This window comes from Pseudomonas sp. NPDC089422 (assembly GCF_044749405.1).
In the GTDB taxonomy this organism is placed as follows: Bacteria; Pseudomonadota; Gammaproteobacteria; order Pseudomonadales; family Pseudomonadaceae; genus Aquipseudomonas.
On the sequence record NZ_JBIVHW010000022.1, the window covers coordinates 1 to 52,037 of the forward strand.

Annotated in this window: 41 protein-coding genes and 5 pseudogenes; 14 read left to right on the forward strand and 32 right to left on the reverse strand. The window is 61.4% G+C overall.

Translation table 11 applies throughout. The annotated features are described in order from the left end of the window. Positions 1-309: 309 nt before the first annotated feature. The 5 genes and pseudogenes from ACIPZ8_RS27155 to ACIPZ8_RS27175 all read right to left on the reverse strand — a co-directional run bounded on the left by ACIPZ8_RS27155 (position 310) and on the right by ACIPZ8_RS27175 (position 5,117). Positions 310-624: a hypothetical protein gene (locus tag ACIPZ8_RS27155; protein ID WP_400730024.1), complete on the reverse strand. Its 315-nt coding sequence runs from the start codon at positions 622-624 to the stop codon at positions 310-312. Between the two features lie 508 nt (positions 625-1,132). After that, positions 1,133-1,381 (reverse strand): annotated as a pseudogene (locus tag ACIPZ8_RS27160) (transposase); the annotation flags it as partial. Positions 1,382-1,444: 63 nt separating this feature from the next. After that, entirely contained in the window at positions 1,445-2,476 is a 1,032-nt protein-coding gene (locus tag ACIPZ8_RS27165) for a hypothetical protein (RefSeq protein WP_400730027.1), read from the reverse strand. Further along, a complete protein-coding gene (locus ACIPZ8_RS27170) occupies positions 2,476-3,324 on the reverse strand; it encodes a TniB family NTP-binding protein (protein ID WP_400730030.1) in 849 nt (282 codons plus the stop codon). The genes ACIPZ8_RS27165 and ACIPZ8_RS27170 overlap by 1 nt, the downstream gene beginning before the upstream one ends. Next, a complete protein-coding gene (locus ACIPZ8_RS27175; protein WP_400730033.1) occupies positions 3,321-5,117 on the reverse strand; it encodes a Mu transposase C-terminal domain-containing protein in 1,797 nt (598 codons plus the stop codon). Before ACIPZ8_RS27175 ends, ACIPZ8_RS27170 begins: the two co-directional genes overlap by 4 nt. A 1,529-nt stretch (positions 5,118-6,646) precedes the next feature. On the opposite strand from ACIPZ8_RS27175, the pseudogene ACIPZ8_RS27180 reads away from it, so the two are divergent. The 3 genes and pseudogenes from ACIPZ8_RS27180 to ACIPZ8_RS27190 form a co-directional block, all read left to right on the forward strand. Continuing rightward, positions 6,647-6,730 (forward strand): annotated as a pseudogene (locus tag ACIPZ8_RS27180) (IS5/IS1182 family transposase); the annotation flags it as partial. 154 nt (positions 6,731-6,884) lie between these two features. Continuing rightward, entirely contained in the window at positions 6,885-7,280 is a 396-nt protein-coding gene (locus ACIPZ8_RS27185) for a hypothetical protein (RefSeq protein ID WP_400730035.1), read from the forward strand. Between the two features lie 101 nt (positions 7,281-7,381). Further along, positions 7,382-7,807, forward strand: a complete 426-nt coding sequence (locus tag ACIPZ8_RS27190; protein ID WP_400730038.1) for a hypothetical protein — start codon at positions 7,382-7,384, stop codon at positions 7,805-7,807. 163 nt (positions 7,808-7,970) lie between these two features. Here the strand turns inward: ACIPZ8_RS27190 and ACIPZ8_RS27195 are convergent, their stop codons facing one another. Next, a complete protein-coding gene (locus ACIPZ8_RS27195; RefSeq protein WP_400730041.1) occupies positions 7,971-8,861 on the reverse strand; it encodes a universal stress protein in 891 nt (296 codons plus the stop codon). A gap of 250 nt (positions 8,862-9,111) precedes the next feature. Between ACIPZ8_RS27195 and ACIPZ8_RS27200 the strand changes: the two genes are divergently transcribed. After that, complete coding sequence (locus ACIPZ8_RS27200; protein WP_400730044.1) at positions 9,112-9,537, forward strand: potassium channel family protein; 426 nt, start codon at positions 9,112-9,114, stop codon at positions 9,535-9,537. 82 nt (positions 9,538-9,619) lie between these two features. Here ACIPZ8_RS27200 and ACIPZ8_RS27205 read toward each other — a convergent pair whose 3' ends face one another. Both ACIPZ8_RS27205 and ACIPZ8_RS27210 read right to left on the reverse strand, forming a co-directional pair. Next, on the reverse strand, positions 9,620-10,087 hold the full coding sequence (locus ACIPZ8_RS27205) for a CBS domain-containing protein (RefSeq protein WP_400730047.1): 468 nt from the start codon (positions 10,085-10,087) through the stop codon (positions 9,620-9,622). A 55-nt stretch (positions 10,088-10,142) separates the two neighbouring features. Continuing rightward, positions 10,143-10,703 carry an Hsp20/alpha crystallin family protein gene (locus ACIPZ8_RS27210; protein WP_400730049.1) on the reverse strand — a complete coding sequence of 187 codons (561 nt, stop codon included), beginning with the start codon at positions 10,701-10,703 and terminating at the stop codon, positions 10,143-10,145. Between the two features lie 189 nt (positions 10,704-10,892). Here ACIPZ8_RS27210 and ACIPZ8_RS27215 point away from each other — a divergent pair, with 189 nt between their 5' ends. After that, positions 10,893-11,630 carry a hypothetical protein gene (locus ACIPZ8_RS27215; protein ID WP_400730052.1) on the forward strand — a complete coding sequence of 246 codons (738 nt, stop codon included), beginning with the start codon at positions 10,893-10,895 and terminating at the stop codon, positions 11,628-11,630. Here ACIPZ8_RS27215 and ACIPZ8_RS27220 read toward each other — a convergent pair. Then, positions 11,599-12,330: a helix-turn-helix domain-containing protein gene (locus tag ACIPZ8_RS27220; protein ID WP_400730054.1), complete on the reverse strand. Its 732-nt coding sequence runs from the start codon at positions 12,328-12,330 to the stop codon at positions 11,599-11,601. The two genes, ACIPZ8_RS27215 and ACIPZ8_RS27220, sit on opposite strands and share 32 nt — an antisense overlap. 201 nt (positions 12,331-12,531) lie before the next feature. Here ACIPZ8_RS27220 and ACIPZ8_RS27225 point away from each other — a divergent pair, with 201 nt between their 5' ends. Together ACIPZ8_RS27225 and ACIPZ8_RS27230 are read left to right on the forward strand one after the other, a co-directional pair. Further along, positions 12,532-13,101, forward strand: coding sequence for a GNAT family N-acetyltransferase (locus ACIPZ8_RS27225; RefSeq protein WP_400730056.1), 570 nt, complete (start codon positions 12,532-12,534; stop codon positions 13,099-13,101). Between the two features lie 60 nt (positions 13,102-13,161). After that, entirely contained in the window at positions 13,162-14,529 is a 1,368-nt protein-coding gene (locus tag ACIPZ8_RS27230; RefSeq protein ID WP_400730059.1) for an erythromycin esterase family protein, read from the forward strand. Positions 14,530-14,633: 104 nt separating this feature from the next. On the opposite strand, the gene ACIPZ8_RS27235 is transcribed toward ACIPZ8_RS27230, so the two are convergent. Beyond that, positions 14,634-15,326 (reverse strand): phosphoribosyltransferase, encoded by a 693-nt coding sequence (locus ACIPZ8_RS27235; RefSeq protein WP_400730062.1) that lies wholly within the window; start codon positions 15,324-15,326, stop codon positions 14,634-14,636. Positions 15,327-15,798: 472 nt separating this feature from the next. On the opposite strand from ACIPZ8_RS27235, the gene ACIPZ8_RS27240 reads away from it, so the two are divergent. Further along, complete coding sequence (locus ACIPZ8_RS27240; protein ID WP_400730065.1) at positions 15,799-17,097, forward strand: OmpP1/FadL family transporter; 1,299 nt, start codon at positions 15,799-15,801, stop codon at positions 17,095-17,097. Here ACIPZ8_RS27240 and ACIPZ8_RS27245 read toward each other — a convergent pair whose 3' ends face one another. From ACIPZ8_RS27245 to ACIPZ8_RS27310, 14 genes and pseudogenes are all read right to left on the reverse strand, one after another. Further along, on the reverse strand, positions 17,098-19,554 hold the full coding sequence (locus tag ACIPZ8_RS27245; protein ID WP_400730127.1) for a fused MFS/spermidine synthase: 2,457 nt from the start codon (positions 19,552-19,554) through the stop codon (positions 17,098-17,100). A gap of 147 nt (positions 19,555-19,701) precedes the next feature. Next, a complete protein-coding gene (locus ACIPZ8_RS27250; protein ID WP_400730068.1) occupies positions 19,702-21,270 on the reverse strand; it encodes an arylsulfatase in 1,569 nt (522 codons plus the stop codon). A 107-nt stretch (positions 21,271-21,377) separates the two neighbouring features. Beyond that, positions 21,378-22,373, reverse strand: a complete 996-nt coding sequence (locus ACIPZ8_RS27255; protein ID WP_400730070.1) for an HAD family hydrolase — start codon at positions 22,371-22,373, stop codon at positions 21,378-21,380. A 43-nt stretch (positions 22,374-22,416) separates the two neighbouring features. Continuing rightward, entirely contained in the window at positions 22,417-23,712 is a 1,296-nt protein-coding gene (locus ACIPZ8_RS27260) for a hypothetical protein (RefSeq protein WP_400730073.1), read from the reverse strand. Then, entirely contained in the window at positions 23,709-25,307 is a 1,599-nt protein-coding gene (locus tag ACIPZ8_RS27265) for a VWA domain-containing protein (RefSeq protein ID WP_400730075.1), read from the reverse strand. The genes ACIPZ8_RS27260 and ACIPZ8_RS27265 overlap by 4 nt, the downstream gene beginning before the upstream one ends. A 2-nt stretch (positions 25,308-25,309) precedes the next feature. Beyond that, positions 25,310-26,293, reverse strand: coding sequence for a VWA domain-containing protein (locus tag ACIPZ8_RS27270; protein ID WP_400730077.1), 984 nt, complete (start codon positions 26,291-26,293; stop codon positions 25,310-25,312). Further along, entirely contained in the window at positions 26,280-26,780 is a 501-nt protein-coding gene (locus ACIPZ8_RS27275; protein WP_400730080.1) for a DUF4381 domain-containing protein, read from the reverse strand. The genes ACIPZ8_RS27270 and ACIPZ8_RS27275 overlap by 14 nt, the downstream gene beginning before the upstream one ends. Next, positions 26,777-27,727: a DUF58 domain-containing protein gene (locus tag ACIPZ8_RS27280; RefSeq protein WP_400730083.1), complete on the reverse strand. Its 951-nt coding sequence runs from the start codon at positions 27,725-27,727 to the stop codon at positions 26,777-26,779. Before ACIPZ8_RS27280 ends, ACIPZ8_RS27275 begins: the two co-directional genes overlap by 4 nt. A 10-nt stretch (positions 27,728-27,737) precedes the next feature. Beyond that, complete coding sequence (locus tag ACIPZ8_RS27285) at positions 27,738-28,709, reverse strand: AAA family ATPase (RefSeq protein WP_400730085.1); 972 nt, start codon at positions 28,707-28,709, stop codon at positions 27,738-27,740. A gap of 70 nt (positions 28,710-28,779) precedes the next feature. After that, positions 28,780-31,065, reverse strand: coding sequence for a HEAT repeat domain-containing protein (locus ACIPZ8_RS27290; RefSeq protein ID WP_400730088.1), 2,286 nt, complete (start codon positions 31,063-31,065; stop codon positions 28,780-28,782). Then, positions 31,062-32,688: pseudogene (locus ACIPZ8_RS27295) on the reverse strand (mechanosensitive ion channel family protein). The gene ACIPZ8_RS27290 and the pseudogene ACIPZ8_RS27295 overlap by 4 nt, the downstream one beginning before the upstream one ends. Positions 32,689-33,087: 399 nt before the next feature. After that, the gene (locus tag ACIPZ8_RS27300; protein ID WP_400730091.1) at positions 33,088-34,614 is read right to left on the reverse strand and encodes an FAD-dependent monooxygenase; all 1,527 of its coding nucleotides are present in this window, start codon (positions 34,612-34,614) and stop codon (positions 33,088-33,090) included. Between the two features lie 16 nt (positions 34,615-34,630). Then, complete coding sequence (locus ACIPZ8_RS27305) at positions 34,631-35,254, reverse strand: dTMP kinase (RefSeq protein WP_400730093.1); 624 nt, start codon at positions 35,252-35,254, stop codon at positions 34,631-34,633. A 225-nt stretch (positions 35,255-35,479) separates the two neighbouring features. Then, positions 35,480-36,232: an SDR family NAD(P)-dependent oxidoreductase gene (locus ACIPZ8_RS27310; protein ID WP_294331843.1), complete on the reverse strand. Its 753-nt coding sequence runs from the start codon at positions 36,230-36,232 to the stop codon at positions 35,480-35,482. 104 nt (positions 36,233-36,336) lie between these two features. Here ACIPZ8_RS27310 and ACIPZ8_RS27315 point away from each other — a divergent pair, with 104 nt between their 5' ends. Further along, positions 36,337-37,260, forward strand: a complete 924-nt coding sequence (locus tag ACIPZ8_RS27315) for a LysR substrate-binding domain-containing protein (protein WP_400730096.1) — start codon at positions 36,337-36,339, stop codon at positions 37,258-37,260. 64 nt (positions 37,261-37,324) lie between these two features. Beyond that, complete coding sequence (locus ACIPZ8_RS27320) at positions 37,325-39,865, forward strand: HWE histidine kinase domain-containing protein (protein ID WP_400730098.1); 2,541 nt, start codon at positions 37,325-37,327, stop codon at positions 39,863-39,865. A 99-nt stretch (positions 39,866-39,964) separates the two neighbouring features. Here the strand turns inward: ACIPZ8_RS27320 and ACIPZ8_RS27325 are convergent. Further along, positions 39,965-40,075 (reverse strand): annotated as a pseudogene (locus ACIPZ8_RS27325) (tyrosine/phenylalanine carboxypeptidase domain-containing protein); the annotation flags it as partial. 265 nt (positions 40,076-40,340) lie between these two features. Here ACIPZ8_RS27325 and ACIPZ8_RS27330 point away from each other — a divergent pair. Then, on the forward strand, positions 40,341-40,883 hold the full coding sequence (locus ACIPZ8_RS27330; RefSeq protein WP_400730101.1) for a hypothetical protein: 543 nt from the start codon (positions 40,341-40,343) through the stop codon (positions 40,881-40,883). A gap of 40 nt (positions 40,884-40,923) precedes the next feature. Here the strand turns inward: ACIPZ8_RS27330 and ACIPZ8_RS27335 are convergent, their stop codons facing one another. From ACIPZ8_RS27335 to ACIPZ8_RS27345, 3 genes are all read right to left on the reverse strand, one after another. After that, positions 40,924-41,559: a hypothetical protein gene (locus tag ACIPZ8_RS27335; RefSeq protein WP_400730103.1), complete on the reverse strand. Its 636-nt coding sequence runs from the start codon at positions 41,557-41,559 to the stop codon at positions 40,924-40,926. A 106-nt stretch (positions 41,560-41,665) separates the two neighbouring features. Then, positions 41,666-42,166, reverse strand: coding sequence for a peroxiredoxin (locus ACIPZ8_RS27340; protein WP_400730104.1), 501 nt, complete (start codon positions 42,164-42,166; stop codon positions 41,666-41,668). A 141-nt stretch (positions 42,167-42,307) separates the two neighbouring features. Then, a complete protein-coding gene (locus ACIPZ8_RS27345) occupies positions 42,308-43,801 on the reverse strand; it encodes an aldehyde dehydrogenase (RefSeq protein ID WP_400730107.1) in 1,494 nt (497 codons plus the stop codon). A 265-nt stretch (positions 43,802-44,066) separates the two neighbouring features. Between ACIPZ8_RS27345 and ACIPZ8_RS27350 the strand changes: the two genes are divergently transcribed. The 3 genes from ACIPZ8_RS27350 to ACIPZ8_RS27360 all read left to right on the forward strand — a co-directional run bounded on the left by ACIPZ8_RS27350 (position 44,067) and on the right by ACIPZ8_RS27360 (position 48,474). Next, a complete protein-coding gene (locus ACIPZ8_RS27350; RefSeq protein WP_400730110.1) occupies positions 44,067-45,440 on the forward strand; it encodes an APC family permease in 1,374 nt (457 codons plus the stop codon). Between the two features lie 234 nt (positions 45,441-45,674). After that, positions 45,675-47,075: a DUF2252 domain-containing protein gene (locus tag ACIPZ8_RS27355; RefSeq protein ID WP_400730113.1), complete on the forward strand. Its 1,401-nt coding sequence runs from the start codon at positions 45,675-45,677 to the stop codon at positions 47,073-47,075. A 211-nt stretch (positions 47,076-47,286) separates the two neighbouring features. After that, positions 47,287-48,474, forward strand: coding sequence for an MFS transporter (locus ACIPZ8_RS27360; protein ID WP_400730116.1), 1,188 nt, complete (start codon positions 47,287-47,289; stop codon positions 48,472-48,474). A 295-nt stretch (positions 48,475-48,769) separates the two neighbouring features. On the opposite strand, the gene ACIPZ8_RS27365 is transcribed toward ACIPZ8_RS27360, so the two are convergent. The 4 genes and pseudogenes from ACIPZ8_RS27365 to ACIPZ8_RS27380 form a co-directional block, all read right to left on the reverse strand. Further along, a complete protein-coding gene (locus ACIPZ8_RS27365) occupies positions 48,770-49,693 on the reverse strand; it encodes a LysR substrate-binding domain-containing protein (protein ID WP_400730119.1) in 924 nt (307 codons plus the stop codon). A gap of 45 nt (positions 49,694-49,738) precedes the next feature. Then, positions 49,739-50,773, reverse strand: coding sequence for a GlxA family transcriptional regulator (locus tag ACIPZ8_RS27370; protein ID WP_400730122.1), 1,035 nt, complete (start codon positions 50,771-50,773; stop codon positions 49,739-49,741). 21 nt (positions 50,774-50,794) lie between these two features. Beyond that, a complete protein-coding gene (gene proX, locus ACIPZ8_RS27375; RefSeq protein ID WP_400730124.1) occupies positions 50,795-51,823 on the reverse strand; it encodes a glycine betaine/L-proline ABC transporter substrate-binding protein ProX in 1,029 nt (342 codons plus the stop codon). A 58-nt stretch (positions 51,824-51,881) separates the two neighbouring features. Further along, positions 51,882-52,037: pseudogene (locus ACIPZ8_RS27380) on the reverse strand (glycine/betaine ABC transporter permease); the annotation flags it as partial.

Genomic DNA, 52,037 nt, shown 5'->3' on the forward strand with positions numbered 1-52,037 from the left:
GGCTCTGAAAAACAAAACGCCCGATGCGGTGCATCGGGCGTTTTGAGGCCTGTCGGCCTACCTGAACAGGTGTAAACCTATTTCAGGACTAGACAGGCACGCGCAAATTTTTCAAAAAGCCATGGAGGTGCTCGGCACAGAAGAACTGGCGAAGCGCTGGATGATCAAGCCTGCGCTTGGTCTTGGCAGCAACACTCCATGCACCCTACTTTGGCATCATGAAAGCTATGCTCAGGTATGGTCGTTCCTCTACCGTCTTGAGTACGACGTTTACACGTGAGCGTCTAATGCTGCTGAGCGGGCTAGGAGTTAGCCTGGCTCCGCGTGCGCATCTGCCTGGTAGTGATATTCCTGCGGCGAAAAGCGACCAGCCGGACCGAACAGCAAGTGGGTGACATACATTTCCAAGAATGCAATCGCCTCGGGTTGAGCGTACTGCGCATAAAAGTCGCGGTGCGCGAGTGGTAGTGTGCCGCGGCTCTGCAGGCAAAGCGTGACCATCTGTGCCAAAACGTAACCTCGAATATCGTATCGGGCGTCTACCTTTCTGAGCACTGTGTCGTAGCAGGAGTGTAAAACGAATCCCTCCGAAAGGGCACTCAGGGGGGCTTTTTGATCGCTCATGGGTTGCCTTCTGTAAAAGCTCTGAACCGCAGGGACACTGTCAAAATCACAGGTACGCGGCTTGAGGTACGTCTCGTGGGCTACAAGCGGATGAATAAAAACTGTAGAAAAAACTCCAAATTGAAGATTTTCTTTGCCAAGTGAAAAAATCATTCTGGATACGGTGATCGTAACAAAAAAACACGACCTCGACCTCATAAGCCTAGAGCTCTCAAGCGTGGCGCCCGACGCCGCACTAGGCTGTGCACTGTCGGTAGGTGCCCATGGCAAATTCACCTGTGCACACACCAGAGCAAATCATGCAGCTCCACAAGGACATTGCTTTTGCCCCCACCCATCTGTAGTACGTCTGGCACAGAAAGCTACCAGCTAGTTAGGTGGATTAGAATAACTGCCGATCGTGACAAACGGATCAGTATGGACACAGCCCCGTTCTGCTTCCAGCGGTCCCGCCCAAGTGACTATCGCAGCGAAGCTTTCCGCCAGCTTGCAATAGCGTGTACCAGCCGAAAGCTCCTTGGTATCCTGAGTCTCGAAATCGATGATAGATCGTCGACCAAGGCCCGAATCGTTCAGGCATGTCCCCCCCCGGTCGCACCGGAGCACAGTTCCCATAAAAATCCGTTGAGCGTCACGCGATCGTCGACCCTGGGAAGTCCCGGAAACCTATAAGTGATTAAGAGATCCGCGACTATTACCCATTCTGCATCGGAAATTTGTATCGCTTGGATACGGAAAATCCTTCGCCTGAAAGCAAACATTCTAAGGGAAATCTGGCAGACAGAGGCTTCAGCAGGGTTTAAAATGTTTCATACAGAGCCTAGCAACCAAACCGCAAGGAGCTGTTGAAAATACGCGCCCCAACAGTTTTTTCAAAACGAAGAAACAACTCATCAATTTTACTACCTTTCCTTCTTGAAAACTTCCCCAACAAACGATGCAAATAACAGTAGTCGTCTACTGTTGCACAGCTAAAGCGAATCATTGGTATAATCTCTTCAATTTCAGGATGCTTTACACCATGAATCAAACAGCGACGCCTAAAAACGGACAACTCCTGCGCGCGAATACCACCAAGGACATAAGCAGTAAGTATCTGACTAGCAAACCTGGCTTGTACATCGCTCAACTCCACTCCATAACGGATAGCATCTTGTAGGGTAATAATTTGACAAAATCTTCTAGCGGATTTTCTTCCATAAAAAGAATGTGCGACACCGGCATCATGATTATACGTTGGCGCCGACAGGAACAACTCGTACAAATTCCCAAACAACCTTAGATCTTTCGTGCTTAGCAAAACTTTCCAGCGCTGAATTTTATGTATTAATATCATGCGTAGCCTCTGAAGATCGGATCGCAACCATACATCCGAAACGATAGTAGGCTGAGCAGTTTGCGCAAAGGCGTCCCAACTTTTTTGAAAAGTAGGAATTGATAGCAGTCGTGTTAAGTCCACATTGTGGCAAGTGCACATAACAGCGTCTCTAGCGCACCATTGTTTTCGCCAGCCTGGCATTTGACCACTAGCCACATCTTCACGTACGCAATGCCGGCAAAAAAGGGTTCTCCCACTTGGACTGACAGGCGTTATACCCCTCAAATCAAAATAACATTTAATCAGATTCGCATCTAGAGATAGTGACATCGCAGCCGTCTTAAAATATGCCAACGCAAAATTAAAATCTAGATCCTCAGCGATAGCATTCACACCCACCCAAGATCTCTGAGGGTCAGCCAATAGTAAATCTGGTTTTTTCAGAATAATTCCACTTCCCATGAAGATCCGATAAAACCAGGAGGTGAGTGTTTCATCACTAAATGCTGCTGGCAACCCAGATGAAAATTTCATCAGTAGAGCCATTCATTTTCAGCGGCTGCTTTAAGACATTCAATATCTATATGTTCTTTTCCGCTTTTTAGCGCATAGCAACCCGCACTTCGTATAAGGTTAATTACCTGATCCATACGACCGTGAGTGCTTTGCAATATCGTCCTTACCATATCTTTCTCATAAAGCTTCGAAGGCTCTCTTAGTGGTAGGTTTTCTTCAACAGCTAGTAGAAACCCCCTAAATTCTTCAGTCTCACGCCAATCGCTAAGCATAATTTCAGTAAACCTCCTTTTGGTTTCAGGTTTTGCACCTAAAACGGTTGCCGCCCCAAAGACCCCAAAGCCGAATAGGCATTGACCAAATCTTTCACCCATCAGCGTCTTTAAGATGGATCCATTTATTCGCTGCTCATCTTTTTTAACTAGTAGCAGTTCATGTATCTCATCTATAACTATCCCCCAGATCTCCCTAAGCTTTAATGTGTCACTCAGTTCGTGCGAAATCCAGTTTCCTTGTTTAGTTTTAAATGAGCCTTGCGGCGGAATTCCCAAAGCGCGACACAACTCCGAATTAAACGTCTTTTTTATTTGCGGATACTCTGGATCAACTGCCATGTCAAGAAATAGCAGACGATCACTATGCTCAACCCTCTTCGGTATCTGCTTTACAATCGCAGACTTCCCAGTCCCTCCTATGCCTGAAATTATAAGAGCGGGTGCAGTAATACGCTTAGGCACACGAGAAATATTATTAATCATCTTGAATATCTTTTCGCCTGGCCCGTAGTCAACCCAAAAATCCCCATTCATAAGAACAATTCTCTCGCGCGCATCAAGGCTCAACACTTCTTCAGGCACCTTAGTCATAAGCCCTCCTCAGCATCGAATTTTTTTGGCGGCTTAGAGTAGTCTGGCAAATCCTTTGACGCGTTTGATTTACTTCTTGGGTAAAAGACTTTTTCGTACTCTTCCTTAGCTGCTGCTTGCCGCCTGGCTTTTTTCGTCTCTCTTAGGCTTTTGACTTCGACTGCCTCTGCCTCCCTATGAGCAACGGGGCCCTCTTGGGTTGTGAAGCTTCCAGGAGTTTGACGCCCACTATAGAATGCCGCAGCTCGGTACTCTTCATAAGAATAGTCAGGGCTACTCATATCTGCGAAGGGGATAGGCACAAATCCGCTAGGAAATTTCACCCATATCTGCTTCAGCGACATAGGATCATATTTGATAGTAACCTTACCTATGCCTACCAAGGGTGAAAGAACATTATCCCAATAATACATATGTTTGAACTCTATACCCTTAGTTTGCACATGCCTTTCCTCAGATGGCATGAAATGCAATCTGAACTGCTGAGGATCAGTTGTAAACGGAGGATAAGGAGTTACCCCGGTCGGATCGTAGTACTCCGCCCAAGCTTGGGCCGGTGATTTACCGAGCTCAGCATGAACAGTATCGTGATACTCGCATACCTTCAGGAAAAACCAGTGACAGAATTCAGAGAATGTCATTGTCGGCACTCCTGACGTGTGTAGATTTTTACGAGCGACTGCATTGGACATAGTTCTCCCCGAAAGCAGATGCAAATCTCCCATGAACGTACCAATGATTCGTTCTACATGGCCGCCAAAGTGCTTTCTCCCGGGAGGTCGATGCTTATACTGAATTTGAGCCTTGTCCAGCTCCAAGAGAAAGCCAGCCCTTTTAAATTCTTTCGCATTGTCCATGCCAAGCAGTTGTGGAACGCCGAAAAACGGATAACTAAACTTATCAACCCCCATCCTTTCTAAAAAATTCCACTTAGGCAACACCGCGTGCGTGAGTGCAGATGCGACTGATATTGTATTAGGGACATGCAAACTCAGATAATACCCAAGGAGAACCCTTGTATATTTATCCATAACGAAGGTCGCCCACGGCCTTCCGATCGGATGGATTCGATCATTGGCCAGCAATACACAGTCACCCAAAGTATGGTCCATTTGCACCAACTCTAATGGGTAGGTTACAGGCTTTACTCCAGGCTTAGCCTTATGCTTCTGGGCTGCAACCTCTTTACCTTTCCTCAGGGATGTCACTTGATAGGGAGTTAAAGACGACATAATTCTCTGTGTAACCGTAGGCTTAGAAGGAGGTTTGAGGCCTCTTTCGAGGCATATTACTTCAACTTCTTTCCATACAGCTGAAAACGGGATAGCTTCCTTGTCCTTAAACTTTTTTATTGCAACGCCAACAACCTCTTCGATTTCTTGACTTAGTCGCAGTTCGCCACTCTTAACGCCTCTACTCGCCCTTGCAACCGAGACAGGACCCTTGGCTTGGTCAAAATCCCTGAGAATCTTGTAGATGTGATTTATGCTAACACCAATATCTATCGCTGCTTGTTTCTTTGAAATCTCTCCTCTACCAATCTTGACCAAAATATCAAACCTTCGCTTAGCCTCAACATATTCTTCGTCAGACACTAGAGAAATACCGGCTACTAAGTCATATAGTACAGGATCATTATCAAGTAAAAACTCTATCTCGCTGAGCTCTAACGTAATGCTTTCACCAGTCGAAGAAACACGTGCAGTCACATGATTCTGGTCGATGAACGAAGTAATAATCGCACCCTTTCCGCGTGCGATTACTTGCAGCCCTTTCTTTAGCTCTATATCCACGACAGCTCCCCAACTGCTTAACGCTCACTATATACACCATTTTTAAATTTAATTGGGCGAGCGAGGGCAGCACAAAAGCCCCAGTAACAGTAAGGTGCTGAGCAATAAGGATTTTATTTTCAATTCCTTGCGAAAAAAACGTGTATCCGTTACACGAAGAGTCAAAACCAACTGAGATTTAGATAAACTTAAAAAGGATAAAATCCTTCTTTAACGATGATTTTTATCCTTTTTAGATTGAAATCACGTCTAATCCATTGATTATATTGAGCTTCATTATTTATCATTTTTCACTAACAGCCACACGCCGACCGTGAGCTTCGAATGTTCCACCGAGCCCAGCTACGCGATGACCAGCGATCTCTACCACTCGAGCATGCAAACTTCGATCAGCGAGGCTGTTTCCATGGAGGTTGTGCCAGTAGGCTCGCCTGCCACTGTCGTGGTTTCCATGGATGAACCAGACCTCTGTCAGCAAATCAACCAAAACAAAAATTAGTCTCCAGAGCCAGGAATATGAATTCTAATTAGCCTCGACAGGTGACGAATCCAAAAAACGATGCACGCACCCCACATAACATATAAAGAGGAGGAAACTATGAACAAATGCTCGCAACTGGACGGAATGCTTTGATCAGCCTCAACACCTCTTATGCAGCCTATGTATTCTGCATTTGCGTAAGACCCCCCAATCAGAAATGTTGATGTAATCAAGCATATTTGAACAAAATTCTCTCCATCTACGCGCTCCTCAACATTGCTCCGCGCCCACGTATAAAGTAAAAAAACCATTATCTGAAGCACGCACGCTATATAGCTTACAAAAAATTGCACATCATACCCATCGACTTCCCTGGCTGTGTATACGAGCGCAAGCATTGCCACCGACACGCTAAAGCTACGAGCAAATCTGATCTGTTCACGACTCTCAAGTTCAGAAAATTCAGCCCTATCCCTGAGAGACAGCTTGAGTGCTATCCCCAAAACCACTATCAACGGGATGTAAACCATCCACCACCCGAGTTGACTTAGCTTATAACATGCAAAAATTATAGATGTTGTACCAAATGCGATGACGGCATAGAACGGCGACTTAGATGGGCTGAAATATTGGAATATAGTACTGACTATAGATACGACAGCTGACATAAAACCTCCGACTAGGCTACGCCGCCTGAGATTACGCTCAAAGAAAGCCATATTAACTATAGAAAAACCATCGAATCGCGACATTATTTGTATATACCTTTTCGCTATCACTCGCCAACATCAATATATTCGAAAAGCACAAGATCAGTAACAGCTCACAACTTATGTCGATCGAGACAAGCCCTTCACTGCCCGTCACGCCCGGGCTCAAAGGTCAAATAACTAAATGCGCCCTGCGTTGTAATCTTTAAGTTAGTCAGTAGCACCAATTACGGTACGCCGCGCTCCTGCATAGGTCATCGTGGGCTCGCATTGAAAGCGCAATGATGCCCTACCCTATCGCACCGCCTAGGCTCTTTCTGAAATCCCAAGAAACTGAAAAATGGCTACTTGCCGATAAGGGCTACGACGCCGAAGCGCTACGCCGCTACTGCGACCAATATCGAATGCAACCCGTCATCCCGTCACTTTGAAGCGATTCTGGCTCCAAAGCGGTCGTCAAGCCGATAATCTGGTCGCCCGAATCGGCACAAAGAAGTTTGACTCAAGTCAAATCAGTGCTCAGCTGGCTGTCTACACTGAAAAAGTCTAGGCACACCAGGCCCCCTGGAGCACGCCATGCAGTCGTTCCGTCATCATCACCGCGTTCTTTTTCGGCTCACCATTGTGATCTGGGTGTTGGCAATGATCGTGACGGCATTGCACGGCTGCTTGGTGCAGTCTGCGCATAACCCGGCTGCAGTCCACGAGCCGCACGCCACACTGCATCAGCCGGATGACCACACCTTACATGCCACTGGCTGCCTGAAGTATTGTTCCGATGCTGCTACGGCGATTAGCCCCGCCTCTCAGACTTCTCCTGCCGGCTTGACGGCCTTGGCGTTTTTCTTGCTGTTGCCTGGAATACTCCTGCTTGACCTCACTCGAAAAATCACGTTCGCCACAATTGCCTTTAGAAGCCCCCCGCCGCTATTCCCCCCAGCCCGATTGATATTCGTTCGATTCAACGATTAACCCCAACCTCAGGGCAGTCACCCGCTGGCCGGTGTGCTTCCTTGCATCGATCCGGCGTGCGCTTGTAAAACCTACTTGTATCTGTATACGCGGAGCTCACCATGCAAACTCAATCGAAATTGATTCTTGCTGTTGTTTTTGCCAGCAGTGCACTCATGGCTAATGCCGAAGAAAAACATCACTCTGGCGACGCCCCTGCTGGCGCAACAGCCGCCAGTACGCAGTCCGAGTCGGCGATGAATAAAGCGATGAGCGAACAAATGCACAAAATGCAGATTGCTCATGACAAAGCCGCTGCAGCGAAGACCCCTGCCGAGCGACAAACAGCTCTGCAGGAGGGTATGAAGACGATGAAGGAGAGCATGGCCATGATGAGCAAGCAACATGCTGCTGGCTGCATGGGTTCAGGCATGGAAATGCCTGGATACAAGAGCGGTATGGGAATGGGCGGCGCAATGATGGACATGATGATGAAGATGATGGATATGCAATCTTCAATGATGGATATGCCCTTGAAGCATAAATAACCACTGGCCAATCGTGTCAGCAGTGATTGCACCGCTGTCGATAAGCAGGGAATTAACTACAGCACTGTCAATGTAACGGCGATTTTTCCCATAGCTAAAATAGCGAAGGTTAAAATCGCCGTAGATTGAAATTAAGTCCAGACCGTGCTGCAGGCACGCAGCCCTACACCACCAGGATATTGCAAGGCACCTGGTACAACACATGCTCGGTAGTACTGCCGAACAGACGGTCGAGCCCCCGTGCAATGGGCCGGCCCATGACCAGCACGTCCACCGGCTGTGACTCGACGTATTCGCTGAGCACCGCGACCGGGCGGCCCAGCACGAAGTGGCAGCGTTCCGGTGGCGCGCCGAAGCGTTCGGCCAGTTTCCTGAAATCATCCTCCAGCGCTTGGCGCAAAGGCCCGGCAATGTCACCGATGGCCCAGGCGGCATAGCCCATGTCGCCCATGTAGGCCATCGACAGATCGCAGGCGTGCAGCAAGTCCAGTTGCGCCCCTGTCTGCAACGCCAAGGCACAGGCCTGCTGGACGATGCTGTCATTTCGGGCTTGCCCCTCTGCCGAGGTATCGGCCACGTCCACCGCCGCCACGACCTGGCGCGGCGACGCCGGCCGGCTGGCACCGAGCAGGTAGACCGGGACCGGGCAGTGGCGCAGCAGTTGCCAGTCAAGCGGCGTGAAGAAGGCGCGCTTGAGCGCGGGCTCATGCTCGACCTGCTTGAGCAGCAGGTCCGGTTGCATCTCCATGACGTGCTCCAGGATGTCATCCTGCAGGTCATTGCTCCAGGCCACCTCGGTCGTCACCTGCACGCCAGTGGCGCGCAGCGCGTTCACCTGGGTTTCCAGCTGTTGCTGCTGAGCGTACCGGTAAGCCTCCTGCTCCGTTTGATGCTTGCCGGACTCCAGCAGCCAGAGTTTGTCCAATGATTCGAGCAAGGCGACGATGTGCAAGCTGGCCGATGCGCATCTGGCCAGTGCAACGGCCTGCTCCAGGGCGGCCGCCTGATGCAGCATCGGGCGCATGATCAGCAACAGGCGTTGATAGTGGCTCATGATTGCCTCCAACGGTGGGCCGACCTGATCACTCAGGCATCGGGGGTTGCATCAGGGGTTCGGTCTTTTCCGGGCGATTGACGGGTGCTGCCAGCATCCGGCTCACACCCCCTTGGCGCTTGACTTTTATCAAGCATGCGAACGCCTGTTCGCCGAGTTTGACCTCTATCAATCGCGCTGAGGGGCACAAGGGTAGAAACAAGGACTCAGGGTATTTCAGCCCTTCCCTCAATCTGCTGCCGGAGCCGAGATGCTCACAGTCACGCTGATCAACATGCTGGTGGTGATCCTGGTGGTGATCATTCATTACGAATGCCTGCTGCGCCTGAATGACTGGCTCCCTCGGCTCAAGCTCTGGAGCCGCTTTCGCATCGTGGCAGGCGTATTCGGCGCACTGCTGGCCCACGCCGTGGAGGTGTGGTGCTTTGCCCTGGCCTACTACCTGATGGCCCATGCCCCCGGCTGGGGCACGCTCAGCGGCAATTTCGACGGGAGCTTCCTGGACTGCGTGTATTTCTCCTTCACCACCTATACCACGATAGGTTTCGGCGACATCGCGCCCACCGGCCATCTCAAGTACCTCACTGGCCTGCAGGCCTTGACGGGCCTGGTGCTTATCACCTGGACCGCGTCTTTCCTGTTTCTGGAAATGCAGAAGTACTGGAAGGCCAAGTAAGGCTGGGTCAGCACGTGGGGGAGTCTTCGGTACCGGGGAAATCACTCATGCCAGCCTCCTTTCGTCATCGCGCACGGGGCGCTCAAAGATCCTCGCCGCGAAGATCTTCTTCCCGCCGGCTCTGTTGACGGATCAGCAGTGACAGTTCGTGCAGGTGGTCCGACAGCAGGCCCACCAGATCGTCCGCCGTGGCAATTCCGACCAGCAGGCCGAAATCATCGACGACCGGAATGCGGCGGATATTGGCGCGCCGCATATTGAGGATGACATCGAACAGGTCCTCGTTCTGGTTCGCGGTGATCAGAGGCCGGGGCAGCACATCGACCGCTTGCAGGTCCTCTTGATCCGGGGGGTTGCGCGCAATGATCCGCAACGCCAGGTCGCGATCGGTGATCAGGCCGATGGGCCGACAACGCTCGTGGTCGACATGCTCGGCCAGCACCAGATCGCCGACATGGTACTGATTCATCATGCGCGCCGCGGCATAGACGGAGATACCGGGGGGTGCGGTGACCACGTCACGGTTGCAGTATTTGCCAATGGACATCATGTTGTACCTCCACAGGTGGAGCCTCCTTGCTCCTCGATGCAGTGAGGATGGGTGATCATTTACCGTTCTTGATAGGAATCACCTTTTCCGGGTGGATGGCTTCGGCGCGTTTGGGCAGGTGCACCAGCAGCACGCCCTTGTTGAACTGGGCGTTGATCTTCTCGGCGTCGACTTCGCGGGGCAGCTGGAAAACCCGTTCGAAGCTGCCGTAATGACGCTCGGACAGGTGATATTCCTTGCGTTTTTCGTCCACCTCTTCCTGTTTCTCGCCGCGGATCACCAGGTTGCCATTGACGAGCTTGATCTCGATGTCCTTGTCATCCACGCCGGGCAACTCGGCGCTGATGCGGTACTCCTCGGCCAGCTCGCTGATGTCCATGGCTGGCATGCCGTGGGTGAACAGGTCACGCCGCCAGAAAGGTTCGACATCGAACGGCGTGTGGCTGAACGGCATGCGCAACGGCCGCCGTCCGAAATCCTCGAACAGGCTGTCGATCTGCCGGCGCAATTGCTGGAAGGGCCGCCACAGCTCCGAAGGTTCGGCGCTGGGCGGCGAAGTTTTGGCGGGCTGGCTGGCGACCGGGGTAACAGGCACTTTCTTGGCAACGTCTGACATGGCGACCTCCTCGATTGAGTAATGCCTCCCAGGGAGACGCCACGAGCATGTGCCTTGGGGTAGCCACCCGTTTGACCTTTGTCAACCGCGCGGCGCACTGTCGCCAGCCGGTTTGATCCTGGTCAAAATGCCGCATTGGCCACGGCCTAAGCTGACATCAGCAACACATGATTACAGTGCGAGGCAGCCATGGATCAGGATGGCGGTGCCAGTGTCCGCTTGCTGCAAACGTTGCCGGGCCCAGGCATCCAGCAGTTCGTGCGCCTGGCTCTTTGCCGCCAGCCGAGCAGCGAGCCAATGGCAGGCCAGTACTGCATGCTAGGCCGTGGTAGCGAGTGCTGGCCATGCAGCTACGTGACCCTGCCTGGCGTCGACGGGCAATTTATCGTCAGCCTTCAGAATGCACAGCCATTGGGTCGCAGGGGAGAACTGTTCGACTATTCCGGGCCGCTTGGCAGCGCCTGGCCGCTGCCTTTGCAAAGCACACGGTTGCTGGCCATCAGCCGCGCCGACGGCCTGCTGCACTTGCTGGGTGCGCTGGATGAGATTCGCTGCTGGCTGCCCTGGGTACACGTACAGCTGTTACATGACGGCATTGCCGCCGAACTGCTGCCAGGCGAGTGTCAAGCCTGGCTGGCGGCGCTGTCGCCAGTGCCGCGTGACAGCAGCAGTGCCGGTTGGCAAACCCAGCGCTTGCTGACCACCTTTGACCCGGACACGGTGTACTGTTGCGCACCGCCACAGGTGGCGCGCCAGGTAGCCCGGCTGTGCTGGCAAACAGGCGTGGCCCCGCAGCGCATCTGGATACGGACGGACCATGTGCCACGCCCGATCGGGGTGGGGCACGCACCCGAACACTGGCCGGTGCAACGCTATGACCGGCTGCTTGTCGCGCTCAAGTGGGCTCCTCCAGGTGGGTCAGGTTGACCAGGCCTTGCATGTCGGTGAGCCTGACCTCACGCCCGGCGCACTGCATGAAACCTGCATGGACGAAGCGGCTGAACAGTCGGCTGACCGTTTCCAGCGTGAGGTCCAGGTAGTTGGCGATATCACCACGGGACATGGGCAGGTTGAACATATCTGCCCGCAGCCCTCGCGACTGGTAACGCGCCGACATGCCCAGCAAAAAGACTGCCAGCCGCTGATCGGCACGCCCGTGGCAGCAGCGCAGGTGCTCGTCCTTGCCTTGGATCCCGAGGCTGAGCATGTGCAGCAGCTGGTAGCGCAGCCCCGGAATCTGGCCGGACAGGTCCACCAGCTGGTCCAGCCTGATGGAGCAGATCACCGAGAGTTCCAGGGCAACGGCATAGCTTCGATAGTGACTGGCACCAATAGCGTCCAGCCCGAGCATTTCCCCCGGCAGGAGGAAGCCGGTCACCCGCTCGGTGCCCTCGGTATCGAGCAGAAAATTCTTGATCGCCCCGGAGCGCAAGGCAAACACGTGCTCCATGGGTTCATTGGCTTTGAACAGGTACTCACACCGCTTCAACGGCCGGTTACGGCGGACAATTCGTTCCAGCTTGTCCACTTCGTCGGCACTGAGGGTGGCGGGCAGGCAAAGCCGGCTCAACGAGCACGCAAGGCATTTCACATGGGGCCTTGCCCCCATCTCTGCAGAGCCTGACATGTCTATGCCTCCGCTTTTTCACAGGCGGGCATCTATTCAAGTTAGCGGTTCCACTGAACGTTAGCGCCCCGTCCGACCAAGGGTCGGACGCTACCCGAAGTTTGACAGCTCATGAGTGAAGCAATTGACAACGGTCAAGTCAGCGCAAGGCCTGTTGCCGAAACTGAACTTCCTTGTTCATTCGACATAGAGGACATTGCCATGGCGCCCGCCGAGACTTCCCGTGTGCACACAACGCCTTCGTTTCCCAAACCTTCGGGTGAATACTGGATCGAAGCCCTTGAAAACGGCGTTCACGTGTTGATCAGGCCCTTGCAAGCGCAGGACCGAGAACGCGAAAAAGCCTTTATCGAACGGCTGTCGCCCGAATCGCGGCATTTCCGCTTCCTGTGCCAGTTCAGGGAGCCCGGTGAAGCCATGCTCGACCAGCTGATGAAGGTCGACCAGGATCGCCAGGCGGCCTACGTCGCCCTCGCCCACGTGGATGGCGAATTGCAGGAAGTGGGCATTTCCCGCTACGCCACCGCCAGCGGCAAGGACGAGTGCGAATGCGCCATTACCGTCATGGACAGCTGGCAGCACCATGGCTTGGGTCGCCTGCTGCTCAAGCACCTGATCGACCATGCCCGGGCCAAGGGCTTGCGGCAGATGTACTCGGTCGACGCGGCAGCCAATCAGGCGATGCGCGACTTGGCCAAGGCGGCGGGGTTCACCACCGCCGCTGACCCGGATGACCCCAGCCAGGTCATCCACCGGCTCTCCCTGATCTGACCCTGGGCCGCCGCCCCCTGGCGGGTCAAGGCGCGGCGGCCCGACTACGGGAGTTTCCCCATGAACGGCCCTTCGAAGAAATTGATGGAAAAACTCTACGGCAAGCAGTATCAGGTCGACACTGCCGATATTGCCCCGGTGCTTCATCAGTACGCCGAACCTTTGCCGGACCTGGATACGCCGGCATTCGCAGCCCTGTTCGACCGCTACGCTGACGCGCGCGTCATCCTGCTAGGCGAAGCAAGCCACGGCAGCAGCGAGTTCTATCGCGCCCGAGCGGCGATCACCCGGCGCCTGATCGAACAGCATGGCTTCAACATCGTCGCCGTCGAGGCCGACTGGCCGGATGCCGGGCATGTCGATCAGTACGTCCGCGGCTTGGCGCACTCGGCCTGGAAACGCCATATCTTCAGCCGTTTTCCGACCTGGATGTGGCGCAATAGCGAAGTCAAAGCCTTCGCCCAATGGCTGCATGGGCACAACCGCCTGCTGCCCACCGACCACCGCGTGGAATTTCGCGGCCTGGATGTCTACAGCCTGCGCAACTCCATCCATGAAGTCCTGGCCTATCTGGACCGGGTCGATCCGCATCTGGCCCACGAAGCCCGCCGCCGCTACGGTTGCCTGACACCGTGGCAGGACGATCCCGCGTTGTACGGGCACTTTGTCGAGCGCGGTGGGGTCATGCCTTGCGAGCAACCGGTGATCCAGCAGTTGAATGTCATGCTCGCCGAGCAGCTGTCAGGGCTTATCCGCAATGATGAAGCTTTCTTCAACGCAACGCAGAACGCCCGAGTCATCATCGCTGCAGAACAGTATTACCGCGCCATCTACCGAGGTTCGACGGCTTCCTGGAACCTGCGCGACCGGCACATGTTCGATACCTTGCGCGCGCTGCTGGAACACCGTGGTCCCCACGCCAAGGCGGTGGTATGGGCGCACAACTCCCATATCGGCAATGCCGGCGCCACGGAAATGGGCTGGAAAGGCCAGTTCAACATCGGCCAGCTTTGCCGCAGCGCATTCGGGCATGACGCGGTGCTGATCGGCATGGCTACCGACCGCGGCCAGGTGGCCGCCGCCGATGACTGGGACGGCGACATGCAGATCAAGGAAATCCGACCTTCGCGCAGCGACAGCTGGGAGCACCAGTTCCGCCTCGCAGGCGTGCCCGCCTGCCTGAGCGACTGGCGCGATCCACAGCGCAAGGAGCTGCGCCATGTGTTATCCACGGCGCTACTCGAACGCGCCATCGGCGTCATCTATCGCCCCGAGAGCGAACGGCTGAGCCACTACTTCGAAGCGGTGCTGGCCGAGCAGTTCGATGCGCTGCTGTGGTTCGAGCAGACCCAGCCAGTGACTGCCCTGCCCTTGCCGAAACAACAGCATCTGGAGCCTGAGGACGAAACCTATCCATTTGGTGTATGAGCCTCAGTGAAGCCCCATCAGGCGTTTTGGCCGGCTCGCGCACGTCCGCCATGAATTCGACGCCTGCCAGCTTCATCGTCTGCGTGCGAACTTCGACCCTGTGCTCAGTCATGGGGGGCACTCCGGCAAAGCGCTTGCTGATCGGCCTGCCCCATGAGTGTCATGACTTCCTCGTCCGATGTCTGCGGGAAATCCTGATACCAATAGCCAACCGAAACCATCCGCTCAGGCACCAGCGGGCACACCAGCTCATCCACTTCACCGTACAGCGCTTCGAGCGTTTCTGGCGGTGCGACCGGGATGGCTACCACGATCCGCGCCGGTGACTGGGCCCGCACAGCCTGGATAGCCGCCCTCATCGTGGCGCCGGTCGCCAGGCCATCATCGATGAGAATCACCACCTGATCCTTGAGCTGCAGCGCTGGCCGCCCTCCCCGGTAGGCTCGCTCGCGCCGCGCCAGCTCCTCGGTTTCCCTGGCGACCACGGCGTCGAACAACGCCGGTTCTACCGGATAGGCCCGCAGCATGTCGTCATTGAGGAAAGTGACTGCGCCGCTGGCTATCGCACCCATGGCGAACTCGGGGTGAAACGGCATGCCGAGCTTGCGCACCACCAGCAGGTCCAGGCGGACGTTGAGGGCAGTCGCCACTTCGTAGGCCACCGGAACGCCACCACGCGGCAGTGCGAGCACGATCACATCGGGCCTGCCAGCATAGCGGGCCAGTGGCTCGACCAGGCATCGTCCAGCCTGGGTACGGTCGGCAAACAAGGTTGGCAAGGCAAGATCATGGGACATGGACACCTCCCGCGCCGCGATGGGCGCCTGTCATTGCAGCTTCCGATGAGACCTCTGATTGCCTCAAGGCGTGACTGCACGCCCCTCCTCGGGCAACAGGTCGAACTGCGCCGAGTGAGTGACCATGGCACACCTCTGCAGTTGGGAAGCGTGCCTCGATCATCTGCCACCGAAGTACCCGCGGCTTGATGTTTGTCAACTCACACACCTGTCTCCCTGGCCACCACATCCAGGTTCATGCCCTCACATTCTCATCGCGCAGGAGGAGGCATAGAAGACCTGACGCTGACCTTGGTCGATGGCACAGCATTGAAGTTATCCAGGCTGCACGTCAGCGCCATGCCTGACGAAAAGAGGCCCACCACTCGGTGAGCCCCTGGAGGGTTGGCGGCCGGCAGCTTGACCTGCCTGCAATGCGGGCTAGTTTCAATGGCAGCCGTGGCCAAGCCGATCAACTCTCCAGGACGCCTCCATGAGACCGAATGCTGCTCTGCCTGCACCCAGTTTCTGCTCGATCCTGCTTCTTGGCGCTGTCTGCAGCGGCAACGCCTGGGCCGGCGGTATCTTCATCTACGAGGCCGGCCAGGAAGGCAATGGCCTGGCCAATGCCGGCGCCGCCGCACTGGCCACCGACCCCAGCGTGCTGATGAGCAACCCTGCCGGGATCACCCAGCTTGCGGGCACCCAGATCAGCGCAAACGCCCAAGTGATTCTGGGTGACATCCGCTTTTCCCGGGGCAGCGCCAACCCGTTCGACGGCAACGAGGGCGGCAACGCACTGCAGTACCTGCCGGGCGCCAGCCTGTTCATCAGCCACCAGATCGACGATCGCGCGGCCGTCGGCTTCGGCATGTACGGCAACTTCGGCCTGGCGCTGAACTACGATGATGACTGGGCCGGGCGGTATTTCACCCAGGAAGCGGCGGTGATCGGCGTTTCCTTGCAACCTACCCTCGCCTACAAGTTCACCGACGACCTCTCGTTCGGTATCGGCCCGCGCATCATGTACGGCTACTACCGCACCGAAATGGCGATCAACAACAACCTGCTCGGCCTTGCCGACCGGCCCGATGGCCAGCTCGAGTACAAGGACACCGATGTCGGTGTCGGCGTCAACCTCGGCGTGCACTACCGCGTTTCGCCTGCCACCCAGGTGGGCCTGGCCTACACCAGCAAGGTCAAGCTGCAGTTCGAGGACAAACCGCACCTGCGCAACGTCAGCAATCCGCTGCTCAATACTGCGTTGCGGCGCCTGGATGTCGATTCACTGGCACTGGACATGAATGTGCCGCAAACGGTGCTGCTGAGCATCGCCCATGACCTCGACCCGCAATGGAAGCTGCTGGCCAGCCTTGGCTGGCAGGACTGGAGCGAGTTCGGCGATATCGCCGTGGAGGTCGACACCGATCCCGCCGGCAATGTCAGCCGTAGCGTCGACCGCAAGTACAAGGACACCTGGCATGCCTCGGTGGGTGCCCAGTACCAGGCCACACCGCGCCTGCGCTGGAGTGCCGGCGTGGGCTACGACAGCTCGGCCGTGGACGACAGTGACCGCACTGTCGATAATCCGATGGGCGATGCCTGGCGCCTGGCGGCCGGCGTCAACTACCAACTGCACGACGGGCTCGACGTGCACATGGCCTACACCCTGGTATGGCTGGGTGACATGGATGTCGATCAGACCAAGGCGCGCTCGGGCGATACCCTCTCCGGCACCTACCGCAACGCCGCCCTGCATATTCTGGGAGGCGGCGCAACCTGGCGGTTCTGATCAGCGCTGCGGGTTACCAAGGAACCAGCGGTAATACGGGTTGCCGCCATCAATGCGCGCCAGTGCCTGCGCCTCCTGCGCCCAGGCCTGCCGGTTACCGTTATAGGCATGCAAACTCAGGCTGTAGAACAGCTGCAGCGTACGCCACTGGTCATTCAGCGCCACGGTGAACCCCGGCTCGGCATTCAGCAGTCGAGGCGGCTGACGCAAGGCCAGCAAGGCTGGCAACACCCGGGTGATCTCCCGCGGCCGCACCCAGGCCGAATACTCGATGCGTGGCTGATCGTCGGTTACTGCGGGTGCTGCCCCGGCATAACGCGCCAGCCCATCGCGGTCAGTAACCCAGGTGGCAAGCAATGCCGCCGGTGAAGCGATGCCGACTTCGCCCAGCGCCGCCGCCACCGCCGGTTGCGCGAAACGTTGGCTGATACGTGCCACGTCCAGCTGTAGTGGTGCTGGCGAGCCAATCAGCAGCATCTCGTGGAACTCGGTGGTGAACAGCGCGGCATGGGGAAACACATCGATGAAACTGCGCACCAGCGAGCGGCTGTCTTCATCGTTCTGGGTCGGCAGTGGCAGCCATTGCGCGACCAGCCCATCGGCCTGCAGGCGGCTCGCGGCCAGCTGATAGAAATCCCTTGAATACAGGTTGACCACGCCAGCCGCCGACGGGGGGGGCGGCTCCAGGGTGATCAGGTCGTAGCGATCGGCGCTGCGCAGCAGTTCGCGGCGGCCATCGCGCAGGCGGATGTCCAGGCGCGGGTCGCTGACCGCGTTGTAGTTGCCCTTGAACAAGGGCGCCGCCTGCAGCACCTCGGGCAGCAGCTCGGCCACCACCGGGCGCTCCAGCCCCCCATAGCGCAGCATCGCGCCAGCGGTGATGCCGGTGCCGAAACCGATCACCAGGGCCGATCGCGGTTCACCTGTATGGATCAGCAGCGGCAACAGTGCCTGCAGGCGCATATAGCGCAGTGACGGCATGGCGTCACCGGTATTGGAAACACCCTGGATGTACAAGCGGTTGAACGCCTGCCCCTGGCGGTCCTGGCTGACCACGGCAACGGTACCGCCGCGGCCTTCACGGTAGTAGGCCAGCGTACCGTTGCGGGCCCCGGGCAGCAGATCGGCCAGGCGCTGGGGGGGCGTCAACGCCGCCGTCATGGCGCTGGCCACGGCCAGCCCGAGCACGGCAACCTGGGTGCGGCGCGCCACGCCCGGCCCTTGCCACACGGCCACCAGGCCAAGCGCGGCAGCGACCATGGCGAGCACGGCCAAGGTGCGCACCAGGCCGATACCCGGTACCAGCACGAAGCCGGTCAAGGCCACCCCGGCAATGCCTCCCAAGGTATTGAGGGCCACGATGGTGCCGACATCGCGGCCCACGTGCTCGCCATCGACGGCAAGCCTGACCGCCAGCGGGAATGCGGCCCCCAGCAACACGGTCGGCAGGAACACCATGCTCAGGGCCACCGTGGCGAAGCGCGCGCACATGCCCGCCAATTCGTTGCCGGTCAGTTGCATGGCCAGCCATTCCATCTGGGTCTGCGCCACGACCAGCCAACGCCCCAGGCCGGCCAGTTGCAGCAAGGCGAGCAGCCCGGCACAGGCGATCAGCACCGCGAACATTCCCCAGGGGTCCCGTAGCTTGTCGGCGTAACGGGCATGCACGGCACTGCCCACCACCAGGCCGCCCAGGTAGGTAGCCAGCACCAGGGCAAAGGCATAGGTCCGGGTGCTCATGAACTGCACGATCGATTGGCTCCACACCACCTCGTAGCCCAGCGCCACGCCACCGGCGATGCAGTACAGCGCGACGGCCAGGCGCGCGTGGCGCGTACGGGCGGGGCCAGTTTCCCGGTCCTTGTGCTGAGGCAAGGTGCGGTTGCCTTGCAGCTGCCAGGCCAGCGCCCCCGCCACCAGGTTCATCGCTGCGGCAGCCAGCGCACTGCCCGTCACGCCAAGGCGGGGCAACAGCACGAAGGCGCAGAGCAAGGTGCCGATGATGGCGCCCGCCGTGTTGGCAGCGTACAGCTGCCCGCCGGCCTTGGCGGTGGTGCCGTCGCCGGGTGCCAGAGCGCGCATCAGCACCGGCAAGGTGCCACCCATCAGCAGCGCTGGCAGCCCGACCAGGGCAAACGGCAGGCACCAGGCCAGCCAGCCCGAGCTGTCCTCCCAGCGGGCGAACAACGCCGCCGAATGCGCCAGCGCCAGGGTGGCGCAGATGCTCAGCCCCGCCACCGCAAGTTCCAATGCCGCGTACAGGCGCACCGGCCGCAGCAGCCGGTCGGCCCAGCGGCCAAACAGCAGCCCGCCGATCGCCAACCCGGCAAAGAAAGCACTGATGCCCGTGGTGACCGCGTGCACCTCCACGCCCACCACCAGTGACAATTGCTTGATCCACAGCACCTGGTAAACCAGCGCCGCAGCGCCCGACACCCCCAGCAAGGCGCACGCCATCCAGGTGTCCAGGCGCCCTCGCAAGGCCGCCTCCAGCGAAACCGTTTTGCCCGATGACCCCATACGTACACAGCCTCAGGACGCCAGCCGCGTCCGCCAAGAAAAGGTAGAGCAGGCGTGCGCCGGTCGCCCACGCCTGCCGGAACATCACTGGGCCTTCATTTTTTCATCGATCTTCTTGTCGACGTCCTTGCGCACCTGATCAATGCTGAAGCTCGCAGGCCGTTGGCTAGGTGGGTAATCAACGAAGGTCTGGAGGAACTTGGCCGCCTTCTGCGTGGCCTGGAACACCAGGTAGTCGTTCTTGGTCAGCCAGTCGTAGTACTGGTCGGAAACGATATCGGCTCGCTCGTAAGGGTCCTGACGCAGGTCGAACAGCTTCGGTACACGCAGGCAGGTGAACGGCTCGCTCCATACCTGCAGACCACCGGGTGCACGCTGTTCGCAGTAAACCACCTTGAGGTCCTTGAAGCGCATGCCGACCAGCTCGGCATCGTCGTTGAAGTAGTAGAACTCGTCACGCGGGCCCTTGTCGGCCTTGCCGGTCAGATAGTCCAGCTGGTTGAAGCCGTCCAGGTGCACCTCGAAGTTCTTGCCGCCCACGTCAGCGCCTTTGAGCAGCCGCTCCTTGATGTCCGTGTCCCCGGCTACCGCCAGCAGCGTCGGGAACCAGTCCAGCCCCGAGAACATCTGCGTGCTGACCGAGTCGGCCTTGATCTTGCCGGGCCAGCGGACCATCGCCGGCACCCGGTAGGCACCTTCCCAGTTGGAGTTCTTCTCGTTGCGGAACGGTGTGGTCGCGGCATCCGGCCAGGACCACTGGTTCGGCCCGTTGTCAGTGGTGTAGACGACAATGGTGTTGTCGGCGATCTTCAGGTCATCGAGGGTCTTGAGCAGCTTGCCGACATCGCCGTCATGCTCGAGCATGCCGTCGGCGTATTCATTGTCGATCATGCCGGCCTGCCCGCGCATGGATTCACGCACATGGGTAAAGGCATGCATGCGCGTGGTGTTCATCCAGACGAAGAACGGTTTGTCGGCCTTGGCCTGTTTCTCGATGAAGTTGATGGCCGCCTGGGTGGTCTCGTCGTCGATGGTTTCCATGCGCTTCTTGGTGAGCGCACCGGTGTCCTCGACCTTGCCGTCGGCACTGGCCTTGATCACCCCCCGCGGCGAAGTGGCCTTGGTGAACTCGGTGTCATCCTTGGGCCAGCGCGGACGCTCCGGTTCCTCTTCGGCATTGAGGTGATAGAGGTTGCCAAAGAACTCGTCGAAACCATGATTGGTGGGCAGGTACTCGTCACGGTCGCCCAGGTGGTTCTTGCCGAATTGCCCGGTGGCATAGCCATGGGCCTTGAGCGCCTGGGCGATGGTCACGTCACGCGCTTGCAGGCCCACCGGCACGCCCGGCATGCCGACTTTGGAAAGACCAGTACGCAGGGTCGCCTGCCCCGTTATGAACGTGGAGCGCCCAGCCGTGCAACTGTTTTCGGCATAGTAATCGGTGAACATCATGCCTTCCTTGGCAATCCGATCGATATTGGGGGTCTGATAGCCGACCACGCCTTTGCCATAAGCACTGATGTTGGTCTGGCCGATGTCGTCGCCAAAGATCACCAGGATGTTCGGCTTGTCTGCAGCACTGGCCAAGCCGGCTCCCCAGGTTGCCGACGTCGCGACAACGACCGCCGTCAACCATCTTCTACTGGACTTCATGATTACGTCCTCCGTATCACGCTAGTGTCGTAAGCCAACGACTACGTGCACGCATGAGGCCGACAGCTGACCGGCTCCTGAGCGCCTGCGGCTCTGTGCTGGTGTGGTCACTCCCTGTCATCGGGGTAGACCCGGCGCCACTCCTTCGCCATGTCCACCACCGTCCAACCTTGCTCGTGCGCCTCGGTCAGCGCCTTGTCCAGGCGCCCGACGTTGCTTTGCCGGTCGTATGCCCATTCCCGCTGGCCATCGGTGTGGTGCACCAGGCCGGCAAAACGCCTGCCCTGCCCGGCCATGGTCCACTGCAGCATCTGCAGGTCGCCGTCGGAGTTGCCGAACGCCAGGACCGGCCGCCGGCCTATCGCCGCTTCGATACTGACCGGCTTGCCAGGCCCATCGTCGTTGTGCAGCAGCGTGGGTAGCCGCTGGATGGTGATCTTGCCGCCCTCGTTGCGGTACTCGGCGCCCAGGGTGGTGCCGATCACCTGTTCCGGGGGGATGCCATAGACCCTTTCGGCAAACGCGCGCATGAAGGCCACCTCGCCACCCGAGACGATGTAGGTCTTGAAGCCGTTGCCGCGCAGGTAGTCGAGCAGTTCCAGCATCGGCTGGTAGACCATGCGGGTGTACAACCTGCCGGTTTTCGGGTGCCGGGCCTCGGCCAGCCAGGCCTGGCTGCGGGCCATGAAGGTCTCGGTGCTGATGCCACCGTGGGTGGCGGCAATGAGCTTGATCACGCCATCCATGCCCTGCTCGGCCAAGGCCTTCTGATCGTTTTCCAGCACGGCCTTGAAAGGTTGCTGGGTCTTCCATTCAGGGTGCTCAGGCGCCAGGCGCCTGACTTCATCGAGGGAGAACAACACTTCGAAATACAGCGGCTGCTCGCTCCACAAGGTGCCGTCGTTGTCGAACACTGCGATGCGTTGTGCTGGCTCGATGTAGTCTTTGCTGCCTTGGGTGGTCACCGCAGTGACGAAGGCTTCGATGCTCTTGCGCGACGGCCCGTCACGCCATGACCGCAAGGCATCCGCCGCCGTGGCCAATACCGGCAGCAGCAGTAACAGGTACAGCAACGCACGTAAGGTACCGACTTGCTGACGCATGAGACCGTCCTTCCCAGAGGGCGTGGGGCCTGCTTGGCGCAAATCACGGGTTGAGTGGTTTGAGGCCGTGCCGCTTGCCATCAAGCTGCGCATTTTGGTTGGCTGGTTGTTGGCTGGCCAGCGTGAACGCGGGTTGGCCTGCTTCCGGTGAAGCGCTGTAGCGGGCCCTGAAACAGGCTAGCAAATGGTTCCGCTTCACGCCGGGTATTTGTCCTTCGACGGTCGCCAGGGTGTACTGGCCGCTGCTGCGGCGCGCCCACAGGTACAGGGCGTCCAGGCGGGCGGGCGACTGGGCGCATTGCTGGCGGGCAAGCTTCCAGGCATAGGCCGGTGAGTCCAGCCACGCCTGCTGACGCCGTGCCCGCCAGGCCCGAAGCTGACGCCACGCCCGCATGCCCGGCGCGCGGCCCGTCCAGGCCAGCACCGCGAAGGCCAGCAGGCACGCGGCCAGCAGCAGGCCTTGGCTACCCACTCGTAACCTCGCCTGATGGCCCATGGCGCGCAGGTCATCACTGATGGAGAACGGTGCCTGATAACTGACGGCGCTGGCCTGCAGGGTCACTTCCGGCACCTGCACCTGGCGGACCTCGCCGGTGGTCGCATCGCGCCATGAATATTCGATGGCCGGTAATGTGTACTGGCCGGGGCTGGTGATGACATAGCTCGCGCTATCGTCCCGCTGCCCGCCAAGGATACCGCCACGCCCATCACTCAGCGGCTTGACCGCGGGCGGCTGAAGATAGCGCTTGAACCCTTGGACCTCTTCCAGCTCCGGCGGATGCAGGAGCATGGCTTGCGCCCCAGGCGCCTCGATGTGCAAGCGGCGGGTAATGCTGTCACCCACCCGCAACGGCGTATGCGATTGCTCGACCTGCTGGGTGAAGCTGAGCGACTGTGCAACCGGTTGCGCACTGCCCGCCTCGCCCGCCTGACCTTTTACCTCGAACGCCAACGGCTGACTGGTCAGCGTGACAGGGACACTGGCCGGCCCGGGTGTTACCTGGAACGCCAGCGTCGGGATCTGAAAGCGCTGCACGGCCTGCGGGGTGATCTGATAGGTGTAGCGCAAACCGAAGAACGGCTTGCCGTCAATCTGCCGGTTGAGGTGCTGCGCCTCGCCCGCCGGTGGCTGGACCACCGCGCCGGGCAGGTCCAGCACCGGCAGCACCGGTGCATCGGTGAACCAGGTGTCCACCAGCAGGTCGATCTCCAGGCTGACGGTAGCTCCCAGCATGATCGGCGTATCCGGTACCAGGCGCTGATCCACCCGCACCTCGGGGTCGGCCGCCAGTACCAGCGTAGGCAGGCAAGCCAGTAACCAGGCGCACAGACGCTTCATTGAATACCCTCCTCGACCGGCCTGCGCACGGCTTGCTGAAGCTGGAACTTGCGCTTTAGGAACTGCCCTGGCGAGGTGTTCAGGTTGTCCAGCCACAGCTGATCGGAGGCTGCCATGGCGGTCTTCTGCTGTTGCGCCTTGCCGCCTTCGACGGGGGTCTGGTCTTCAACCACCTTGTCAGGCTTCACCTCGGGGTTCACTTGCTGCTGGTCTTCGTAATCCTTTTGCAGTGCCTGGGCCAGGGCCAGGTTGGCACTGGCTTCAGGGAACGCGGGTTGCAGGGCCAGCGCCTGGCGGTAGGCAGCGATGGCTTGCGGGAACTTGAACAGCCTGACGTAGCTGTTGCCCTGGTAGAACCAGGCGTTGGCCCTGTTCAACGGAGCGAGGGCCGCCAGCGCAGCCTTGTAGTCGGAGGCCTGATAGGCTGCCACACCCTTCCAGTAAGGGTCCTTGAAGTGCTCGGCGGCCTGTGGGTAATGCCCCTGTTCGAAGGCCCACCGCCCCTGCTGGTCCGGAGTGAAGAACAGATCGGCCAAGGCGCCCGCACGGGCCGACTCGGGCAGGCCCGCCAGGCTGCTGGCAAACAGCAGCATGACCAGCCAGTTCACTCGCCAGCCGCGCCGCACGCACACCACCGCCAGCAATGCCAGCGGCCAGCACAGCCAGTAGCCGGCATCTTTCCAATGCAAGGTTTCGCCATCGCCCTTGGCGGCCTGGAAGTGTTGCTGGGCATGCAGCTCGACCCAGTCCAGGTCGTCGTTATCCAGAGTCAGGCTGCCCAGCGGGGCGTCAGTGGCCTCGGCCAGGCCTTTCAGGCCCTGGGCATCGAAGCTGCCTTGCACGGAGCGGCCTTCGGGATCGAGCCTGGGCATGCCCTTGGCATCGCGCAGCACCCCGGTATCCCGGCTACCGACCGCCAGCATCAGCACCTGCAGGTCACTTGCCGCCAGGCGTTTAGCCAGCGCATCGAACTGGCTGGCATCGGCGCCGTCAGTCAGCAACAGCAAGGTGCCCGGGCTGTTTTCGGCTTCCAGCAGTTTCTCGGCGATGTCCACCACGCCGAGCACATCCTTGCCGGGCTGGGCAATCAGGTCGGTGCTCAGGGCCTGAATGAAGGTGTCGAGTAGCGCCGGGTCGTCGGTGGCGGGCAGCACGAGGTGCGCACTGCCGGCAAAGGCGATGAGCGCGGTACGGGCACCGGCACGGCGTTGCACCAGGTCGTGCAGGGTGTGGCGGGCAGCGGCGAGGCGGCTGGGTGGCATGTCGTCGGCATCCATCGACGGCGACAGGTCCACGGCCAGGATCAGCGGGGCGCGGTTGTCGAGAAAGTCCGGAATGTCCTGGGTCCAGGTCGGCCCGGCCGCGGCCAGCCCGCCGGTCACCAGCAGCGCGCCCAGCAGGTGGACCGGCCGCAGACGCTGAGTCTCCCGGGGCCGAATGACCAGATGCTCGACCAGGTGCGGGGCGATGATGCCGGTCAGTTGCCGCCTGACGTCGTGCCGGCGTACCCAGAGCAGCGGCAGCAACACGCCTGGCAGCAGCGTCAGCAACCACCACGGGCGCAGGAAGTGCAAGGCCGTCAGGTCAATGTCCATGCTCAGGCCCCCGTCGCCAAGGCGCGCCGTGCGCCCAGCCAGGCCAGCGCCTGGGCCACCAGCAACAGCAGCAAGGCGGCGCCCAGCGGCCAGTAGAACAGGTCGCGTCGCGGTTGGTGGCTCAGGGTAGTGACCTTGTGCGGGGTCAAGCGGTCGAGGGTGTCATACACGCCTTGCAGGCTGCTGCTGTCATCGGCGCGGAAGAACCGTCCACCGGTGGTGCGGGCGATCATCTGCAGCGTCTGCAGGTCGACCTTGTTCTCGCCACTGGCCTGCGGGTCGCCGATGCCGATGGCATGGACCACGATGCCATGGGCGCGGGCCAGCCGGGCCGCATGCTCGGGGGTGATGGCGCTGCCGGTATCGTTGCCATCGGTCAGCAGGATCAGCACTTTCTCCTGCTCCTTGGCCGGTTGCAGCAGCTTGATGGTCAGGCCGATGGCATCGCCAAGGGCGGTGTTGGGCCCGGCCATGCCAACGCCTGCCTCGTCCAGCAGCAACAGCAGGCTGGTATGGTCGAGGGTCAACGGCGCTTGTGGGTAGGCGCCCGTGCCGAACAGGATCAGGCCGATGCGGTCATCCCCACGGCGCTTGATGAAGTCGCGCACCACCGCCTTGACGGCGCTGAGACGGTCGCTGCGTTGGCCGTCGCCCGTGGTGTAGTCGTTGGCGCGCATGGATTGCGAAATATCGATGGCCAGCATCAGGTCACGGGTCGGCTGCTGGTGACGGATCGGCTGCTCGACCAGCACCGGCCGAGCACAGGCCGCTACCAGCAGCACAAACACCAGCAGGTTCAGTGGCAGTTGCCAGCCGGCGCTCAGCCCTCCGCCAGGGGTCGGGCGTTTGCCCAGAGCATGGCTCATGGTACCGAAAAACGGCACGCGCAACGCACTGCGGCCTTCCTGGTAGGGCTTGAGCCAGTGATACGCGGCCCAGGCCAGCGGCAGCAGCACAAAGGCCCAGGGCAGGTCAAAGCGCCACATGGTGGGTCTCTATCCAGGCGCGGCTGGTGCTGAACAATGAAAGCCGCGTCGATTCGTCGAGCGCGTGCAGCTGGGCGTCCGGCGCATAGGCCAGTTGTTGCAGGGCGATACTGAACCCTTGCGGCAGCGCTTGTCGGGCATGCGCTGCCATGAATTGCTCCCAGGCATCGCCGCCGAGGCCCGCCACCGCAGGCGTACCGGGCATCGACAGGGCCACTCGCTTGAGCAGTTCGGGCAGTTCGCGCAAGGCCGCCAGGCGTTGTTCGGCGGGCGCCGCCGCCAGTTGATCGAGGCGTATCAGCGCTTCACGACGGTACAGGTCACGGCGCCAGCGCCACCAACGCCGGGCAGCCCAGGCCGAGAGCACGGCGAGCAGCAACACCAGCAACAGCGCCCAGGCCCAGGTCTGCGGCCAATAGCCGAACGGCGGTGTACCGGGCACCAGCTCGCGAAGCTGGTCGATCGCGGGCTGCGCGGGCGTGGTCATCTCGCCCCCTGGGCCAGGCGGCCCAGTTCCCGACGCAGTTGCGCCACGCAGTCTTCGCCGCTGCTGATCATCATCAAGGGCACCTGGCTGCGGCGCAGCAGTTCAGCCACATCGCGCAGGCGCCCGGAAAGGAACTCGCCCAATGGCCTGCTGACCTGGCGTCGCCCCACTTCCAGCTCGACCTGCAAGGCACCCTGGGTGATGACCAGGCGGCCTTTGTCTGGCACGTTGAGAGCAATCGGGTCGTAGACCTGGATGGCAATCACATCGTTGTGCTGCTGCAACTGGCGCAGCAACTGCAACGTTTGCGGGCTGACCCCGGCAAAATCACTGATGATGCACACCAGATGGTCGTGACCCGCTACGGCCGCGCAGGTGCGCAGGGCCTGATCGAGCTGATTGTCGCCTTCCCGGTCCTCGCCCTGTGCCGACAGGCCCTGGTTGGCCTTCGCCAGTTCCGCGCACAGGGCCTGCACCCGGGCACGACTGCGCAGCGGCCGCAGCTGGACGATGGCCTCACTGCCCAGCACCAGGCCACCCACGCGGTCACCGGCGTGGAACGCCATCCAGGCACACAGCGCACCCAGCTGTGCAGCGGTCACCGACTTGAAATAGCGCTGCGAACCGAAGTACATGCTCATGCGCTGGTCGACCAGCAGCAGCGTTGGCCGGTCGCGCTCTTCGTTGAAGGTGCGCACGAACGCCTTGCCGTAGCGCAGCGAAGCGCGCCAGTCGAGGTGACGCAGGTCATCGCCAGGCATGTAACGGCGCAGCTCGTCGAAGCTCAGCCCACGGCCACGCATGCGCGACGCGTGGTTGCCGGAAAGAATGCTTGCCAGGGGCTGCCGGGCGAGGAAGCTCAGGCCGCGGGCGCGGGGTTCCAGCGCCATCAGCTCGGCGAGCGAGGTGTAGACGAAGCCATCGGCGGTCACGGGTTGATTGGCCATGGGCAGCCCCTCAGGTCGCAATGGCGACGTTGTCCAGCAGCCGGTCGAGCACCTGGTCGGCCGCCACCCCGTCGCTGATGGCGTCGTAGGACAACTGCAGGCGGTGGCGCAACACCGGGTGCACGATGGCCCGGACGTTGTCCGGCGAGACGAAATCCTGGCCATTGAACCAGGCGTGGGCACGCGCCACACGGTCCAGGCTGATCCCGCCGCGAGGGCTGGCGCCGATATGAATCCAGCGCGCCAGGTCGGCGTCGTAGTCCGCGGGGTGGCGGGTGGCATTGACCAGGTCGACCAGATAGCGATCGATGGCAGGCGCCACGTGCACCAGGGCCACCTCGCGCCGTGCGGCGAAGATGATGTCCTGGGGCAGGCGCGCCGGTTCAGGGGCGCTACCCGCCTGTTGGTCTTCGCCGCGCACCAGGCGCAGCACCTGGGCTTCGTCCTCGGGGTGCGGGTAGTCCAGCTGCAGCTTCATGAGGAAGCGATCCATCTGCGCCTCGGGCAGCGGGTAGGTCCCCTCCTGTTCTATGGGGTTCTGGGTCGCCAGCACCATGAACAGGCCAGGCATCGGGTAGCTCCGCCCGGCCACGGTGATCTGGCGCTCCTCCATCGCCTCCAGCAAGGCCGCCTGGACCTTGGCCGGCGCGCGGTTGATCTCGTCGGCCAGGATCACGTTGCCGAACAGCGGCCCCGGTTGAAACTTGATGCTGTTGCCTTCCGGGGTCTGCTGCAGAATTTCGCCGCCGGTGATGTCCGAGGGCAGCAGGTCGGGGGTGAACTGGATGCGCCGCATCTGCGCGTCGAGGTGGGTGGACAGCGCCTTGACCGTGCGCGTCTTGGCCAGCCCCGGCAGGCTTTCGAGCAGCACGTGCCCGTTGGCCAGCAACGCCAGGACGATGTGGCGAATGGTGTCGGCCTGGCCAAGCACGCTTTCGGCGACCGACGCCTCGAGGCCCTGCACTTGCTGGAGAGTGTTCACCCTTGCGCCTCCTGTGCATTGCGTTTGAGTGTTAACTCTAGTCGTAATGAGTATTGTTGCCCGCCGACGCTTATTGGCCGTTGCGCCAATAAGGTTCGATCGCCTGCAGGCGCGGGTCGTCCGGCGCCACCTCGCGCATGTGCCGGACATAGCCGAACGCTTGCTGGCGTTCGCCGGCCAGGGCGTGCAGGTAGATCAGCGAGTACAGCAGGTCGGGGTCGTCCGGCGACTGCTGCAGGCCGCTGCGCAACGCCTCCAGCGCTTCAGGGCGGCGCTCCATGCGCGACAGCAGCAAGCCCTGGTTGTAGCGGATGCGCGGGTTGCCGGGCAGCGCCTGGGCGGCTTGTTCAATCCAGCCCAGTGCCTCTTCGGCCTTGCCCCGCTCGACCAGCAACAGGGCAAGCATGTAAGCCAGGTTGCCGCGGTCGGCCACGGGCGTCTTATCCAGCGCCACGCCGTCGCGCAGCAACCCTTCGGCTTCGTCCAGGCGCTGCGCACCGCTGGCCAGGGTCACCAGGTTGACCCGGGCCGGGGTGAAGTAAGGGTCCATGTGCAGTGCCTGGCGGTATTGCTCCATGGCCTGTTCGTCATGCCCCTGGCGTGACAGCAGCACCGCCAGGTTCAGACGCCCGCCCGGGAGGTCGGCATTGCCCCGCAGGCGCTGTTCGTAGTCCGCGGCCAGGGCCTTGAACAGCGCCTGGCTGGCCTGCGGCAATTGCGTTGGCGCAATATCGGCCATGGCCCGTACGGCTTCATCCCTGACCGCGAGGCTGGGGTCTTCGAGCAAAGGCAGCAGCGTTTTCAGGCGCTGTTCGGGCGGCACACTGCTGAACCCCGATACGGCATAGGCCCGGATCAACGGGTCCGGGTCCTGCAGGGCCCAGCGCAGGTTGCTGCTGGCCGCCGGGCCAAGGTCGGCCAGCTGGTCGGCTGCAGTGGCGCGCACGATCGCCGGGTTGGCCTTGTCGGCAAGCAGATAGCCCAGGCGGCTGAGGGTCGTGGAAGGGTCTGCCTGCACGGCATGGAAGGCCTGCCCGTAATGCTGGGGACGCTTGGGTGCGCCGAACCATTGTTCGATGGCCGCCGCTGCCCAGGCCGGCTTCTGGTCCTGGTGACAGGCCGTGCAGGCATCCGGGCTGTCGGTCTGCCCGGCCAGGTCAGGGCGTGGAATGCGCAGGCTGTGATCGCGGCGCGGGTCGACCACCATGTAGGTCTTGGTCGGCATGTGACAGTTCGCGCACTGGGCACCGGGCGAGCCCGCCGCGTGATGGTGGTGCGCCGGGCTGTCATAGTCCTTGGCCTGCAGACCGGCGAAACGCGCCGTGTTGGGCTGGGGGTTGTGGCATTGCTGGCACAGGCCGTTGCCTTCGATCCGCACCTTGGTGGTGTGCGGGTTGTGGCAATCGGTACAGGTGACGCCGGCAGCGTACATCTTGCTCTGAATGAACGAGCCGAACTCATATACCTCACCGTCTATCTGCCCGTCGGCATGGTACAGGCCGGCGCGCAGCGTAGCCGGCAGGCTCTGGTCGAGTTGCGGATGGCCAGGCAACTGGCCGGTACCGAGCCCCTGGCGACGGCTGTGGCAATACGCGCACTGCTCGACCACGCCCTTGCTGCCCAGGGCCTTGTAGTCCACCGCCAGGCCTTTGTTCGCCTGGCTGCCGGCGGGTTTCGCGGTGGCCCAGTCGACATGCGTCTGGCCTGGGCCATGGCAGCTCTGGCAACCGACTGCCTGCTCCTTCCAGGTGCTGGCGAAGCTGTCCTGCTTGTCGTCGTATTGTTTCAGCAAACGGGTGGAATGGCAGTCGGCGCACATGGCGTTCCAGTTCTGGTAGCGACCGGTCCAATGCAAGGGGTCGCCGGGTATGAAGCGCTGGCCCGGATACAGCGAGAACCAGCGCTGCCCGCCCTGCCCCTCAGGGCGGCTGTCCCAGGCGATGGTCAGCGCTTGCAGGCGCCCGCGTGACAGCGCCACCAGGTACTGCTGCAGCGGTTGATGGCCAAAGGTGTAGAGGATGCGAAAGTCGGCCGGCTTGCCGTCCTCACCCTCGATGTTGACGAAGTAGCCACCGTCCTTGCGGTAGAAATGCGCCTTGACCCCCGCCTCGTCGAAGCGGGTGTCGTCGAAGTTGCCCAGGACATTTTCGGCATTGGCGTCACGCAGCGCCCAGCCGTGGTCGGAGTGCTGCCATTGCCCGGACTGCTCGGCATGGCAGCCCAGGCAGGTCTGCTGGGGTGCATAGCCCTCGCCGGTGGTGGCGGCCGGCAACCGCCCCACCTCGTCGGCTGCCCTGGCAATGCCGTTGCTGCACAGGGTCAGGGCCAGCAACGCCACCAGCACGAAGTTGATCATCGCTGGCTGTCCGCGGGTGGCGACGCCGGGGCGCTGTACCAGCTCTCCCTGGGCACGACCTTGTCCTGCTCAGGGTCGCCCAGATAGTGAGGCGACATGATCTGCACGCCATACTCGTTGAACACGTCCTGGATATTGGCATGCAGCAGTGTCAGCAGCTCGGCCCGTGGGCGAGGCTCGCTCGGCACGGCCTGGGCCACCAGGCGATACTCGGGGTAGAAGTCCGACAAGGCAGTCTGGAATACCTGGGGCCGGGGGGGTGTGCAGGACCCCGTCCGTGCGCTTCGCTGCCTCCAGCAGCATCGCCTCGACCTGACGCCAGGGTGTGTCGTAGCCGATGGTGACCGTGGTATCGACCACGTACCCCTGCCCTTGCACCACACGTGAATAGTTCTTGGTCACCGCCCCGGTGATCATCGAGTTGGGCAACGTCAGCACCTCGCCCAGGCCGGTGCGAATGCTGGTGGTGAACATGCCAAGCTCGGTGACCGTGCCTTCATGCTCGCCAATGCGCACGTATTCGCCGGGCCGCAGGGTGCGCGTGTAGGTCAGGATCAGCCCGGCGGCGGCCTGGCCGACCACACTGGTCGCGCCGAGGGAAATCATCAGGCCGATCAGTACCGAAAGCCCCTTGAACGCATCGGTGCCGGCACCGGGCAGATAGGGGTAGGCCATGGCCACGGCGAACAGCCAGATGGCCAGGGCCGTCAGCCGGGTGGTCGGTTGCAGGGTTTCCTGGGTCAGCCAGCTGATCGTGCCGGGCCGCGCCAGGCGCTCGAGCAGACGCTTGCTGAAGGCACTGATGCCACGGGCGATGAAGAAGATCAGTAAGGCGATCAGCAGCCCGGGCACCGCATCGACGATAGCGGTCAGCACATGGCGCAACAAACCCAGCAGGTACAGGTTCAGGCTCTCGCCCCACGGCCGCGTATACGGGAACCGTTGCAGAACGAAGCTGAGCCATTCATAGGTCAGCAGCAGGATCAAGGTCCAGCGCAACAACACCAGCAGGCGCCGCAACAAGGGGTACAGGTTGCTCGAGTCGACCAGCTGGGTACGCCCGATGCGCAACGCGCTGGTGTGTTTGCGCACCCGCTGAGGCAACCACGACAGTGCCTTGCCGTGCAGCCACAGGCAGAGCCTGACCAGCGTCAGGTAGATCAAGGTCGCAGCGCCGCTCAAGCCGACCGCGACCAGCAGGAAGCGCAGGCTATGTGCCTGGCGGGCTTCTTCCACGACCTGGCTCAAGCGCTGGGCAGCCTGCTCGGCGCCCTGGCGAGCATCCAGGTCGGCGCCAGTCAGGTCCCTGGGCGAGACGATGAACGCCCGGCGATCACCCAGCAGCACCATGTAACTGTCCTGAATCGGGTCCACGCTGACCTGGCCCGCGAAGCCGTCGTCGAGCTGTTCATTGATGACCGCTTCGGCGCGCCGGACACGGGCAGCCGGCACTTCACCCAGCAGCGTGGCATGAAAGACGATGATCGAACGGTTGGCGATTTTCAGCTCGGCAGGCTCGGCGCTTGCCGCCGCCACCTCCTCGGCTGCCTGACTGCTGCCGCACAACAGTATTGTTGCCAATGCCAGGCACGCTGCCAGGCCGGCAAGCATCCGCCTAGCCATGAGCGCGCACTCCGAAAGTGGGCATAGGCAGCATCGGCCATCTCCTGGCAAGCGTGGGTACCAGCAGCGTAGTACACCGTCTGTGGCAAGCAAACGATGTACCCGGGGCGCTATCTGGCTTTTCCGCCTGTCCCTCCTGTTCCTCCGTTACAGCCGGAACAGATACGCAACCCTGAAAGATGACCCGACATGGGGTGCAGCAAACCCGAACATGGGTGCCATGGCCTGGCGCGCAGATACATGACGGTGGCCACTGCATCCACCACCAGCACGGCTATGGCGACCAGCAACATCAAGCAATGGTCTACAGGGAACATGGCCGGACTACCCGCTTTGTGGAGTTTTCCAGCTCGAAGCAATTCCTGTTCCAACGCTCGGGCAATCGCCACACCCGGCACCTCAAGCGGACAGCGTGATGCCTTGTTGCTCAAGGTATCGGCCCAACACGGCAGTGTCCCCCTCAGGGTCCGCCAGGGCGACATAGGTATCAGGCCGCAACAGATAAGTGGCATTTCTGGCAATGCCGGCCTTCTCGTACGCAGGCTGCCAAGGGAAAACCTGCAGTGCGATGCCGTGCGCCGCGCACCATCGGGCCAGGTCCGCCTTGGCTTCGCCGTACACATGCACGTGCCACGCAATGGCTGTCAGTGATGCGTAGTTGTCCGCAGTGGCGCCAGGCAACCAAGGCAGACGATCACCGCCCTGAATGTCACCTGCCTTGCCCTGGCTCAGCGGGCTGTCGCGGTAATCGAGGGTGGTCTGCGACACCACGCGGAACAGGTACTCACGGACACGCTCGCGCTTGTAGGCAACGCTGGCGATGAGCGGCGCAATGCGCGTGCGCACGAAATCAGCCAACCCGCCTTGCGCGGTCACCAACGTGAACAGCCTGTCGGTTGTTTCCACCAGCTTGCGGGCAAATGCCTGGCGTTCGAGCGGGTAGCTGTCGAGCAGCGTATCGGGCGCGTTGCCTTTGATCACCGCGGCCAACTTCCAGGCCAGGTTGTTCGCGTCCAGAATACCGGTGTTCATGCCCTGCCCGCCTGCCGGGCTGTGGACATGCGCAGCATCGCCAAGCAGAAACGCTCTGCCACGGCGAAAATGATCCGTGACACGGTGGTGAACGCGATAGGCGGAAAACCAGTTCACCTCGGTAATCTTCAGGTTCAAACCGTTGATGGCGTCATGCCCGACGTCGGCAAACGTCAGGTGCTCAGGATGCTCCGCACGCTCGTCTCGCACGGTGCCGATCAGACGGTACTGATCCTTTTCGCCGTAGCACAGCAGCAGCACAAAGTCGGATTTATCAAACGCGATGTGTGCCTCACCCGCAGGTTCGATGCCCGTTACCCTGACATCCGCTACATAGAAAAGCTGCTTATAGGTACCGCCCTCGAAACCACTGCCGAGCGCATGACGAACGAGCGAATGGGCACCATCACACCCCGCCAGGTATGCCGCAGTGCACGCCCCTTCCTGCCCATCAGCCTGCTTCAGGGTGGCCGTGACATGGCTTTGCCCCTCTTCGAAGGACAGCAGTTCGGTTTGCCATTCGACGTTCACGCCCAGCGCATGGAGCTGCTGCTCCAGCAAGCGCTCATGACGGTCCTGGGGATAGATCAACACGAAGGGGTAGGCAGAAATCGCTGCGCCGGCATCCTTCAAGGGGATGCGCGCTCTGCGGCGGCCACGGGCCCACAGGTTCATGGCCGGTGTCTTGTAGCCGGCATCGATCACCGCCTCGGCCAGGTCGAGCTGGCGATAGAGCTCCAGTGTCCGGGCCTGCACAGCCATGGCGCGCGACGCTTCGCCCGGGCCGCTGCTCTTGTCGATGATCCTTGTAGCGACGCCCTGCCGGGTCAGCCAAAGCGCCAGCGTCAGCCCGGTCGGGCCGGCACCGACAATGAGAACGTCGGTTTGCGCCATGATCCCACCTCGCAAACTAAAGGTTGTTCGAGGCCAGCACGCCTTGAATCTCGGCGACCACCTGCCGCGTCGCGTCTTCGACCGTTCCCTCATTGCGGCACAGCACCCAGCCATGGTCGGCAACTGCACGCTCGAACGCCTCGGTGCAGGCGATCTGCTCATCCAGCCGCTGGATCACCGTGCTGCCCAGCCCCCGCGTACGGGCCGCCGCCCTCGCCCACGAGGTATCAGGCGAGGTGACCACCCCGACATGCAGGTCCGGCACTTGCACGTTGCGCTCGCGGTTCATGCGCAGAATCTCGGCGAACGGGACTGCCCGGCGAAACGCGGCATCGGAGGGGTACCAGCGATCGATCAGGATGATGCTGTTCGCAGGTTGCCGAGGCAGCACGTTGCGGGTAATCCACGCACGGCTATCGGCCAGGCGCGCACAGACCTGCAACTCCAGCTCCCGACAGGGGTTTCTCACCAGCGTGTTGACGAGCGCCATGGTCTCGCCCCTGAAGGGGTCGCTTTTCTTCTCGCACAGCCGGACCACCTTCCTGTTGTCTGCCCTCAGGGCTTGGGTGACAGCCTCCAGCAAGGTGGTCTTGCCGGTGCCCTTCGGGCCATCGAGTGCGATGAATAGTGGACGATTCATTTTTCAGTACTGACGGGAAGCGGATCTGGATATCGAGATGACCATGATGCACCGAAAGATGGCCTTGGTCTTGGTTATCAGCTTGGTGGTGTTCGCCTTTAGGTTTTCGGCGCCTGTGAGATCGAGCGCCGCCCACGCGGCGCTCGGTCTCCCAGACGATGCAAGACTAACGGCGAACAGCTGGAGTACATTTGTACTCCACTCCGTAAACAACCATCTTGCCGCTCAGATCTGCGCCTGCCCACCGTCCACAAACAGTTCGGCCCCGTTGACAAAGCTGGCATCGTCGCTGGCCAGGAATACCGCCGCATTGGCGATCTCGACCGGCTCGCCTACCCGCCCCAGCGGCACCTGCGCCGCCAGGTAATCCAGCAGGCCCTGCTGTTGCCCGGCATCCGGCCCGGCGAGTTCGACCAGCCCGGGTGTACGCGTCGCGCCTGGGCTGAGCGTATTGACCCTGACTGCGCGATCCTTCAGGTCCAGGATCCAGCTACGGGCCAAGGCCCGTACGGCAGCCTTGGACGCCGAGTACACACTGAACGCTGCAGTACCGGAACTACCGGCCGTAGAGCCCGTGAGAATGACCGATGCGTTACGCGCAAGCAGCGGCAGCGCCTTTTGCACGGTGAACAGCACCCCTTTCACGTTACGGTCGAAGGTATCGTCATAGTGGGCCTCGGTAATCTCGCCCAGGGGCAGCATGGAACCGCCGCCAGCGTTGGCGAACAGCACATCCAGGCGCCCCTGTTCCTGACCGATGCGGGCATAGAGTTCATCCAGCTGTTCCAGCCGGGTGGAGTCGACCGCAATGCCGGTGGCATTGCCAACCAGCGCCACCGCCTTGTCCAGCTCCGCCTGACGGCGCCCGGTGATGTAGACATGGGCACCCTCCTCGGCAAAGCGTTTTGCCGTGGCCAGGCCAATGCCGGTGGTGCCGCCAGTGACCAAAGCGATCTTGCCTTCGAGTTTCTTGCTCATGGTGTTTCTCCCGTTGAGGTGGTGAGTTGCTGTGGGGAGAAGCGTATCGACTGGCAGATCATTTCAAAATAGAATCATTTGAAAGTCATCATTACAGAAATGAAATGCCAAGAATTCCGGATTTCGAAGGCCTGGCGATGTTTGCCAAAGTGGCCGAAGAAGGCTCTTACGCTGCCGCCTCACGCGCCATCGGCGTTTCGGTACCCACGGTATCGCGTGCGGTAGCGCGACTTGAAGAACGACTGGGTGCGCGCCTGTTCAACCGTACCTCGCGCCAGCTCTCACTGACGGAGTTCGGCCAGCGCATGGTCGAACAAGCCAGCGCGCTGTATCGCCAGGCCGAGGAAATGGAAAGCGAGGCCCAGGAGCTGTCGGTGCAACCGCGCGGGCTGGTGCGCCTGGCCGTGCCGATGTCCTTCGGCTTGCGCTGGGTCGCGCCGCTGCTGCCCGAGTTGCTGGCGCAATACCCAGGGCTTGAACTCGACCTGCATCTGTCCGACTCGACCGTCGACCTGGTCGCCGAGGGTTTCGACGCCGCCTTGCGCATCGCCGCCCTGCCCGACTCGTCACTGGTGGCGCGGCGTATCTGTGCAGTCAGCCAGTACCTGGTGGCGGCGCCGTCCTACCTTGCCCGCCATGGCCACCCCACGCACCCGCGCGAGCTGGCCGGCCACGCCTGCATGAGTTACGCCTATCGCGCCCGCAGCCAAGTCTGGCGCTTCAGCCACGCCGACGGCAGCGAGCACGACGTGACGCCCCGCGGCCCGCTGCGGGTGACCAACTCGGATGCCCTGATCGCCCCCTTGCTGGCGGGCATGGCGATTGCCGAACTCCCGGAATTCATCGCCGCCGAGTACCTGGCCGACGGCCGCCTGGAGCAGCTGCTGCCCGAATGGCGGATGACCCAGGGCGGCCTGTACTTCGTGACCCCGTCCGCACGCACCCGGCCGCGCAAGGTCCAGGCACTGGCCGACTTTTTCGTCGAACGGTTGTCGAACCCGCAGTGGCAATTGCCGCCGTCCGGGTAGCGTCCGGGGTTTCTGCTGTACTGTACGTCACGCGTTCCCCTCTTCTTTTCCAGGCATGGGCCCAATGACCTTTGACCCCCAAGTAAACCTGACCAACTGTGATCGCGAGCCGATCCAGGTTCCAGGCAGCATTCAACCCCACGGCTGCTTGCTCGCCTGCGACGCGACAGCGACGGTCGTGCTGCGCCATTCGCGGAACCTGCCGCAGATGCTTGGCGTAACGGGCGCAATCAATGGTCAGAAGCTGCATGAAGTACTGGGCGATGAAGTGGCCCACACCTTGCGCAATTCGCTTGCCCGCACCCGCGAAGGCACGCGGCCATCGCAGACCTTCAACGTGCAGTTGCCGTCAGGCCGGGCATTCGATGTCTCGGCCCATGTGTTCAAAGGCTCCGCGATCATCGAGTTCGAGCCCGCCGGCGCCAGCATTGCCGAGCCCATAGAACTGGCGCGCACGCTGATCGCCCAGCTGCGCGAAGTCGACCAGACCCACAAGCTGTTCCGCGACGCCGCCCGTTTCGTGCGGGCAGTGCTCGGGTATGACCGGGTGATGATCTACCAGCTGGGTACCGACGGCGCCGGCAAAGTTGTGGCGGAAGCCAAGCGTGGAGACCTCGAAAGCTTCCTTGGCCAGTACTTCCCGGCCTCCGACATCCCCCAGCAGGCCCGCGCCCTGTATCTGCGCAACCCGATCCGGATCATCTCCGACGCCTCGTTCAGGACAGTCGCCATCGACCCGATACTGGACCCGTCCGGCGAGCCCCTGGACCTCTCCTACGCGCACCTGCGCAGCGTTTCGCCGATCCACTGCGAATACCTGACCAACATGGGCGTGGGTGCCTCGATGTCGATCTCGGTGATCGTCAATGGCGCACTCTGGGGGCTGATCGCCTGCCACCATTACGCGCCGCGCACCCTGGCCATGGGGCAACGGGTGGCGGCGGAAATGTTCGGCGAGTTCTTCTCGCTGCACATCGAGACGCTGCGTACCCGGCAGAACCTCGAAGCGGCCGTAAACGTCCACAAGGCACTGGACGCGCTGCTGCGCGATGCCAACCATGCGCCCGACATCGAGGCGTTCTTCCATTCGCGCCTGGGCCAATTCCAGTCGCTGATCCCGTGCGACGGCATCGGCATGTCGATGCAGGGGCGCTGGAGTTCGACTGGCCTGACGCCCCCAAAGGCCGCCATTGCCGACTTGCTGGGCCTGGCCCAGGCGGTCAGCGAAGGCAAGACCTGGGCGTCCAACCGGCTGTCCATGGTGCACCCCGTGGCCCAGCAGTACTTCACGGAAGTCTCCGGCGTGCTGATCATCCCCATGTCGCAGCAACCCAGGGATTACCTCATGCTGTTCCGCAAGGAGGTGGTCGAGACGCTCGACTGGGCCGGCGACCCGAACAAGACCTATGAGAGCGGCGCACTGGGCGACCGCTTGACGCCGCGCAAGAGCTTCGCGATCTGGAAAGAAACAGTGCACCAGCAGTCACTGCCCTGGAGCGAGCAGGACCGGCAGTTTGGCGAGGCCATTCGCACGGCCATCGTCGAAGTGGCCTTGCACAACAGCGAGCTGCTGGCCAACGAACGCTCGAAGGCAGAAGTCCGCCAGCGCATTCTCAATGAAGAGCTCAATCACCGGGTCAAGAACATTCTTTCGCTGATCGGCGCGCTGGTGGCCCACCCGACGTCCGAGAGCCAGACCCTCAAGGACTACGTGGCGACACTCAAAGGCCGCATCCACGCGCTGTCCCTGGCCCACGACCAAGTCGTGCGCGGTGACGGCGGCGGGCGCCTGGCCACGTTGCTCGAAGCCGAGCTGTCGCCCTATCGGACATCGGCCGAAGCCATCGAGCTGAGCGGGCCCAATGTGATCCTCGACGCCCGCGCCTATTCGGTGATGGCCCTGGTGTTGCACGAACTGGCGACCAACGCGGCCAAGTACGGCGCGCTGTCCAGGGCTGGCGGCAGGCTCTGTATCAGCTGGGCGCTGGACGCAGGCAATGCCTGCGACATCACCTGGCGCGAGAGCAACGGCCCGATAGTTCGCCCGCCGAGCCGCAGTGGTTTCGGTACGGTGCTGATCGACCGCAGCATACCGTTCGACCTGGGCGGTACCAGCCGTGTCGAATACCTGCCCGAGGGGCTTCAGGGCTTTTTCCGAATCCCGGCCAGGCACCTCTCGGTGGCCGCCGAGCCCGAAGCCCTGCGCCCAGCCACACCACTGGCGCAACCCGGCACGGTGCTGGCTGCGCGCACGGATGCCTGTGTGCTGATTCTGGAGGATCAATTGGTCATTGCCGTGGGCCTGGAGCAGATACTCAACGATGCCCGGATCACCGATGTGATCACCGCCGGTTCCGTGGATGAAGCGATGAGGCTACTGGCCAACCGGGCACCGGATGCCGCCATTCTGGACATCAACCTGGGCACCGGCACATCGATCTGCGTTGCCGATGAACTGGTGCGGCGCGGCATTCCCTTCCTGTTTGCCACCGGCTATGGCGACGGTGTCAGCATTGCGCAGCATCTGCAGCAGGTGGCGGTGATACGCAAGCCCTACGATGCCAATGCCATTCTGGCCAGCCTGCAGAAGCTGCTGGAGCCCTGATCACTGGGCGCTGGCGTCCGCTTCGTGCTCGTCGGCAAAGGCCATGAACATCGGCAGGTCGAGTACATCCAGCCTGATCTGCGCGATAAAGGCCGAGAACGCCAGCGCGCGCAGCGCGACACGGCGCAGGCGGTTGATGTCCATGCTGCCGGTGAACAACTCGGCCAGCGTGGCAATGCCCTCCTGGGTCTGGGTGGTGCGCGGCGCGCCACTGGCTGAGGAACACCTGCTCGATGCCATCCGGCCAGGCCAGGGCATCGAGCACGCGGATCTTGCGGGTCAGGCCGGGTAGCGCAGCATCAAGTTCGGACAGGGCGGCGGTACGCATGACGAATTCCTTGGCAGGCCGGGTTGCAACGCAACAAAGAGAATTAAAGCAGAGCGCTCAAGCCTGCGTAGATATCCCCCTGACGCTTGATAGCAAAGTGCCACTGATCGATAATCGCGCTCTTTTCATGACACGCAAGGATCCGCCGTGAACAAGCTATACCTGGTCGCCCCTCTTGTCCTGCTGCTGCAAGGCTGCGGTGTGACAATGGCCCGCTACGAACCTGACTACCAGAACGTCCAGCAGTTGAAGCAGAACGCTCCTCTGCAAGCGGTGCGCGAAGCGCAGGTGCAAGCCGACGCCGGGCAAGGCTCGCTGATGGTGCGCCTGAACCCTATTTCTTCACCGGCAGGCAACATTCCGCTGCACATTCAGGCAGCCATCAATGATGAGCTTCGCCACGCAGGCCTGCTCGATCCCAAGGCTGATCGACAGCTGCAGGTGCAGTTGGTGAAGAGCCAGCTCAACTCAGGCGTGGCCAACGGGCATGGCGAGCTTGCGGCGCGGTTCACCCTGCGCCAGGGCGACCAGGTGCTTTACGAGTCGACCAAGGACGTGACCCGTGACTGGGACAGCAGTTTCTTCGGGCCGATTGCGATCCCGACAGCGGCCAATAACTACAACCCCATGCTGCAGGCGTTGCTCAAGTCGCTGTACAGCGACCCGCAATTTGTACAGGCGTTGAAGTAAGCAGAAAAAGAGCCGCGATTGCGGCTCTTTCTGTTTTGGCTCAGGCGCGTGGAATGCGTGTTTCGCCAGCCGAATATTTCAGGCGGTTGTTTTCCACCCAGTTCTTCAGCAATGCATTGACCTGGCGGTTGAAGGTGTCTGTGACGGCCGCTTTCGGGGTATTGCCTACCAGCGGCAGGAACCAGATGCCCATCCAGGTATTGATGGCATCGTGATTCTGGTTCTTGGTGAGCGATACGCCCTGCTCATCCAAGGTCTCCAGGCTCATGGTGTACTGGTCGGTGGCCATGGCGGGAATGACCGTGAAGGTCAGGCCACTGATGAAGGCGAGCACCATTTGCGCGCCACTCGGCGCATGGTTGTAGACCTTCAGGCGCAGGCTGTAGTCGCCTGGCTGCTTCTCGAATTCATCGAAGGTCACGCGGCCGAACAAGCCGGACTCGTTGAAAGCGCGTTTGAGTTCCGGCTTGAGCATGTCCCGGGCTTGCGGCATTTCATTGGCCTTGGCGCCTTCTGGGTCACCCTGGAAGAAGTCGAAGTCCACGTAGACATTGGGTTTGTTGGCATAGTGTGTCATCGATGGCAGGTCGACAGGTGCCACCTCGTCCTTGGTGAAACTCGCGCAACCACCGAGGCTCAGGGCGAGGGCCAAGCCTATGACTCTTGTAAATCGCATTTCGACTTCCTTGAAAATTGCAGGGCACCCTTCGAGCGAAAGGCGGCCTGCATTCTAAGGAACTTTGAATGATATCAAAAGGCCTTCACTCTGAGTCAGGCAGCCATTAGTGCACCACGGCCAGCATGCTCGCCGCGTCGCTGACCTCGAACTTGCCAGGCGCCTCCACCGCAATGTGCTTGACCACACCATCGTCCACCAGCATGGCGTAACGCTGCGAGCGCCGCCCCAGGCCCCGGGCCGAGAGGTCCTGGATCAGCCCCAGCGCCTCGCTGAACTCGCCGTTGCCGTCGCCGATCATCTTCACCGCCTCGCCAACCCGCAGGCTGTTGCCCCAGGCGTTCATGACGAAGGCATCGTTCACCGAAACACAGAGAATTTCATCAACGCCGGCCGCGAACAGATCCTGTGCCGCAGCGACATAGCCGGGGACGTGACGCTCGGAACAGGTGGGCGTGAACGCGCCGGGCAAAGCGAAAATCACTATTTTTTTCTGCTTGCAGCGCTCACGCACCGAGAACGCATTCGGGCCGATCGGGCAGGCGCCCTCGCCGTTGCTGTATTCGTAAAGCGTAATGTCAGGCAGTTGCTCGCCGGGCTTGATCATCGAAGTCTCCTGGGTCTGTGGATGGCCGAGCTTGCTATGATGCAGCAATCCATCAGGCCAGGTACATGATGCACACGCCAACGCCGCTCAGTGCCTGGGTTGAGATTTATTGCGCCAAGCCCCCAGAACCCCAAGCCCCCGTCAGCCGCGCAGCTGATACCAGGTGGTCTTCAACTGCGAGTACTTGTCGAACGAATGCAGCGACAGGTCGCGGCCGAACCCGGACTGCTTGCCACCGCCAAACGGCACCGTCACATCCAGCGCATCGACCGTATTCACCGATACCGTGCCCGCCTTGAGCGCACGCGCCACCCGGTGCGCACGGTTCAGGTCATCGCTCCACACCGACGCCGCCAGGCCGTAGATGCTGTCATTGGCCAGGCGGATGGCCTCTTCCTCGGTATCGAACGCGCTGACCGCCAGCACCGGCCCGAAGACCTCTTCCCGAGCCAGGCTCATGCGGTTGTCGACGCCAGCGAAAATGGTCGGCTCGATGAAGTTGTCCGAGCCCCCGATGGTCAAGCGTTGCCCGCCGCAGACCAGGCGCGCGCCCTCCTCGCTGGCCTGGCCGATGGCCCGGGCAATGCGCGTGGCCTGCTCGGCATCGACGATGGCGCCGGCACGGCTGACCGGGTCCAGCGGGTTGCCTGGCAGCCACTGGCGGGCCTTGGCCTGCAGGCGTTCGATGAACTCGTCATGAATCGAGCGCTGCACATACAGCCGCGAGTTGGCCGAGCACACTTCGCCCTGGTTGAAGAAGATGCCAAAGGCGGCCTTCTCGGCGGCCAGGTCCAGGTCCTGGCAATCGGCGAACACCAGGTTCGGGCTCTTGCCGCCACACTCCAGCCACACCTGCTTGAGGTTGGACTGCGCCGAGTACTGCATGAAGTACTTGCCGACCTGGGTGGAACCGGTGAACACCAGGCAGTCGACATCAGGGTGCAGGCCCAGCGCACGGCCCGCTGTTTCGCCAAGCCCCGGGACCACGTTGAGCACACCTTCCGGCAGGCCGGCTTGCAGTGCCAGCTCGGCCAGGCGCAGGGCCGAAAACGGCGACTGCTCGGCGGGCTTGAGGACCACGCTGTTGCCCGCCGCCAGTGCCGGGGCGAGCTTCCAGGCAGCCATGTCGAGCGGGAAGTTCCAGGGCACCACCGCTGCGACCACGCCCAGCGCTTCGCGGGTGATGGTGGCCAAGGCATTGGCCGCGGTCGGTGCCACCTGGTCGTAGAGCTTGTCGAGCGCCTCGCCATACCAGGCAAAGACGTGGGCCGAGCCCGGTACGTCGATGTTGTAGGCATCCATGACCGGCTTGCCCATGTTCAGCGAGTCCAGCAGCGCCAATTCTTCGCGGTGGGCCATGATCAGCTCGGCCAGGCGCAGCAGCACCTTCTTGCGCTCGACGGGCGCCATGCGCGGCCACGGACCTTGCTCGAAGGCCTTGCGCGCAGTGCTGACGGCGAGGTCGACTTCGGCCTGGTCGCATGCCGCGACACAGGCCAGGCGCTGATGGGTTGCCGGGTTGATGGCGTCGAACGTTGCACCACTGGCGGCACTGACCTGGCGGCCGCCGATCAAGGCCTTGTCTGGCAAGCTCAAGCCTGCTGCGCGCTGTTGCCAGTATCCGAGATCGTACATACACACTCCTGACGACCGTCCGTGCGGTCCGATTGTTATGGGTCTGGCAACATTCTTGGCGCAGCCATGGGCCCGGCGAAACCAGCTTTTTTCTGCCCCTTGAAGAGGAAAAAACTGCTCCCCCGAAAGGGTGATTTCGACGCCTGCCCGAGTGTGGGAGCATTCGAGCCGCCCCACCTGAGCCACACCTCTGATCAGACTTCCTCACCAGTAGCGAGCCCGCTCGCCTGCTGCGGCTTCCTGCATCCCATTTCAGGAGTTAGCAATGCATACAACAACAACTACAGCCCAACCCCAGCATCCTGCGTCGCCCAGCAACACCTCCGGCCGTTTCCGCAAATCCATGGGCATGACCGCGCTGGTGCTGTTCGGCCTTGCCTACATGGTCCCGCTCGCCGTCTTCACCACTTACGGGCTGGTCACCCAGATGACCAAGGGGCACCTGCCCATCGCCTACATCCTTACCCTCGCCGCCATGCTGCTGACCGCCTACAGCTACGGCCGCATGGTCCAGGCCCATCCTTACTCCGGTTCCGTCTACACCTATACGCGCAAGGCCTTCGGCAGCCACTTCGGCTTCATCGCTGGCTGGACCTTGCTGCTCGACTACATCTTCCTGCCGCTGCTCAGCTACCTGCTGATCGGTATCTACATGTCCGAGTACTTCCCGGCCATCCATGCCTGGGTGTGGGTTGCCGGGTCGATTGCCCTGGTGACCTTCCTCAACCTGATCGGCATCGAGTCGATCACCCGGGTCAATTGGATCCTGGTGGTGGCGCAACTGGTGTTCATCGTGGTGTTCGTCGCGCTGTCGGTACGCCACATGAGTGGGCAGGCCGAGCCGGTCTCGCTGCTGGCGCCGTTCCACCACGAAGGCTTCAGCGTGCCGTTGATCATGACCGGCGCGGCGGTGCTGTGCCTGTCGTTCCTCGGCTTCGATGCGGTATCGACCATGGCCGAGGAAACCAGCAACCCGACCCGGCGCATTCCACAGGCCATCATGGCGGTGTCGGTGATCGGTGGCCTGCTGTTCCTGGTGGTGTCGTACTGCGCGCAGATGGTCTTCCCCGACTGGGCCAGCTTCGCCGACCCCGATTCGGCCTCGGTGGATGTGATGCGCCGGGTCGGCGGCGAAATGCTGGTGACGGCCTTCACCGCCACCTACGTGGCCGGCTGCTTCGCTTCGGCGATGGTGTCCCAGGCCAGCGTGTCGCGGGTGCTGTTCGCCATGGGCCGCGATGGCGCGCTGCCCCGGGTGTTTGGCCAGCTGGTGACGAAGAAGCGCGTGCCGGCGACGGCGATCATGCTGGTCAGCCTGCTGTCGCTGGTGGCGCTGTTCATCACCCTGGATACCGTGGCCAACATGATCAGCTTCGGCGCCCTGTTCGCCTTCTCGGCGGTGAACCTGGCGGTGGTCAAGCACTACCTGGTCGACCAACAGTTGCGAGGGATGCGCAACTGCCTGCTGTACGGCGCCATTCCGGCACTCGGCTTCCTCAGCACGATCTGGCTGTGGACCAGCCTGTCGAGCATGTCCTTCACCATTGGCCTGTGCTGGATGGGCGTAGGCTTCATCTGCCTGTTCGGGTTGACCAAGGCATTCCGGGTGAAGTTGCCGGAACTGCAGATGGCCGAGTGACGCGCAGGGCCCAGCTCGGTGCCAGCCAGGTTTGTTGACGGCTCGGCACCGAAGCTGGCGCCTTGCCTGACCTCTCAACACGCTTCAAACCGTGCCTGGCACTTCAACCTCAGCTAATTTGAAAGCTCGGGAGCGCCGATTGTCCACTGCGGCTTCCTGAATACGCAGGGAGCTTGTTCAGGCTGCTTGTTGCACTCCCAAAACCTCAAACCAGAGCTTTGGAGGTACGACATCATGGCTGCACGATCGACATCCAGGCGTAAGAGCGGTCGCAATGAAGAGGTTCCTCCTTCATTTCGTTCCCGTGAAGAACGCTACGCGGCTGGCAAGCGCCTGCGTGAGCAGATTCCCCGCGAGCGCCATGCCAATTGGAAGTCCGGCCGCCAGCGCGACATGGTCGCCATCCTGGAGCAATCCAACCGTGATCGCCTGCAGGAGCTGGTGCCCATTCGCTATGGCCGCATGCTGAAGAGCCCCTTCACGTTTCTGCGTGGCTCGGCAGCGCTGATGGCCCACGACCTCTCGCAACTGCCCCACATAGGTGCCAGGGTGCAGGCTTGTGGTGACTGCCATCTGCTGAATTTTGGCTTGTTCGCGACACCGGAACGGAATCTGGTATTTGATCTGAATGACTTTGATGAGACCTTGCCCGCGCCGTGGGAATGGGATGTCAAACGGCTGGTCGCAAGCTTTGCCGTGGCGGCGCGGGACGGCGGCGCAACAGACGCTCAGGCGCATCAGGTGGCGTGCCGTTGTGCCCGTGCCTATCGAGAGCACCTGCGGCGCTTTTCGAAAATGAATCCCTTGGAAGTGTGGTACTCACGGCTAGACGCTCAAACGTTGCTGGATGAAGCTCCAGACGCCAAAGCACGCAAGTTTCGCAAGCAACTGTTTGATCGCGCTCGCGAGCGAGTGATGGAAAGCGTATTCCCAAAGATCACCGGCCAGGTCGCCGGACAACCTCGGATAGTCGATCAACCGCCCGTCATACAGCACGTTGCCGACCCGGATTTTTTTGCACGCGTGCAGAAAGCGATGCTTGCTTACCGCGAAAGCCTGTCCGACGAGCGTCGCGTCTTGCTGGACCGATACCGCCTGGTGGATGCCGCCTTGAAAGTGGTGGGTATCGGTAGCGTCGGAACACGCTGCTATATCGGCTTGCTCTTTTCAGAAGAGAACCACCCACTCATTCTGCAGTTCAAAGAATCCTGCCGCTCGGTGCTGGAGCCTTATGCCGGCAAAAGCCAATACGACAATCAAGGTCAGCGGGTGGTCATGGGGCAGCGTTTGATGCAGTCATCCAGTGATATTTTCCTTGGCTGGGTACGCGGAGGCGCCGGGCATGACTTTTTTGTCCGCCAGTTGCGCGACATGAAGATGTCCGTACCGCTGGAAAACATCGATGCAACCCAGCTTGAGCGCTACGCAGACTACTGCGGGCTTACGCTGGCTCGGGCTCATGCCAAGTCGGGTGACTCCGCAACCATTTCAGGTTATCTGGGCAAGGGCGAGATTTTCGATGAGGCGATGGGGCGTTTCGCGTTGGCCTATGCGGACCAGACTGAGCGAGACCATGAACAGTTGGTCAAGGCGCAGCGCAGAGGTCGGGTCAAGGTGCTTTACGAGGAGGACTGAGACCAGGCACAAGACGCCTGAGTCGAGCGCGGACCGTACTGAAAGGCTTGAAAGCGCTATCCGAACGCCTGCAGACCGCCCCCCAGGCGTTCGCAGCGCCCCTGAGCGAACCGGCCTGATTCGCCCACCCGCACCCATGCGGCAATCCTGAATGGTATGATCCCTGATTAAACGTTTCAGTATGTTTCAGCTTGTTTGAAAAGGGACCGCAATGTCTGTTCAGGAATTACCGCCGCTCGCCGTCTCCAAGGGCGGCGTCGGCAAGATGGAGGCTGCCATGGCGCTGGGCAGCTTCGCCATCGGCACCGGCGAATTCGCCATCATGGGCCTGATGCCCGATATCGCCAGCAATCTGCAATTGAGCGAGCCACAAGTCGGCCATGCCATCAGCGCCTACGCGCTGGGTGTGGTGGTCGGCGCCCCGACCCTGGCCATCCTCGGTGCCAAGCTGCTGCGCAAGCACATGTTGCTGTTGCTGATGGCGCTGTATGCCATCGGCAACCTGGCCACCGCCTTTGCCCCGTCGTTCAGCAGCATGGTTGCGTTCCGCTTCATCAGTGGCCTGCCCCATGGCGCCTACTTCGGCATCGCCGCCGTGGTGGCCTCGAGCATGGTGCCGAGCAACCAGCGCGCCGGCGCCGTGGCGCGGGTGATGATGGGCCTGACCCTGGCAATGCTGCTGGGCAACCCGGTGGCGACCTTCCTCGGCCAGTTCTTCGGCTGGCGTTCGGCGTTCATCCTGGTCGGGGCCATCGCCTTGTGCACCATTGCGCTGGTCTGGCGATACGTGCCGCAGCCCGTGGATGAGCCGCGCAGCGACCCGCGCAAGGAACTGCAAGCCTTTACCCTGCCCCAGGTGTGGATGGCGCTGGGCATTGCCGCGATCGGCTTTGCCGGCATGTTCTGCGTGTTCAGTTACCTGGCACCGACCATGCTGCAAGTGACCCAGGTGGCGCCGGAGTGGATCCCCTTCGGCCTGGCCGCCTTCGGCGCTGGCGGCATCGTTGGCAACATTGCCGGGGGCAAGCTGTTCGACCGCCTGCAGTTCCGCGCCGTGGGCATTGTCCTGGTGTGGTCGGCGGCCGTGCTGCTGTTCTTCAGCTTCGCCGCCCATGCGCTGTGGTCGGTGCTGCTGGGGATCGGCCTGGTCGGCACCATGATCGCCCTGGCCGCGCCGCTGCAGATCCGCCTGATGGACATCGCCCATGAAGCGCCAAGCCTGGCGGCCGCTTCGAACCATGCCGCGTTCAATTTGGCCAACGCCCTGGGGCCATGGTTTGGTGGCATGGCCATCAGTGCCGGTTTGGGCTGGACCAGTACGGGGTACATTGGTGCTGCGACAGCATTCGCGGGGTTGCTGATCTACCTGGTGGCTCGGCGGATGAAGGGCGGGCACTGATCCCCATCGCGGTGCCTGGCTTGGGATTTTCAGCGCCTGTGAGATCGAGCGCCGCCCGCGCGGCGCATCGCGGATAAATCCGCTCCTACATTTGTTGCAACGTGGCCATGCCTGTGAGGCCATGGTTGTCAGCGGTTTGCAAGACTCAAGACATGCACCAAGGCAGGCGACCATGGCATAACAGGTTTGGCACGTAGCAACAAATGTAGGAGCGGATTTATCCGCGATGCGCCGCGCGGGCGGCGCTCGATCTCGTAGGCGCCAAAAATACCAAGGCGAACACAGCATCAACCCCCTACCCAACCCTGATCTCACGATTACCACTCATGTAGTACTCCAGCCGCCCGCGCAGCCAACGCTCGGCCGGGTCGCTGTCGGTGGTACTCAACCAGACCATGGCCAACTCCAGCGGCACGGTGTCGAACGGCAGCGTCTCGGCCTGCAGGTTGCCCCAGCTGGCCATGGCCTCGGCGGCGTAGTCGGGGCAGCAGGCGAGCAGTTCGGTGTCGGCCAAAATCGCCGGCAATGAACTGAACTGGGGCACCGACAACACCACGTTGCGCGAATGGCCGATTTCCTTCAGCCAGTCATCGACCACGCCCTGGGTATTGGCCGTTGGCGAGACCTGCACGTGAGGACGTTGGCAGAACTCCTCCAGGGTCAGCGTTTGCGCGGATTTGTCGGCCCTGAGCACCCGCGCCTGCATGGTACGTAATACCTTACGTTTGGCATTGGCCGGCAGGCCGCGGGTCTGGCTGATGCCCACCGTGACCTCCCCCGACGCCAGCAGGTCAGGGATACGCCAGTAGTCGACATGTTGCACGACCACCACCACATGCGGCGCCTCGGTACGCAGCGCCCGCAGCAACGGCGGCAACAGCCCGGATTCGACATCGTCGGACAAGCCGATCCTGAAAGTCATCTTGCTGGTCGGCGGGTCGAAGTCATGGGTCAGGCTGAGCGCCGCCGACATCGCGTCCAGCGCCGGGGTGAGGTGCTTGATCACCTCCGCCGCCCGTGCAGACGGCTCCATGCGGTTGCCGACGCGGACCAGCAGCGGGTCGTTGAACATCGTGCGCAGCCTGGCCAGCGCCGCGCTGACCGTGGGCTGGGCGAGAAACAGCTTCTCGGCGGCGCGGGTGAGGTTGCGCTCTTGCATCAACGCCTCGAACACCACCATGAGGTTGATGTCGGCCTTGCGCAGCTCGTTTCGATTCATGCCTGCTCCTGATGGTCGTCCACTGCCAACAGGATAGGCGCCAGGTCAGTGCACCGCCCAGCCCCTGCTCATCGCCCGGTACTTGCGCGGTGGCATGGCGAAGAAGTTGTGAAAGCGCCGATAGAAGTACGAGAAGCTGGTGAAGCCGCTGGCAACGGCAATCTCCGACATCGGCTTGTCGGTGTGCTGCAGCAACTGGCGCGCATGCCCCAGGCGCAGCTCCAGGTAGAAGGTCAGCGGCGTCGACTGCACATGCTGGCGGAACGAGCGCTCCAGCTGACGGCGCGACAGTTTCACATGCCGGGCGATTTCGTCGATGGCAATCGGCTCTTCGATGTTGCTGCTCATCAGCTCGATGGCTTCGTTGAGGTTCTGCGGCAAGCCGACCCGAAACGGCGGCGCCACCTTGGGCAGCGCCGGCGCGGGCTTGTCGGCGGCGACGATCTGCTCCACACCGTCGCGCAGGCTCTTGCCGTAGCGGCCAGCCAGCAGTTCCAGCATCATTTCCAGCGCACTGCTGGCACCGGCGCAGCTCAGGCGTCGGCGGTCCAGCACGTGGCCGGCACGGCTGATGCGCACACCCGGGAACAGCTCGCCCATCATCGCCCGCCCCTCCACATGGCAGGCGCAGTCATGGTCTTCGAGCAGGCCCGCTTCGGCGATGAAATAGGCCCCATTCCACAAGCCACCCAGCAGGCAGCCGTGGCTGTCGGCCTCGCGCAGCTTGCCGCGCAGGCGCGGGTTGCGCTTGAGCGGCACGCGCAAACCGCCACAGACGAACAGAAAGTCCAGGCTGCGCGCCTCAAGGTCGGCGAGGGTCTGCTCGACGGCGATGACGATGCCCGAATCACTGCGCACCTGCGCGCCGTCACCGATCATCACGAACTCGAACAGCGGCTTGACGCTGACCTGGTTGGCGGCAGCCAGGGTGTCCATGGCACTGGTCAGCGTCATCATCGAGAACTGCTCCAGCAGCACGAAGCCGACCCGGCGCAAGGCCACGCCGGTGGCGAGGCGGTGATCCGGCGCCAGGTGGGCGAAGCTGCGGCTTTTGAGAGGACTGACGACTGACTGGCTCATGGTTCTGCTCTGCATGGGAGGTTAGTTACTGGCCTGCATCGCCGCGGCGCGTGCTGCCTGCAGCCAGCCATCGAAGGCTTGGCGGTGGGCGGCGATCCATTCCTGGGTGTGGCGCTGGATGTCGGCGTAGCTCTTCTCGCCGTGCTGCATCTTCAGGTTCTGCGCGCTCTCGTCGGCCGCCGGGATCTGCATCAGCGACAGGAACTTCACGGCTGCCGGGTTCTTTTCGGCGAAGTCGCGGTTGATCACGGCCTCGATCTTGTCCAGGGCAAACCCGAGGTTCTTGCCCTGGTACAGCGTGTCGACGCTGTTGTCGCCGCCCGGCAGATCGGTTTTCGGCACCTCCAGCCAGACCACGTCGCGCCCTTCGACCAGCACACCGGCCACCCACTGCGGCATCCAGGTGTAATAGAACACCGGCTTGCCTTCCTTGAAGCGGGTGATGGTGTCGGCCATCAGCGCGAAGTACGAGCCCTGGTTGACGTGGACGCTGTTTTCCAGGTCGTAGGCCTTCATCTGGTGGGCGATCACCAGCTCGCAGCCCCAGCCCGGGTTGCAGCCGGTCATGTCGGCCTTGCCGTCGCCGTCGGTGTCGAACAGCTTGGCGATCTCCGGCTTCTTCAGGTCGGTGATGTACTTGATGTGGTACTGGTCGGCGGTCTTCTTGTCGATCAGGTAGCCCTGCAGCACGCCGGGCAGGATGTCGCCGACCTTGACCATGTTCTGGTCGCCCCCGGCCTTCTGGTAGAAGCTGGCGTGCAGCTTGTCCCACAGGTTGACGCTGAAGTCGGCATCGCCGTAGCCGACCGCCAGGATCATCGTGGCGTATTCGGTTTCCTTGGGTTTCTGCACGTTGTAGCCCAGCTCGCGCAGGCCCTCGATGGCCACTTCGCCGCGGAAGCGCTCTTCATCCACGGTGGGGAATGCCGGGGTGATCTTCACCCCTTCGCCCGGTTTGTCAGCCGAGGCGCTGGCGTGCAGGCAGGCCAGGCCCAGCGCCACGGCGCAGGCGGTTTGCAGGAAACGGCGGGGGAACTTGAACTCGGACATCGTCGCGTACCTTTTTCTGGTTGTTGTTTCGGGATGCGGCAGATAGAACGGGGTTAAGTCAGGCGGTCTTGCGCCGCCCTTGGGGTTGCGCCGCGCCGCACAGGCGCAGCACCAGGCCCACGGGGCCGGTGTGGTACCAGCGCAGGCTCGGGTCGGCGCTGGTGCGGGCGCCCATGGCCTGGGTCAGGCGGTCGAGGAAGATCGCCAGCAGCAC

Excerpts from the sequence above, each read along its gene's own strand:
- ACIPZ8_RS27305 (WP_400730093.1), bottom strand. The coding sequence starts at position 35,254 with ATGAATCGTCCACTATTCATCGCACTCGATGGCCCGAAGGGCACCGGC.
- ACIPZ8_RS27365 (WP_400730119.1), bottom strand. The coding sequence starts at position 49,693 with ATGAATCGAAACGAGCTGCGCAAGGCCGACATCAACCTCATGGTGGTG.
- ACIPZ8_RS27225 (WP_400730056.1), top strand. The coding sequence starts at position 12,532 with ATGGCGCCCGCCGAGACTTCCCGTGTGCACACAACGCCTTCGTTTCCC.
- ACIPZ8_RS27255 (WP_400730070.1), bottom strand. The coding sequence starts at position 22,373 with ATGCGTCAGCAAGTCGGTACCTTACGTGCGTTGCTGTACCTGTTACTG.
- ACIPZ8_RS27205 (WP_400730047.1), bottom strand. The coding sequence starts at position 10,087 with ATGATGTCCATTGGCAAATACTGCAACCGTGACGTGGTCACCGCACCC.
- ACIPZ8_RS27310 (WP_294331843.1), bottom strand. The coding sequence starts at position 36,232 with ATGAGCAAGAAACTCGAAGGCAAGATCGCTTTGGTCACTGGCGGCACC.
- ACIPZ8_RS27195 (WP_400730041.1), bottom strand. The coding sequence starts at position 8,861 with ATGAGCCACTATCAACGCCTGTTGCTGATCATGCGCCCGATGCTGCAT.
- ACIPZ8_RS27155 (WP_400730024.1), bottom strand. The coding sequence starts at position 624 with ATGAGCGATCAAAAAGCCCCCCTGAGTGCCCTTTCGGAGGGATTCGTT.
- ACIPZ8_RS27300 (WP_400730091.1), bottom strand. The coding sequence starts at position 34,614 with ATGGCGCAAACCGACGTTCTCATTGTCGGTGCCGGCCCGACCGGGCTG.
- ACIPZ8_RS27320 (WP_400730098.1), top strand. The coding sequence starts at position 37,325 with ATGACCTTTGACCCCCAAGTAAACCTGACCAACTGTGATCGCGAGCCG.
- ACIPZ8_RS27215 (WP_400730052.1), top strand. The coding sequence starts at position 10,893 with ATGGATCAGGATGGCGGTGCCAGTGTCCGCTTGCTGCAAACGTTGCCG.
- ACIPZ8_RS27360 (WP_400730116.1), top strand. The coding sequence starts at position 47,287 with ATGTCTGTTCAGGAATTACCGCCGCTCGCCGTCTCCAAGGGCGGCGTC.
- ACIPZ8_RS27235 (WP_400730062.1), bottom strand. The coding sequence starts at position 15,326 with ATGTCCCATGATCTTGCCTTGCCAACCTTGTTTGCCGACCGTACCCAG.
- ACIPZ8_RS27270 (WP_400730077.1), bottom strand. The coding sequence starts at position 26,293 with ATGTGGCGCTTTGACCTGCCCTGGGCCTTTGTGCTGCTGCCGCTGGCC.
- ACIPZ8_RS27290 (WP_400730088.1), bottom strand. The coding sequence starts at position 31,065 with ATGATCAACTTCGTGCTGGTGGCGTTGCTGGCCCTGACCCTGTGCAGC.
- ACIPZ8_RS27340 (WP_400730104.1), bottom strand. The coding sequence starts at position 42,166 with ATGATCAAGCCCGGCGAGCAACTGCCTGACATTACGCTTTACGAATAC.
- ACIPZ8_RS27350 (WP_400730110.1), top strand. The coding sequence starts at position 44,067 with ATGCATACAACAACAACTACAGCCCAACCCCAGCATCCTGCGTCGCCC.
- ACIPZ8_RS27230 (WP_400730059.1), top strand. The coding sequence starts at position 13,162 with ATGAACGGCCCTTCGAAGAAATTGATGGAAAAACTCTACGGCAAGCAG.
- ACIPZ8_RS27280 (WP_400730083.1), bottom strand. The coding sequence starts at position 27,727 with ATGGCCAATCAACCCGTGACCGCCGATGGCTTCGTCTACACCTCGCTC.
- ACIPZ8_RS27190 (WP_400730038.1), top strand. The coding sequence starts at position 7,382 with ATGCAAACTCAATCGAAATTGATTCTTGCTGTTGTTTTTGCCAGCAGT.
- ACIPZ8_RS27265 (WP_400730075.1), bottom strand. The coding sequence starts at position 25,307 with ATGGACATTGACCTGACGGCCTTGCACTTCCTGCGCCCGTGGTGGTTG.
- ACIPZ8_RS27185 (WP_400730035.1), top strand. The coding sequence starts at position 6,885 with ATGCAGTCGTTCCGTCATCATCACCGCGTTCTTTTTCGGCTCACCATT.
- ACIPZ8_RS27165 (WP_400730027.1), bottom strand. The coding sequence starts at position 2,476 with ATGAAATTTTCATCTGGGTTGCCAGCAGCATTTAGTGATGAAACACTC.
- ACIPZ8_RS27250 (WP_400730068.1), bottom strand. The coding sequence starts at position 21,270 with ATGAAGTCCAGTAGAAGATGGTTGACGGCGGTCGTTGTCGCGACGTCG.
- ACIPZ8_RS27240 (WP_400730065.1), top strand. The coding sequence starts at position 15,799 with ATGAGACCGAATGCTGCTCTGCCTGCACCCAGTTTCTGCTCGATCCTG.
- ACIPZ8_RS27200 (WP_400730044.1), top strand. The coding sequence starts at position 9,112 with ATGCTCACAGTCACGCTGATCAACATGCTGGTGGTGATCCTGGTGGTG.
- ACIPZ8_RS27260 (WP_400730073.1), bottom strand. The coding sequence starts at position 23,712 with ATGAAGCGTCTGTGCGCCTGGTTACTGGCTTGCCTGCCTACGCTGGTA.
- ACIPZ8_RS27345 (WP_400730107.1), bottom strand. The coding sequence starts at position 43,801 with ATGTACGATCTCGGATACTGGCAACAGCGCGCAGCAGGCTTGAGCTTG.
- ACIPZ8_RS27370 (WP_400730122.1), bottom strand. The coding sequence starts at position 50,773 with ATGAGCCAGTCAGTCGTCAGTCCTCTCAAAAGCCGCAGCTTCGCCCAC.
- ACIPZ8_RS27245 (WP_400730127.1), bottom strand. The coding sequence starts at position 19,554 with ATGGCGTGCGCCTTGCTGGGGGTGTCGGGCGCTGCGGCGCTGGTTTAC.
- ACIPZ8_RS27210 (WP_400730049.1), bottom strand. The coding sequence starts at position 10,703 with ATGTCAGACGTTGCCAAGAAAGTGCCTGTTACCCCGGTCGCCAGCCAG.
- proX (WP_400730124.1), bottom strand. The coding sequence starts at position 51,823 with ATGTCCGAGTTCAAGTTCCCCCGCCGTTTCCTGCAAACCGCCTGCGCC.
- ACIPZ8_RS27220 (WP_400730054.1), bottom strand. The coding sequence starts at position 12,330 with ATGTCAGGCTCTGCAGAGATGGGGGCAAGGCCCCATGTGAAATGCCTT.
- ACIPZ8_RS27315 (WP_400730096.1), top strand. The coding sequence starts at position 36,337 with ATGCCAAGAATTCCGGATTTCGAAGGCCTGGCGATGTTTGCCAAAGTG.
- ACIPZ8_RS27355 (WP_400730113.1), top strand. The coding sequence starts at position 45,675 with ATGGCTGCACGATCGACATCCAGGCGTAAGAGCGGTCGCAATGAAGAG.
- ACIPZ8_RS27275 (WP_400730080.1), bottom strand. The coding sequence starts at position 26,780 with ATGACCACGCCCGCGCAGCCCGCGATCGACCAGCTTCGCGAGCTGGTG.
- ACIPZ8_RS27335 (WP_400730103.1), bottom strand. The coding sequence starts at position 41,559 with ATGCGATTTACAAGAGTCATAGGCTTGGCCCTCGCCCTGAGCCTCGGT.
- ACIPZ8_RS27170 (WP_400730030.1), bottom strand. The coding sequence starts at position 3,324 with ATGACTAAGGTGCCTGAAGAAGTGTTGAGCCTTGATGCGCGCGAGAGA.